Source organism: Gayadomonas joobiniege G7 (genome assembly GCF_000300815.1).
GTDB classification, from domain to species: domain Bacteria; phylum Pseudomonadota; class Gammaproteobacteria; order Enterobacterales; family Alteromonadaceae; genus Catenovulum; species Catenovulum joobiniege.
This window is the reverse complement of the sequence record NZ_AMRX01000006.1, coordinates 749,728-807,398: the sequence shown is the minus strand read 5'-3', so window position 1 is coordinate 807,398 and position 57,671 is coordinate 749,728. Positions and strand designations below refer to the sequence as shown.

Annotated in this window: 44 protein-coding genes (2 of these 44 only partly in view); 19 read left to right on the top strand and 25 right to left on the bottom strand. The window is 41.4% G+C overall.

Annotated features, from left to right (window positions below):
- The 3 genes in view from C727_RS0110805 to xthA are tightly spaced (at most 18 nt apart) and all read right to left on the bottom strand, a layout consistent with a single transcriptional unit that may run on beyond the window.
- Window positions 1–1,196: the 5' portion of a proline--tRNA ligase gene (locus tag C727_RS0110805; RefSeq protein WP_017445659.1), read on the bottom strand. 532 nt of this gene lie to the left of the window's left edge; only the first 1,196 of its 1,728 coding nucleotides appear in the window; it begins with the start codon at window positions 1,194–1,196; its stop codon lies beyond the left edge, outside the window.
- A gap of 18 nt (window positions 1,197–1,214) precedes the next feature.
- On the bottom strand, window positions 1,215–1,850 hold the full coding sequence (locus tag C727_RS0110800; protein ID WP_017445658.1) for an energy-coupling factor ABC transporter permease: 636 nt from the start codon (window positions 1,848–1,850) through the stop codon (window positions 1,215–1,217).
- Between the two features lie 8 nt (window positions 1,851–1,858).
- Window positions 1,859–2,665: an exodeoxyribonuclease III gene (xthA, locus tag C727_RS0110795; RefSeq protein WP_017445657.1), complete on the bottom strand. Its 807-nt coding sequence runs from the start codon at window positions 2,663–2,665 to the stop codon at window positions 1,859–1,861.
- Between the two features lie 281 nt (window positions 2,666–2,946).
- On the opposite strand from xthA, the gene dnaK reads away from it, so the two are divergent.
- The 4 genes from dnaK to C727_RS0110775 all read left to right on the top strand — a co-directional run bounded on the left by dnaK (window position 2,947) and on the right by C727_RS0110775 (window position 7,389).
- Entirely contained in the window at window positions 2,947–4,872 is a 1,926-nt protein-coding gene (dnaK, locus tag C727_RS0110790; RefSeq protein WP_017445656.1) for a molecular chaperone DnaK, read from the top strand.
- 115 nt (window positions 4,873–4,987) lie between these two features.
- A complete protein-coding gene (gene dnaJ, locus C727_RS0110785; protein WP_017445655.1) occupies window positions 4,988–6,124 on the top strand; it encodes a molecular chaperone DnaJ in 1,137 nt (378 codons plus the stop codon).
- A gap of 57 nt (window positions 6,125–6,181) precedes the next feature.
- Window positions 6,182–6,970 (top strand): M48 family metallopeptidase, encoded by a 789-nt coding sequence (locus tag C727_RS0110780; RefSeq protein WP_017445654.1) that lies wholly within the window; start codon window positions 6,182–6,184, stop codon window positions 6,968–6,970.
- The gene (locus tag C727_RS0110775) at window positions 6,970–7,389 is read left to right on the top strand and encodes a hypothetical protein (RefSeq protein WP_017445653.1); all 420 of its coding nucleotides are present in this window, start codon (window positions 6,970–6,972) and stop codon (window positions 7,387–7,389) included. Before C727_RS0110780 ends, C727_RS0110775 begins: the two co-directional genes overlap by 1 nt.
- Here C727_RS0110775 and C727_RS0110770 read toward each other — a convergent pair.
- Entirely contained in the window at window positions 7,382–10,129 is a 2,748-nt protein-coding gene (locus C727_RS0110770) for an insulinase family protein (protein ID WP_017445652.1), read from the bottom strand. The genes C727_RS0110775 and C727_RS0110770 overlap by 8 nt on opposite strands.
- Window positions 10,130–10,303: 174 nt before the next feature.
- Between C727_RS0110770 and sixA the strand changes: the two genes are divergently transcribed.
- Entirely contained in the window at window positions 10,304–10,822 is a 519-nt protein-coding gene (sixA, locus tag C727_RS18405; RefSeq protein WP_017445651.1) for a phosphohistidine phosphatase SixA, read from the top strand.
- Here sixA and smrB read toward each other — a convergent pair.
- Window positions 10,815–11,351, bottom strand: a complete 537-nt coding sequence (gene smrB / locus C727_RS0110760; RefSeq protein ID WP_017445650.1) for an endonuclease SmrB — start codon at window positions 11,349–11,351, stop codon at window positions 10,815–10,817. The two genes, sixA and smrB, sit on opposite strands and share 8 nt — an antisense overlap.
- Window positions 11,352–11,412: 61 nt before the next feature.
- On the opposite strand from smrB, the gene prmB reads away from it, so the two are divergent.
- From prmB to C727_RS0110745, 3 genes are read left to right on the top strand one after another with little or no spacing between them, the layout of a single operon-like run.
- The gene (gene prmB, locus C727_RS0110755) at window positions 11,413–12,342 is read left to right on the top strand and encodes a 50S ribosomal protein L3 N(5)-glutamine methyltransferase (protein ID WP_017445649.1); all 930 of its coding nucleotides are present in this window, start codon (window positions 11,413–11,415) and stop codon (window positions 12,340–12,342) included.
- Between the two features lie 23 nt (window positions 12,343–12,365).
- Entirely contained in the window at window positions 12,366–13,460 is a 1,095-nt protein-coding gene (aroC, locus tag C727_RS0110750; RefSeq protein WP_017445648.1) for a chorismate synthase, read from the top strand.
- Window positions 13,461–13,463: 3 nt separating this feature from the next.
- Window positions 13,464–14,624, top strand: a complete 1,161-nt coding sequence (locus C727_RS0110745) for an MFS transporter (RefSeq protein WP_017445647.1) — start codon at window positions 13,464–13,466, stop codon at window positions 14,622–14,624.
- Here the strand turns inward: C727_RS0110745 and C727_RS18400 are convergent.
- Genes C727_RS18400 through C727_RS0110730 form a run of 3 tightly spaced genes read right to left on the bottom strand, consistent with a single transcriptional unit; the run spans window position 14,574 to window position 16,886 of the window.
- The gene (locus C727_RS18400; RefSeq protein ID WP_017445646.1) at window positions 14,574–15,032 is read right to left on the bottom strand and encodes a BLUF domain-containing protein; all 459 of its coding nucleotides are present in this window, start codon (window positions 15,030–15,032) and stop codon (window positions 14,574–14,576) included. The genes C727_RS0110745 and C727_RS18400 overlap by 51 nt on opposite strands.
- A gap of 40 nt (window positions 15,033–15,072) precedes the next feature.
- A complete protein-coding gene (gene yfbR / locus C727_RS0110735; protein WP_017445645.1) occupies window positions 15,073–15,669 on the bottom strand; it encodes a 5'-deoxynucleotidase in 597 nt (198 codons plus the stop codon).
- On the bottom strand, window positions 15,666–16,886 hold the full coding sequence (locus C727_RS0110730) for a pyridoxal phosphate-dependent aminotransferase (protein WP_017445644.1): 1,221 nt from the start codon (window positions 16,884–16,886) through the stop codon (window positions 15,666–15,668). The genes yfbR and C727_RS0110730 overlap by 4 nt, the downstream gene beginning before the upstream one ends.
- Before the next feature lie 220 nt (window positions 16,887–17,106).
- Between C727_RS0110730 and C727_RS0110725 the strand changes: the two genes are divergently transcribed.
- Window positions 17,107–17,898, top strand: coding sequence for a DUF2189 domain-containing protein (locus C727_RS0110725; protein WP_017445643.1), 792 nt, complete (start codon window positions 17,107–17,109; stop codon window positions 17,896–17,898).
- 108 nt (window positions 17,899–18,006) lie between these two features.
- On the opposite strand, the gene C727_RS0110720 is transcribed toward C727_RS0110725, so the two are convergent.
- From C727_RS0110720 to C727_RS0110685, 8 genes are read right to left on the bottom strand one after another with little or no spacing between them, the layout of a single operon-like run.
- Window positions 18,007–18,306, bottom strand: coding sequence for a YciI family protein (locus tag C727_RS0110720; RefSeq protein ID WP_017445642.1), 300 nt, complete (start codon window positions 18,304–18,306; stop codon window positions 18,007–18,009).
- On the bottom strand, window positions 18,306–18,854 hold the full coding sequence (locus C727_RS0110715) for a septation protein A (RefSeq protein ID WP_017445641.1): 549 nt from the start codon (window positions 18,852–18,854) through the stop codon (window positions 18,306–18,308). The genes C727_RS0110720 and C727_RS0110715 overlap by 1 nt, the downstream gene beginning before the upstream one ends.
- A 12-nt stretch (window positions 18,855–18,866) precedes the next feature.
- Window positions 18,867–19,676, bottom strand: a complete 810-nt coding sequence (gene trpA / locus C727_RS0110710) for a tryptophan synthase subunit alpha (protein WP_017445640.1) — start codon at window positions 19,674–19,676, stop codon at window positions 18,867–18,869.
- Entirely contained in the window at window positions 19,669–20,862 is a 1,194-nt protein-coding gene (trpB, locus tag C727_RS0110705; RefSeq protein ID WP_017445639.1) for a tryptophan synthase subunit beta, read from the bottom strand. Before trpB ends, trpA begins: the two co-directional genes overlap by 8 nt.
- A 16-nt stretch (window positions 20,863–20,878) precedes the next feature.
- On the bottom strand, window positions 20,879–22,246 hold the full coding sequence (gene trpCF / locus C727_RS0110700; RefSeq protein ID WP_017445638.1) for a bifunctional indole-3-glycerol-phosphate synthase TrpC/phosphoribosylanthranilate isomerase TrpF: 1,368 nt from the start codon (window positions 22,244–22,246) through the stop codon (window positions 20,879–20,881).
- Window positions 22,239–23,243 (bottom strand): anthranilate phosphoribosyltransferase, encoded by a 1,005-nt coding sequence (gene trpD, locus C727_RS0110695; protein ID WP_017445637.1) that lies wholly within the window; start codon window positions 23,241–23,243, stop codon window positions 22,239–22,241. Before trpD ends, trpCF begins: the two co-directional genes overlap by 8 nt.
- On the bottom strand, window positions 23,243–23,851 hold the full coding sequence (locus C727_RS0110690) for an aminodeoxychorismate/anthranilate synthase component II (RefSeq protein WP_017445636.1): 609 nt from the start codon (window positions 23,849–23,851) through the stop codon (window positions 23,243–23,245). Before C727_RS0110690 ends, trpD begins: the two co-directional genes overlap by 1 nt.
- Window position 23,852: 1 nt before the next feature.
- Window positions 23,853–25,379: an anthranilate synthase component 1 gene (locus tag C727_RS0110685; RefSeq protein WP_017445635.1), complete on the bottom strand. Its 1,527-nt coding sequence runs from the start codon at window positions 25,377–25,379 to the stop codon at window positions 23,853–23,855.
- A gap of 352 nt (window positions 25,380–25,731) precedes the next feature.
- Here C727_RS0110685 and C727_RS0110680 point away from each other — a divergent pair, with 352 nt between their 5' ends.
- The 3 genes from C727_RS0110680 to C727_RS0110670 are packed head-to-tail and all read left to right on the top strand — an operon-like array spanning window position 25,732 to window position 28,032.
- On the top strand, window positions 25,732–26,601 hold the full coding sequence (locus C727_RS0110680) for a PHP domain-containing protein (protein ID WP_017445634.1): 870 nt from the start codon (window positions 25,732–25,734) through the stop codon (window positions 26,599–26,601).
- Window positions 26,602–26,617: 16 nt separating this feature from the next.
- Window positions 26,618–27,238: an L-threonylcarbamoyladenylate synthase gene (locus C727_RS0110675; protein WP_017445633.1), complete on the top strand. Its 621-nt coding sequence runs from the start codon at window positions 26,618–26,620 to the stop codon at window positions 27,236–27,238.
- A complete protein-coding gene (locus C727_RS0110670) occupies window positions 27,238–28,032 on the top strand; it encodes a segregation and condensation protein A (RefSeq protein ID WP_017445632.1) in 795 nt (264 codons plus the stop codon). Before C727_RS0110675 ends, C727_RS0110670 begins: the two co-directional genes overlap by 1 nt.
- Here the strand turns inward: C727_RS0110670 and C727_RS19075 are convergent.
- Window positions 28,029–29,630 carry a sensor domain-containing diguanylate cyclase gene (locus C727_RS19075; protein WP_017445631.1) on the bottom strand — a complete coding sequence of 534 codons (1,602 nt, stop codon included), beginning with the start codon at window positions 29,628–29,630 and terminating at the stop codon, window positions 28,029–28,031. The genes C727_RS0110670 and C727_RS19075 overlap by 4 nt on opposite strands.
- Before the next feature lie 187 nt (window positions 29,631–29,817).
- Between C727_RS19075 and C727_RS0110660 the strand changes: the two genes are divergently transcribed.
- Window positions 29,818–30,324 carry a lipocalin family protein gene (locus C727_RS0110660; RefSeq protein ID WP_017445630.1) on the top strand — a complete coding sequence of 169 codons (507 nt, stop codon included), beginning with the start codon at window positions 29,818–29,820 and terminating at the stop codon, window positions 30,322–30,324.
- Window positions 30,325–30,410: 86 nt separating this feature from the next.
- Window positions 30,411–33,461, top strand: a complete 3,051-nt coding sequence (gene ydiJ, locus C727_RS0110655) for a D-2-hydroxyglutarate dehydrogenase YdiJ (RefSeq protein ID WP_017445629.1) — start codon at window positions 30,411–30,413, stop codon at window positions 33,459–33,461.
- A gap of 108 nt (window positions 33,462–33,569) precedes the next feature.
- Here ydiJ and recN read toward each other — a convergent pair whose 3' ends face one another.
- From recN to mltF, 3 genes are all read right to left on the bottom strand, one after another.
- Window positions 33,570–35,234 (bottom strand): DNA repair protein RecN, encoded by a 1,665-nt coding sequence (gene recN, locus C727_RS0110650; RefSeq protein ID WP_017445628.1) that lies wholly within the window; start codon window positions 35,232–35,234, stop codon window positions 33,570–33,572.
- 78 nt (window positions 35,235–35,312) lie between these two features.
- The gene (locus tag C727_RS0110645; RefSeq protein WP_017445627.1) at window positions 35,313–35,753 is read right to left on the bottom strand and encodes a GNAT family N-acetyltransferase; all 441 of its coding nucleotides are present in this window, start codon (window positions 35,751–35,753) and stop codon (window positions 35,313–35,315) included.
- An 88-nt stretch (window positions 35,754–35,841) separates the two neighbouring features.
- Window positions 35,842–37,200, bottom strand: coding sequence for a membrane-bound lytic murein transglycosylase MltF (gene mltF / locus C727_RS18390; protein ID WP_017445626.1), 1,359 nt, complete (start codon window positions 37,198–37,200; stop codon window positions 35,842–35,844).
- A 146-nt stretch (window positions 37,201–37,346) separates the two neighbouring features.
- On the opposite strand from mltF, the gene purL reads away from it, so the two are divergent.
- Window positions 37,347–41,237, top strand: coding sequence for a phosphoribosylformylglycinamidine synthase (gene purL, locus C727_RS0110635; RefSeq protein WP_017445625.1), 3,891 nt, complete (start codon window positions 37,347–37,349; stop codon window positions 41,235–41,237).
- Between the two features lie 127 nt (window positions 41,238–41,364).
- Window positions 41,365–41,562 (top strand): zinc ribbon domain-containing protein, encoded by a 198-nt coding sequence (locus C727_RS0110630; RefSeq protein ID WP_017445624.1) that lies wholly within the window; start codon window positions 41,365–41,367, stop codon window positions 41,560–41,562.
- Here the strand turns inward: C727_RS0110630 and C727_RS0110625 are convergent.
- The 5 genes from C727_RS0110625 to C727_RS0110605 all read right to left on the bottom strand — a co-directional run bounded on the left by C727_RS0110625 (window position 41,559) and on the right by C727_RS0110605 (window position 52,250).
- On the bottom strand, window positions 41,559–42,479 hold the full coding sequence (locus C727_RS0110625; RefSeq protein WP_017445623.1) for an AEC family transporter: 921 nt from the start codon (window positions 42,477–42,479) through the stop codon (window positions 41,559–41,561). The two genes, C727_RS0110630 and C727_RS0110625, sit on opposite strands and share 4 nt — an antisense overlap.
- A 31-nt stretch (window positions 42,480–42,510) precedes the next feature.
- Window positions 42,511–43,506 carry a response regulator gene (locus C727_RS0110620; RefSeq protein ID WP_017445622.1) on the bottom strand — a complete coding sequence of 332 codons (996 nt, stop codon included), beginning with the start codon at window positions 43,504–43,506 and terminating at the stop codon, window positions 42,511–42,513.
- Entirely contained in the window at window positions 43,503–46,823 is a 3,321-nt protein-coding gene (locus C727_RS0110615; RefSeq protein ID WP_017445621.1) for an MHYT domain-containing protein, read from the bottom strand. The genes C727_RS0110620 and C727_RS0110615 overlap by 4 nt, the downstream gene beginning before the upstream one ends.
- A gap of 167 nt (window positions 46,824–46,990) precedes the next feature.
- Window positions 46,991–48,034 carry a LacI family DNA-binding transcriptional regulator gene (locus C727_RS0110610; RefSeq protein WP_017445620.1) on the bottom strand — a complete coding sequence of 348 codons (1,044 nt, stop codon included), beginning with the start codon at window positions 48,032–48,034 and terminating at the stop codon, window positions 46,991–46,993.
- 88 nt (window positions 48,035–48,122) lie between these two features.
- Window positions 48,123–52,250, bottom strand: coding sequence for a DEAD/DEAH box helicase (locus tag C727_RS0110605; protein ID WP_017445619.1), 4,128 nt, complete (start codon window positions 52,248–52,250; stop codon window positions 48,123–48,125).
- Window positions 52,251–52,508: 258 nt separating this feature from the next.
- On the opposite strand from C727_RS0110605, the gene C727_RS0110600 reads away from it, so the two are divergent.
- From C727_RS0110600 to C727_RS0110590, 3 genes are all read left to right on the top strand, one after another.
- Window positions 52,509–54,563, top strand: coding sequence for a right-handed parallel beta-helix repeat-containing protein (locus C727_RS0110600; RefSeq protein WP_155949216.1), 2,055 nt, complete (start codon window positions 52,509–52,511; stop codon window positions 54,561–54,563).
- 78 nt (window positions 54,564–54,641) lie between these two features.
- On the top strand, window positions 54,642–55,676 hold the full coding sequence (locus tag C727_RS0110595) for a hypothetical protein (RefSeq protein WP_017445617.1): 1,035 nt from the start codon (window positions 54,642–54,644) through the stop codon (window positions 55,674–55,676).
- A gap of 121 nt (window positions 55,677–55,797) precedes the next feature.
- Window positions 55,798–57,671: the 5' portion of a TonB-dependent receptor domain-containing protein gene (locus C727_RS0110590; RefSeq protein ID WP_017445616.1), read on the top strand. Its footprint extends 226 nt past the window's final position; the window shows 1,874 of its 2,100 coding nt (coding positions 1–1,874); its start codon is at window positions 55,798–55,800; the stop codon falls past the right edge of the window.

Sequence of the window (57,671 nt, the reverse complement as noted above, 5' to 3'; positions counted from 1 at the left end):
GGGCTAGGGTCGCCTTCAACTACATTTCTAATATCAACCACTTGGTAGTTTGTAACATCACGATCCCAGTTGATGCCTGAGTAGTGCTGGCCGTCTTCATTTGCACCAGCCACAAAATCAGCTAATACTGCAGCACTGCGATCAACATACACAGGGATCGATAAACTAACTGGGCCAAGCGAGCCAGGGTGTGCACCTATGGTTTTAAAAATATCTTCGTCGCTGGCCATTTCTAATGGCTCGGCCACTAGATCAATTTTTTCCGCTTTAACTTCGTTTAATTCATGGTCGCCGCGTACAATTAATGCCACTAACCCTTGTTTACCATTTTCGTCTTCAACACCTTTTACAATCAGTGTTTTAACACTGTTGTTGGGAGCAACTTGGTACTGCTCAGCTAAATCGGCGATAGTTTTGGCGTTGGGTGTGGCAAATTTTGTTAGCTCAGCCGTTGGCTCTGGACGAGTTTCGCTTGGGGCTAACGCTTCGGCTTTTTCAATATTTGCCGCATAATCGCTTTGATCGCTAAATACAATTGCATCTTCACCACTGTCTGCTAGCACGTGAAATTCGTGCGAGGTGCTGCCACCAATAGAGCCTGTATCGGCTAATACTGGACGATAGTCTAAACCTAAGCGATCAAAAATATTACAGTAAGCTTGATGCATTTTTTGATAGGTTTTTTCTAAACACTCATCTGATAAGTGAAATGAATAGGCGTCTTTCATTAAAAACTCGCGCGCACGCATCACACCAAATCTTGGGCGAACTTCGTCACGGAACTTTGTTTGCACTTGGTACAAATTAATTGGCAGTTGTTTGTAGCTACTAATTTCTTTGCGGACTAATTCGGTGATCACTTCTTCGTGGGTAGGGCCTAATAAAAAAGGGCGTTCGTGACGGTCTTTAATACGTAGAAGTTCAGGCCCAAATTTATCCCAACGTCCTGACTCTTCCCATAAATCAGCAGGTTGAACAACCGGCATTAACACTTCAATAGCACCTGCTTTATTCATTTCTTCACGTACTATCGTTTCTACTTTACGCAATACTTTAAGCCCGCTCGGAAGCCAGGTGTACAAACCCGAAGCTAATTTCCGGATCATGCCAGCACGTAACATCAACTGGTGGCTGATAATTTCGGCATCTGATGGCGTTTCTTTTAACGTAGAAAGTAAATATTCTGTTGTCCGCATTGGATTGATTTTCCTAAATTATTTATCGTCCAGATATTGGCTGTCGTAAAAGGTGCGAACCCAAGTAGGTTTATAAACAATGCCTAAAGTGGTTGCCATGCCATTTAACAGCGCTTCTGGAAAAGCTAATAATACAAATAATATCAAATAGTTGTCATATACGGTTGACCAATCGTAAGGGCCAAGCGTACTAAAATACAGTGATAACGAGAGCATTTTGCAGCCGATTGAGAGTGCACCAGCTAAAAACCCACATACAAAAACATAAACCAAAAAATGTCTCGGTAAGCGGTAAAAGCTAAGCACGTACACTAAGTAGCTGCTTAAAACAGGGATACACACGCCACAAATAAAATGCACTCCAAGTTCAGACCATGCATATTGCCCTAAAGCCGAGTTAATAAGCAAGGCTAAAAGGCCACTAAAAATCGCTAATCTAGGGCCTAAAAATAAAGTGCAGGCAGTGAGCCCCAAAAAGTGAACATATAAACCATCATGAATGCTGGTTTGAATTGACCATAAAAAGGTAAGAAAAGCACTAAAACCAAACATTAAATGCTGGCGACTTTTGTCATATAAAAGCAAGCTAAGCTCTTTTTTGTCAAAACTTAAATACAAGAGCCCAGCCGCTATTAATATGCTCACTAAAACCATTTGTAAACCTATTTAAATTGCGTCCAAATTGGCGCGTGATCAGAGGGTTTTTCTATCCCTCTAAGTTCATAATCAATATCACTTTCACTGACGCGTTCAGCCAAAGGTGGAGTTGCTAAGATTAAGTCTATTCGTAAACCTCGGTTGTCGTTAAATCCTTTTGAACGATAGTCAAACCAGCTATATTTATCATCTGTATTTGGACTAAGTTGACGATAGGTGTCAGTTAACCCCCAATCGAGCAGTTTGTTCAACCAATCACGTTCTTCCGGTAAAAACGAGCACTTACCAGTTCGTAACCAGCGTTTTGCGTTTTGCTCACCAATGCCAATATCTAAGTCTGTATGCGAGATGTTCATATCACCAATAATGGCAATAGAGTCTTGTGGGCTGTAGTGGCTTTCCAATTCAGTCATTAAATCTTGATAGAACTTTTCTTTAGCGGGAAATTTAACTGGATGATCTCGGTTTTCACCTTGTGGAAAGTAAGCATTAAATACAGTGACAGGCTGTCCATTATGATCTTCGTAGGTGCCTATTATCATGCGGCGCTGCGCATCTTCAGGATCGGTTTTATAGCCTTTTTGAATATAGATAGGGGCTTTTTTAGACATTAATGCGACACCATAGTGTGCTTTTTGGCCATGAAACTCAACATGGTAGCCCATTTCATTAATGGCTTCTAATGGAAACGCATCATCATGTACTTTGATTTCTTGCAAACCAATCACATCGGGTTGATGTTTTTCAATAAGCGCTTGCAATTGGTGAAGACGGGCACGCAGGCCGTTAATATTAAAAGAGACAATTTTCATATAAATAAGTATTGGCAAGTTGCGATAGATGAGCGCAAGTTTAAGGATTTGTCTGCCAATACGCAAACCCAGCAAAGCTAAGTATTTATTAAAAAGTTCAATTTATTTAAAAATTTTTCTTGAAAAGCATAAAAGCAGCCCTACATACAGGACAACGCTGTTGAATACGAAAGGGTCCAGCGACGAGTTTTTTTTAATGTAGCTATTGAAATAGCGAATAAAGACCACATTAAAAAAGCAGGTTTTTTGTTTCAATTTTTTAATTTGCGGAGATTTTCCAAATGGGCAAAATCATCGGTATTGATTTAGGTACTACGAATTCATGTGTTGCTGTATTAGACGGCGACAGTGCAAAAGTTATTGAAAATGCAGAAGGGGATCGCACAACCCCATCAATCATTGCGTACACAGAGGACGGCGAAACTTTAGTTGGTTCACCAGCTAAGCGCCAAGCGGTTACAAACCCTGCTAACACTTTGTTTGCTATTAAACGTTTAATTGGTCGTCGTTTTACCGACAAAGAAGTACAGCGTGATGTTGATATCATGCCTTACAAAATTGTTGGTGCAGACAATGGTGACGCTTGGGTAGAAGTTAAAGGCGAAAAAATGGCGCCTCCTCAAGTATCTGCTGAAATTTTGAAAAAAATGAAAAAAACAGCAGAAGACTATTTAGGTGAAACAGTTACAGAAGCGGTTATTACTGTACCTGCATATTTTAACGATGCACAACGTCAAGCGACTAAAGATGCGGGTCGTATCGCTGGTTTAGAAGTTAAGCGAATTATTAACGAGCCAACGGCCGCTGCATTAGCGTACGGTATGGACAAAAAAGGCGGTGACAATGTTATCGCAGTATACGACTTAGGTGGTGGTACTTTTGATATTTCAATCATCGAAATTGACGAAGTAGATGGCGAGCATACTTTTGAAGTATTAGCGACCAATGGTGATACTCACTTAGGTGGTGAAGACTTTGATAACCGTTTAATTAACTACTTAGTCGACCAGTTTAAATCTGATTCAGGTTTTGACCTGAAAAAAGATCCATTAGCCATGCAACGCTTAAAAGAAGCAGCAGAAAAAGCTAAAATTGAGTTATCTTCTTCTCAACAAACTGAAGTTAACTTACCTTACATCACTGCCGATGCATCAGGTCCTAAGCACTTAAACATCAAAGTCACTCGTTCTAAATTAGAGTCGCTGGTTGAAGAGCTAGTTAAAAATTCATTGGCGCCAGTTAAACAAGCATTGGCTGATGCAGATTTATCCGTTAGCGACGTTAACGACGTTATCTTAGTGGGTGGTCAAACTCGTATGCCTATGGTGCAAAAAGCCGTTGAAGAATTCTTCGGTAAAGCGCCACGTCGTGACGTAAACCCAGATGAAGCGGTTGCTGTGGGTGCGGCTGTTCAAGGTGGTGTGTTATCTGGTGACGTAACCGACGTATTATTACTTGACGTTACCCCATTATCACTGGGTATTGAAACCATGGGTGGTGTTATGACTGCTCTGATTGAGAAAAATACGACAATCCCTACCAAAAAGTCGCAAACATTCTCAACAGCCGATGACAACCAAGCTGCGGTAACTGTTCATGTGCTTCAGGGTGAGCGTAAGCAGGCGTCAGCGAACAAGTCGTTAGGTCAGTTTAATTTAGAAGGTATTCGTCCGGCGCCTCGTGGTGTTCCACAAATCGAAGTTACTTTTGATTTGGATGCGGATGGTATTTTACACGTATCTGCAAAAGATAAAGATACAGGTAAAGAACAGAAGATTACTATTAAAGCCTCTTCTGGTTTGACAGACGAAGAAATCGAAAAAATGGTACGTGAAGCCGAAGCAAACGCAGATTCTGACAAAAAGTTTGAAGAGTTAGTGCAGGCGCGTAACCAAGCTGATGGTTTAGTACATTCAACTAAAAAACAAGTTGAAGAAGCCGGTGGTGATTTACCAGCAGACGACAAAGAAACAATTGAAAAAGCAATTGCTGATTTAGAAACTGCGATTAAAGGCTCAGACAAAGAAGAAATTGATGCTAAATCACAAGCATTGATTCAAGCGTCTGCCAAATTAGTTGAAATTGCCCAAGCAAAAGCACAAGCGGATGCAGGTCAAGCAGGTGCTGAGCAAGCTAGCACTGCAGAACAAGCGGCAGACGACGTAGTTGACGCTGAGTTCGAAGAAGTTAAAGACGACAAAAAATAATCAATTTTTTGGGCAGTCTTAGGGCGCTGGTATTGACCAGCACCTAACATCATTCATTAAACGGGTGCCTGGCACCCGTTTGTACGTTAAGTCGTAACCTGACCGAGCGAGATATATGTCGAAACGCGATTATTATGAAGTACTGGGCCTCGAGCGTGGTGCCAGTGAAAGAGATATCAAAAAAGCCTACAAGCGTCTGGCAATGAAATATCACCCTGACCGAGCTAAAGGTGATAAATCTTTGGAAGAAAAGTTCCGAGAGATCAGTGAAGCTTACGAAGTGCTAAGTGATTCACAAATGAAAGCCAGATACGACCAGTATGGCCACGCTGGGGTTGATCCGCAAATGGGCGGTGGACACGGTGGCGCTGGTGCACAAGATTTTTCTGATATCTTTGGAGATGTATTTGGTGACATTTTTGGCGGTGGCGGAGGCGGAGGTCGTCGTCAACGTGCCCAGCGTGGTTCTGACTTAAGATATAATTTAGAACTCTCGCTGGAAGATGCTGTACGCGGTAAAGATGTCGAAATTCAAGTGCCGACTTGGGTCACATGTCAGCCGTGTGATGGTAGCGGCGCTAAACCAGGCAGTAAACCACAAACTTGTAGCACTTGTGGGGGGCATGGTCAGGTGCAAATGCGCCAAGGTTTTTTTGCTGTTCAGCAAACCTGTCCAACCTGTCATGGTCAAGGCACTATTATTAGCGACCCTTGTAACCATTGTTCTGGTCAAGGCCGGGTACAAAAAAGCAAAACCCTATCTGTTAAAATCCCGGCCGGTGTTGATACAGGTGATCGCATTCGGTTAGCCGGGGAAGGTGAAGCGGGACCGAACGGAGCAGCGTCTGGTGATCTTTATGTGCAAGTTCACGTAAAAGAGCATGCAATTTTTGACCGTGATGGCAATAATTTATATTGCGAAGTGCCAATCGGGTTTACCACAGCCGCGCTAGGTGGTGAAATTGAAGTGCCAACCTTAGATGGTAAAGTTAAATTAAAAATTCCATCAGAAACACAAACAGGACGTATGTTTAGAATGCGCGGCAAAGGGGTGAAGTCGGTTCGTAGTGGCGCTGTTGGTGATTTATTGTGTAAAGTCATCGTAGAAACACCTGTTAACTTAACAGATAAACAAAAAGAATTATTAGAATCGCTAGAAAGCGAAATGAAAGGTGGTGCGGCTCGCCATCGGCCAAAAGAAAGCGGATTTTTTGACGGTGTTAAAAAATTCTTTGACGACTTAACCAGTTAGTCTAAGCTAAAATAAAGCCACCAAACGGTGGCTTTTTTTTGAATGAAGGATCTTAAAATGATTAATAAAACATTATGTAGTGCTATGTTAGTCGTTGGCTTGTTAGCCAGTTGTGCAAAATCCCCAACAGGGCGGAATCAAATACTCTTGTATGGTGATGAACAAATGGCTGAAATGGGTTTGCAGAGTTTTTCGGCAATCAAACAAGAAGAAAAAATATCAAAGGATCCTAAACTTAATGCGTACGTGTCGTGCGTTGCAGATCAGATCATTAAAGTGCTACCTGATGAATGGAAATCGGATTGGGAAGTGGTTGTATTTGACAGCGAGCAGGTCAACGCGTTCGCTTTGCCAGGCCGTAAAATTGGAGTTTACACAGCTATCCTGAACGTTGCCGAAAACCAAGATCAGTTAGCTGCGATTATGGGACACGAGGTTGGTCACGTAATTGCCCACCATGGCGCTGAGCGCGTGTCGCAAAACTCACTTGCACAAGCTGCATTGCAAATTGGACAAGTGGCCACCCAAGGATCAGAATATCAAGCGGCCACTATGGCTGTGATGGGGTTAGGAGCTCAATACGGAGTGCTATTACCTTATAGCCGAACGCACGAATCAGAAGCTGATGTAATTGGTCTTAAATATTTAATGGAAGCCGGTTTTAAACCAGAAGCCTCAATGCAGCTTTGGCGTAATATGAATAAATTGGGTGGCGATCGACCGATGGAAATACTGTCAACTCACCCAGCGCCTGAAACTCGAATTGAAAACCTGGCCAATCACATTGAAAAATATAAACAAGAAGGCGTGAAAGCGCTTTATCAACGACCTAATTGTAGCCGTTAATGTCAAAAAAGTTGTATAAAACCATTCGTATTGCAACTTGGACGATCGGTAGCCTAGCACTGCTTATCTTCTGGTTGTGGTTCGACTATCTAAGGCCGACTAGTGGGCAAATTGATGCGACTAAAAGTTATGGATTTAATCCAATGATTTGGTCGCGCGGCGCGGGCGATTATTCGATGGCAAACCCGCGCCAAACAATGTATCTATCGGTTTTGAAAAACCATTTAGCGGCAGGTATGCCCGCGATCGAAGTGGAGCGTTTGTTAGGCCAGCCAGATGCTCATCAAGCTAAAGCGTATTATTATTTGTTAAGTTATGACTTAAATGACTCAGAATATCAGTATTTGGCGATTCAGTTTGATAATCAGCAAAAAGTGCTGATGTATTACAGGTACACCAGCACTTCAGCTCTTAAATGATGTTTCTATCTTTCTGGTAATCGTTTTTACTTTTTTCAAAACAGGGTAGGCCTTTTTCTGCTTCACAGCTTAATTCCAGGCATTGGTAGTCGTCTGAATTTGGCAAAAATACGGTCTCTGCTGCGCTGATAAAATCAGCCAATGAAAGCTGATTAATTCGCTCTATAATCCTTAAAGTGCGGCGAAATTGAGTATCTTTTAACCCTATTGCCATCCAATGTTGCAAGGCACTGCTTTGCAGCGTGCTATTTGGCTCTTGTAGCTGGTGAATCAGACCTTTTTTCACGCGATACCAGATATCATCAGTCATCTGTGTTAAATATTGAGGAAAATAGGCTAACAAACCATGGATATTTTGCCGGATAGTCTTATTGTCATGCGAGTTTGATTGAACATACACAATAAGTCCTGGGGTTTGGTTTAGTGGAAAATAAGAGCTTCCCACTAAATAACCAAGCTGTTCTTGTTTGCGTAAGGCATTAAAAACTAACGGGCTTAGTACTTGGTTAAATAACATATACAAAGCGGTAAAGTGTTCGCTGTTTTCAGGCGCTTGAAAATAAGCAACCACTGCATTGTCATCGTGTGGGTATTGGTAATTTTCTGCATGGCAGCCAAGATCTATTGCATACACAGCGCGTTTTAGTTCGGCACACGGGCGGGCCCGACTAAAAAATTTGTGTTTAATGCTATTTGCAATTTCTAGTGCTTGAGTCATATCCCAATAACCACAAATCAGTGCTTCTAAGTTGATTCGTTCAAATAAGTGCACACTGTATTCAGCAAATTCACCGATCGATAGTTCGGTTAGCTCATATGCTAATGCCGAATGGTCATACTGGTTATTCTGCAACATATTAGACAGTTGGCGGAAAAGGGCGTTGGCCGGACGGATATGCTTCTGATCTAAAAAGCTATTAATGACCTTTTGTTTGTGATTGTTAAAAACGCTTTCAGATAGGTGTCGAACACAGAGCTGACTTAATATTTCGCTCACTAATAAGTGTTGGTTTTGGGCATATCCAGAGAACTGAAAAGTCAACCCACCCTGGTGAGGTGACAAGGTGAAATTTAAACCGGCTGCACGTGCGTGATAACTTTTAGTTAGCAATTCATCCATTAAAATTTCAATAAACAGGCGTAACATCGCGTGGCGGCGGATGTTGCCTTGACTATTGGGTAAATCAACCGATACATATATTTGGCCTAACGGGCTTCGAAAACCAGTTTCTTGCTTGAACCAAATTAGGCAGCCATCCTCGTCAATAATTTTATCTGGCTGGCGGGTTTCGACTGCGATCAGGTTATCTTTGGTCAGCGCAGTGATATATGGATTTTTTTGTGGCAGACGAAAGTCAAAAACATTTGGGGCTATTTCACTAATTACGTATTTAAAGTCCCTTTTAGCATAAGGCGTTTGATAATAGCGACTAATATGATCAAATTTAAAATTTGGTGATAATAAGGTAAGTCTAAGTTTATGCGGCGATAGATGCTCTAATGCATTGTTTAGCCATTCAGGCGACATCTGATCCATTCGGTAAGGGCCATATAACCAGTCTTGCACTGGATAAAGCTGCATATTGGTCGCCAACATGCTCGCCCACTCAATGGGTTTGCCAGGTTCAAGATGATAAAATTCAGTTTCGTTCAGTTGTTTTTTGTCTTGATACAGTGCGGTGTCAAAACTTTGATTTTTTAACCAATGAATATAACTGAATAAAATATGGTGCACTTGGTTAATATTCTGCAAGCCATTGTCTGTTAATTGCAAGCTTAAGTTAAAATCTAACGTATATCCATCGTCTTGGCCACACGCCGCAGTAAGAGTGCTGCACAAATCTTGTCTGACGAGTGTCTGATATAAGCTGCCTGGGCCTTCATCGCCAAATAGCGTTAATAGATACTCGATGCTTTTATTTTGATAGTTATTCCCTTCACTGGGCACTGCAAAAGTATAGATTGCTCGTTTGATGGCTCTGATCGGTTGAATGTCAAATTGCAAACCTAAATCTTGCATACGATATAGGGGGGCTGATTTAGCCGGTATCGTATTTTTTTGTTTTGGAATGTCGCTAAAATGTCTAATTATAAGGGGCTTAACCTTTTCGGCGGGCCAAGGGCTGACGATCACAAGTTTTATTTTTTGCGCGGTGATATGGTTTTTAAAGTGTTGCTCTAAAGCATTAAACAGGGCATCTTCACCCAGAGCCATTAAGCTGGCAAAGTTACCAGCACTGAATTGACTAAAAGGATGCGCCGGATTGCTATTTTCTTTATGAACATCGTTTAAACGTCTAATTTCGTCCTGAATTTTTGATTTAAATTCAGACTCTAAAACATTGACCTCACGACGTACTATGTCTGTTCTGAATTCTGGGCAGACAAAAAAGCGACTAAATTGTGCCAACACAGGTTTGGCATATTGAATATTGCAGTCAAAATAAAAGTTAGTAAATTCGCTGCTTGTCGTTGCGTTCACGCGGCCCGAAAACTCTTCTAATTGCTCGGTAAAATTAAATGTATCGGCAGGGTAGTCTTGACTGCCTTGCAACAGACAATGTTCTAATAAATGAGATAGACCAGGAAACTCTGGGGGATCTTGAAAGTGGCCTGTGGCAATAGTTAAAGCCACTGCAAATTTTTTACTGGCGCCATTTGCAACAATGAGCGCCTCCAAACCATTCTCAAGTGTTATCGGAGAATAGGTTTGCGCATCATGCTGACTGGTAATAATCACAGAAAATCCTTAGCTTGATTGAGCGATCGTTCACAAATTGCAAAATTTACTATATTTTTGCATCCAACTGTTTTATTTTATCCTACGCTATGAATATGCCAGCGGAATATATTACTTAAGATGTATATTTTCGCAACCAATTTGAGAATAACATAAAGAGACTGATAAGCCAGCATGTCTACACATCTATATATTGTTCGCCATGGTGAAGCTGAACCTAATCCGTTAGCTGATAAAACTCGAAATCTGACAGATAATGGAAAACATGAGTGTAATAAGATAGGACTCTGGATTGCTAATCAATGCAAGCTATTCGATTTAGTGTTAATTAGCCCATATACCCGAGCGATTCAAACTTGGCATATGCTCGCTGCAGCCGGCATCCGGGCACAGCGCTTTGAATACCTCAATGAACTTCAGCCTGACTCTAATGTGGATGATTGTGTAAACGTTATCCAAGCCTATGCGCAGGGGCTCGAAAATGTTTTAGTAATATCACATCTGCCATTGGTGTGTTTTTTAGTGGACGAATTGGTTGCGGAGGCTTGTCCTTTGTTTGCAACCGGTACAACAGCCCACCTAGAGCTTGTTGATTTTCAGCACAAGGGCCATATCCAAGAAATAGTTTCGCCTTCGCAACTGACAGGCACGCCAATAGATACTGCCGTCGACGCGCTGCAACCAATTAAATAAAATCTTGACCTAAGTTGAGTAATGCTAACAACGCACCATCTCCGCCCCATTCGAGAGGGGCCTGATGGATAGCAATGACGTCTGGGTGTTGCATCAGCCAAGCAGGGCATTTTTCTTTTAAAATACCACTGCCTTTGCCGTGCACAATGCAAATGCAAGGACTATGAAACTTTCGTGCTTGACTAATCATTTCGGCCAATTCTAATTTGGCTTCTTTTTTAGTCATACCGTGCATATCTAAGACCATTTCTGGGCTGTGCAGGCGTTTTCTAAGTTGCTTAGCGAGATCTGTGGGGTAACCAGACTGCACCCAAGCGATAGCTTTGCCAGCCGGAAAGTAGGGGCTGAAATCGTCAGAAAAATAATAGGCAGCCTCACGCAGACCCTCTTTTTTAGCGACGGCATAAGGATCTTTTTTGGTCTTTTTTTTAGCTAAAACCACTTTGTCATGCGTTAGCGGTTTAACACCAGCCATTGCTTGCATAAAAATTTCTGATTCGGCGCTGTCTGGTTTAGATTTTTCCGTCATTTAGTTTTAATCTGGTGTACAATGTGGCGCTATTATCTATTAAATAACCGACTAAATTCAAATGTTAGAAGAATCTCAGCAATCTTCGGTGGTTACCGAACTTAAAACTGTTTTTGATATGGTGCGTTGGTTAGCGTCAAGCTTTAATCATGCAGAGGTTTATTTTGGTCATGGCACAGACAATTCTTGGGACGAAGCTTATAGTTTAGTCTATCAAGCATTGGGTTTACATCAGGCACCAAATGCTCAGGTAGATAACGCTCGACTGCTTGAAGAAGAAAAACTACGCATCTTCGACTGGGCCATTCAGCGCATTAACGAGCAAAAGCCGTTAGCTTATATTACCAATACTGCTTGGTTTTGTGATTTCCCCTTTTATGTGGACGAGCGAGTATTGGTGCCCAGATCACCACTCGCTGAGCTTATTCAAAGTCAGTTTTTTGGATATATCGAAAGCCAACCGCAGCGTATTCTAGACTTATGTACTGGCAGCGGCTGTATTGCAATCGCTTGCGCTCATCAGTTTCCAGAAGCGGAAGTGGATGCGTTAGACTTAAGCCAAGATGCATTAAACATCTGTGAAATTAATGTAGAGCAGCATGGTTTGTGGCAGCGGGTTTTTCCGATTCAGTCGGATGTGTTTAGTGCCGTTTCAGGACAAAAATACGACTTAATCGTCAGCAACCCCCCTTATGTTGATCAAGAAGACATGGAAGACTTACCCAATGAGTTCCGTCACGAACCTGAGATGGGACTGGCAGCCGGTGAGGATGGGTTGGATATAGTACGTACTATATTGCGTCAAGGCGCTGATCATTTAACAGATGATGGGGTGTTAATTGTAGAAGTGGGCAATAGCCAAGTTCATATTGAAGCAAATTTTCCCGATGTTGAATTTAACTGGATAGAATTTAAAAATGGCGGTCACGGAGTTTTTTCATTCACTCGTGCCGAACTTATCAGCTATCAAGCCAGCTTTTCAACACCATAAAATAATAAGATTCAGAGGTTAGTATGTCAGGAAACTCAATCGGAAAACTTTTTAGTATTTCAACCTTTGGTGAAAGCCATGGTTTAGCGTTAGGTTGTATTGTTGATGGCTGTCCCCCGGGTATTGATATCACAGCAGAAGAAATTCAATTAGAGTTAGACCGCCGTAAACCCGGCACGTCCAGATACACGACACAACGTCGTGAAGCAGATGAAGTTAAAATTTTATCCGGTTTGTTTGAAGGTAGAACCACGGGTACTTCAATTGGCATGATCATCGAGAATACAGATCAGCGAAGCAAAGATTATTCAAAAATTAAAGATATGTTTCGCCCAGGCCATGCCGATTATACTTATCATCAAAAATATGGCATCCGTGATTACCGAGGTGGTGGCCGATCATCAGCACGTGAAACTGCGATGCGGGTAGCCGCAGGTGCGATCGCTAAAAAGTATCTTAAACAAACCCATGGTATAGAAATAAAAGGTTATTTATCTCAATTAGGCCCTATAACACCCGCTAAACTCGATTGGGAGCAAGTACCACTAAATCCGTTTTTTTTCCCAGATGAAGATAAGTTAGATGAACTGGACGAGTATATGAGAACACTCAAAAAGTCTGGGGACTCAATTGGCGCTAAAGTCACTGTGGTTGCAGAAAAAGTGCCCGTCGGTTTAGGTGAGCCAGTTTTTGATCGTTTGGATGCCGAAATTGCGCATTCATTAATGAGCATTAATGCAGTAAAAGGTGTTGAGATAGGGGCGGGTTTTGAGTCTGTTACTCAAACAGGTTCAGAGCATAGAGATTTAATGACTCCTGAAGGGTTTAAATCAAACAATGCGGGTGGTATTTTGGGTGGGATTTCAACTGGTCAAGATATAGTTGCCAGCATAGCGCTTAAACCTACCTCAAGTATTTCTATTCCAGGTGACACCATAAATACAAAAGGTGAATCTATTGAAGTAGTCACTAAAGGGCGCCACGATCCTTGTGTCGGTATTCGGGCTGTGCCTATAGCTGAGGCAATGCTGGCGATTACACTAATGGATCATTTGTTACGCCACAGAGCACAAAATTTAGGTGTGAGTACAGAAACACCAGATATTGCGCGTTTTTAGTGGGTGTTTAGCGCGTTAACGAGCCGTCTCAGCCAAGTTTATTTTGCTTATTTTGCAATTCTTGGGGTGGTTTCACATTATTTGGGGTTATATCTTGTCCATCAGGGGTTAACCCCGTTTGAAGTGGGTGTTGTACTAGCTGTTATGACCTGTGGTCGAATTATCGGCCCACTGGCAGGTGCTGCACAAACTTTTATCCGTTTACCTAAAAAAGCGATAATCGCAGCCAGCGGAGTTGCGCTTGCTTGTTTTTCTTGGGTTGCTGTCAGCGAAGGGGCCCTCTGGTTAGCGATGAGCCTTGGCTGTTTTGCATTTTTTTGGTCCGCTTTATTACCCCAGTTAGAAACCTTAAGCAATCTTGTTTTGCAAGGCGACTCACATAAATATAGTCGAGTACGCTTGTGGGGCAGTTTATCATTTATTTTATTGGCGATATTGGCCGGCAGCTTGTTTGAAATATTTGGTGTGGTAAAAACACTTGAATCTGCGACTTTGAGTTTGTTGGTGCTGCTTTTTGTTTGTTGTTTTCGATTGCCTGATGAGCCAACGGAAGTTGGTAGCAAAATCTCCGACCGCTCACTCATTAAGAGCGCACAGCCTTTTGTCGTATTTTCCTTTTTTGCTTGCTCATTTTTATTGCAAGCGAGCTTTGCCAGTTATTACGGATTTTTTTCGGTATATATGGAAGCGTCAGGCTATACGGGACAAATGACAGGCATTTTAATTGCTATCGGGGTCTTGGTTGAAATCCTGGTGTTTATTAAAGCCGGTTTCATTATGTCAAAAGCTTCGCTGTTGTCGCTTATGCTGTTTTGTTTGTTAATGACCAGTATGCGTTGGTTTGCAACTGCTTTTATTGCCGAACAATTGGTGTTGTTAATGCTGGTGCAAAGCCTACATGCGCTCAGTTTTGCCCTGTATCATGTATGTGCTCAAAAATTTATTTTTGATTATTTTCCAAAGGATCAGCAAAGTAGAGCGCAGGCGTTATACTTAGCGGTGTCGACGGGATTAGGTGGGGCATTAGGCAACTTGGCAACTGGCGCAATCTGGCAAAAAGTTGCTCACTATAGCTATTTTTTTTCGGCAATACTCTGTTTGCTGGCCGCCGCGTTAATGTATGCAGCTCGCCAGCACACCCTCGGTCGGCGTTGCATAACTTAATAACAAGCGCCTTACCTCGATTGGGGCTGCTAATAGGGTTTGGCTACGCCAACTTTCAATTTGTTTAAATTGCTCGCTCTCAGAAGGATTAGGCAAACGGGTAAAGCCCATTGACCATTGGCTAAAAAAGCGTTCTGAATGACACTCTTGTGAAACTAAAGTAATGTCATAATGACGAGGATCCTGTTTAATTTTATTAAATAAATGGATCACCTTATCTGACGGGCCTTCCAAACACTGAAAAAACATCCCAGCGCCAAACAATAAAACACCGGTAATATCGTGTTTTTGGTTGTTTTGTTCTGCATCTTTGGCGAGCGCCTCTAGTGCTAACCGGCTCATAGGCTGGCTAGCTTTGCTCCAATAGTTTATCTGATATATCACATCGTTCGGTAAAAATGTATTCATACTGCTAATTACGAAAGCAAACTAAAAATGGTTTAATTGTTTATTTAGTGATTGCATCTAAACTTAAACTAAATCCAGCTTCAAATATTTCTAAAAATCGTTCAGCTTCTGGACAATCGAATTCAGAGAGGGTTTCTCTGAGACGTTGTTGGGCAAGCTTAAATTCATCATTGCCGGCATTTACTTCTTCTACGGTTTTAAAATAGGCACTTAGGATGTCGGCCGCTTTTACGAGTTTATAGTCGTCGGCATTATGTTCATCCGAGCAAACCAGAGGCTGATAGTATTTTTGTAAGCGCTCCGGCAACATGGCAACTAGTTTTTGTTCAGCAATTTTTTCGATCTTTTTATACTCTTTAGCAATATCGGGATTAAAATATTTTACCGGATTAGGTAAGTCACCCGTTAATACTTCACTCGCGTCGTGAAATATTGCCAGTGTAGCGATCGAATCGGGCTGGCAATTGCCAGCAAAATATTCGTTGCGGATCACACCTAGAGCGTGGGCTATCATAGCCACTTGTAAACTATGCTCTTGCACATTTTCTGTCATGGTATTGCGCATTAATGGCCAGCGATTAATCAGTTTCATGCGGGCCATATAGGCAAAAAAGTGGCTGTTCATTGAATTTGTCATAATTTTTGCTGGTATTTGTTTAAAAATCGCTCTAATCGGTCGAAGGCCATTTCTAGGTCTTCTAAATGTGGAAGAGTCACAATTCGAAAATGGTCTGGTTTGGGCCAGTTAAATCCACTGCCGTGCACCATGAGAATTTTTTCTTGGCGTAAAAAATCTAAAATAAATTGCTCGTCAGACTGAATATTAAACTTTTCGATGTCTATTTTAGGGAATACATACATAGCCCCTTTAGGTTTAACACAAGATAAACCGTCAATAGCGTTTACCCTTTGCCAAGCATACATAGCTTGTTCATACAAACGACCTGTGGGCGCAATCAGCTCGTTAATGCTTTGGTAACCGCCCAGTGCAGTTTGAATAGCGTGCTGGCATGGCACATTCGCACACAGTCGCATTGAAGCGAGCATATCTAAACCTTCGATATAATTTTCCGCCAAATGTTTTGCGCCAGATAAAACCATCCAACCGGCTCTAAAGCCCGCAATACGATAATTTTTTGAAAGTCCAGAAAAGGTCACAGTCAATACATCATCACTTAAAGTAGCCGTCGGTACATGTGGCTCATCCGTGTATAAAACTTTATCGTAAATTTCGTCACTATAAATGATTAATTGGTGCTCACGCGCCAATGCAATAATTTGCTGCAAAGTTTCTTTTGAATACACGGCACCGGTTGGGTTATTGGGGTTTATCAAAACAATGGCTTTACATTTATCGGTAATTTTGGCCCGCATGTCAGCAATGTCAGGTGCCCAATCATTTGCTTCATCACATCGATAATGGACAGGCTCTCCACCGGATAGCGCAACTGAAGCTGTCCAAAGCGGGTAATCCGGGCTTGGCACTAATACCTCATCACCTATATTTAACAGCCCCTGCATTGCCATTACGATGAGTTCGCTGACCCCGTTACCTATATAGATATCTTCAACATCTAGGGTGCGTAGACCTTTTTGCTGGTAATACTGCATCACAGCGACACGGGCCGAATATATGCCTTTCGAATCACTATAACCTTGGGCTGTAGGTAGATTACGGATCACATCTTTTAAAATATCGTCTGGTGCTTCAAAACCAAAGGGCGCAGGGTTACCTATGTTTAGTTTTAAAACCCGATAGCCATCTTCTTCTAAGCGTTTTGCTTCTTTTAATACAGGGCCACGGATGTCATAACAGACATTTTGTAATTTATCAGACTGCTTGATGAGCTTCATTTTTATTAGGCTTAATAGGGATTTAGATTTTTAGATTCTACAATAAATTGACCTATTAAGTCGTTACCTTAAAAAACAAAATTTTATCGGGATTGATATTGCAAAAAAGCAGTTTTAAAACAAAATGTATAAAATGTAAACAAAAGGTTTATTTATGTGTGCTATTTACTATAGTTATAAAAGCGGTTTACTAACTAGACATGAGCACGAGGATTAGACAATGGCACACACAATGCGCAAAGAAGAAAATGCTCTGCACGATAATGAGCTCGGCAGAGTTATCCCTTGCAATAAACTTGAATTCAGTGATCCGATAAAGTGGCTTAGATTAGGCTTTGTTGATTTAACGCGCGCCCCACTGGTCACTTTATTTTACGGTATTATTTTTACCTTGGTACCTATGTTAATAATGTATTTGGTATCGTTAACAGATAACCACTTAGTGATTGCGCCTGCGATTGTGTGTTTTATGCTCATTGGGCCTTTTTTGGCCGCTGGATTATATGACGTAAGCTGGGAGTTTGAAAAAGGACACAAACCGTCACTTTGGCACAGTATTAGAGCCATGCACAGAAACAATGTCCATGAGTGGGGGTTTGCGCTGCTGCTTACCGTGATTATGATTTTTTGGTTGCGGATCGCATCATTAATTCACGCCCTTTATCCACCGTATGTTGAAGTTGAGTTAGCGGATTTGGCGCCATTTTTAATGGTGGGTGTCGGTGTGGGTGCATTAATGTCGGGGTTTGTATTTTTAATTAGTGCGTTTACTCAACCGATTTTGGTCGAGCGTAAGGTTGATTTAATGACAGCTGTTTTGTCGAGTGTTAATGCCGTGTGGTCAAATAAATTAGTGATGATGTTTTGGGCGTTGATAATTTTGGGATTTGTGGTAATTGGCTTTTTGACCCAGTTCATCGCGTTTTTAATTATTATGCCGCTGCTGGCTTTTGCGACTTGGCATGGATATATTGCAACAATTTCTACTAAACGCAAACGCAACTATTATTAGTCAGCAAAGCAAATTTAAGATAGATACAAGCTCAATAAAAAACCGGTGACTGTTAATGTCACCGGCTTTTATTTTTTGATTTAACGACCCAAATAGCTGGTTATCTTGTTAAGCAATCGCAATTTTAAACGGTTTAACTTCAACTTTTTGGTAAACACCAGCGGCAATATAAGGATCGGCATCAGCCCAAGTTTGTGCTTGCTCTAAAGAATCAAATTTAGCAATCACAGTTGAACCGGTAAACCCCGCATCACCTGGTTCTTCGCTATCAATTGCTGGATTAGGGCCTGCCACTAACAACCGACCCTGATCTTTTAACTCATTTAAGCGGGCAAGATGATCAGCTCGAGCTTTTTTACGTAACGGTAAGCTGTTTTCAACATCCTGGCTATAAATTAGATACCACATTAAGATTTGTCCTCGTTATTATCTTTTGGCAAGTGTGGATAAATACAAGCAATGGTTGCTATGGTAAATACCAAAGTAAGCCCCATAATACCAAACAGCTTAAAATTGACCCAAAAATCTTGCGAAAATTCATACGCAATATATATGTTTAATACTGCAATCGCGGCAAAAAAGCCGGCCCAAGCATACGAAATTTTTGCCCAAAGTGTTTTTGGAAGCTGTATTTCTTTGCCTAACAAACTTTCCATTGGGCATACTTTAAATACTGCTTGGCTAATAAAAATACCGATTGCAAATGCCGCGTTTACCACGGTAACTTTCCATTTAATAAACGCATCATCTCTAAAGTAGAGTGTTAAACCACCCATAATTAAAACAATCAAGAACATGGCTAACTGTTTTTTCGCTAGCCCTCTTTGTTGAATACAGGCATAAATCAAATGCGCACCTGTGGTGGCGATTAATGCTGCGGTCGCGATATAAATGTCGTACATTTTATAAACGACAAAAAATACCCCGATGTGCAGATATTCAAAAATATTTTGCATATAGTCTCTCTATTAATCTTGGGTCGCGGCTTTCATTTGTTTAACAAACGACTCAATTTCTTGTGCGGCTTTTGTCGGATCGGCTAAATTATTTTCAATTAATTTAACCACGGCTGAACCACTAATAGCTCCGCTGGCACCTGCTTGGATCGCGGCTTTGACATGTTCCGGTTTAGAAATACCAAACCCTAATAAGGTGGGTGGTGCATTGTACTCTTTCAGTTTAGCGACAATGCGCTCAACCGGCATAGCGGCTTCAGTTTCAGTCCCGGTGACACCGGCTCGGCTTAAAAGATAAGTATACCCAGTACCATATTCAGCAACCCGTTTTAATGAAGCATCTGTGCCATTCGGTGGTGCAATAAAAATAGCATCCACTTGATGTGCAGCGGCTGCTTGTCTAAATAAAGCGCTTTCTCGCGCTGGCACATCGGCAACTAAGACTGAGTCAACACCTATGTCGGCACATAGTTTATAGAAGTTATCAATGCCGCGGGCAAAAACTAAGTTGCTGTACAATAATAAGCCGATAGGGATTTCACTGTTATAGGCCCTAATTTTGGATAATAGCTCAAAACAGTGTTTGGGTTTTACGCCAGCCTCTAATGCACGAATATTTGCTTTTTGGATCGTAGGTCCGTCAGCAATAGGATCAGAATAAGGGATCCCTAATTCGAGCGCGTCTGCACCTCCATCAATGAGGGCTTTAACTATGTTAAATGAGCTTTCTAAATCTGGGTCGCCTAACGTTACAAAAGGAACAAAAGCGCCTTGTTTTTTTTCTTTTAGTTGGCTAAATAATGTTTGGTAACGGTTACTCATAATGACCTCCTTGCTCAAGTACATTGTGAACGTGGGTTAGGTCTTTGTCGCCACGGCCTGATAAATTGACTACGATAATGGTTTCTTCTGTTACGTTTTCGGCTAGTTTAGTCGCGTACGCAAGCGCATGCGACGACTCCAATGCTGGAATAATTCCTTCGCAGCGGCAAAGTTTTTGAAATGCCGCTAGAGCCTCTTCGTCGGTAGCAGCAACATATTGGGCACGGCCAGTTTTATGTAAATGGGCATGTTGAGGACCAACGGCCGGGTAATCTAAACCCGCTGAAACCGAATACGACTCTTCGATTTGTCCATCTTCATCTTGCATGATATAAGTGATAGCGCCGTGTAATACACCAATCGTGCCTTTACATAAGGTTGCACCATGTTTTAATGTTGATAAACCATGGCCACCTGGTTCAACACCGACTAGTTTAACGCCGTCATCATCAATAAAGTCGGCAAACATGCCAATAGCATTTGAACCCCCACCAACACAAGCCAGTACATAATCAGGTAAACGGCCTTCAGTTTCTAATATTTGTTCGCGGGCTTCTGTGCCGATCATTCGTTGGAATTCACGTACCAAAGTTGGAAAAGGGTGAGGACCAGCGGCCGTGCCTAACAAATAATGGCTTTCTTCGTAGTTAGCCGACCAATCACGCAGCGCTTCGTTAACTGCATCTTTTAAGGTACCTGAACCTGCGTTTACAGGGATCACTTCAGCGCCCATTAGCTTCATTCTAAAAACATTAGGTTGCTGGCGTTCACAGTCTTTTGCACCCATATAAATACGGCATTCTAAACCGAGTAGGGCGCAGGCGAGTGCCGTTGCTACCCCATGTTGGCCGGCACCGGTTTCGGCAATCACGCGTTTTTTACCCATGCGTTTGGTTAATAAAGCCTGTCCGATAACCTGGTTGGTTTTATGAGCACCACCGTGCAATAAATCTTCTCGTTTGAGGTAAATTTTTGCTTTTGGGTTTGGCGAAAAGTTACGCGTTAGAGTCAGCGGTGTTGGGCGTCCAGCATATTCTTTTAATAAGCTTTCAAACTCTTTTTTAAACTCTGGATCTTCTTGTGATTTGATAAACTCTTGTTCTAATTGCTCGAGCGCAGGTACAAGCAATTCTGGCACATACATGCCACCAAATTCGCCAAAGTAGGCGTCTAATTGTTTAGTCATTGTAACCTCAATTCTGTTAGCAGCCTAACTGCGAAAAAATACGTTTTAATTTGTCACTGTCTTTAATGCCCGGTGCACTTTCGGCCCCTGAATTAATATCCAAGCCGATGGCTCCTGTTTGTTTTGCAGCAGCCACGTTTTCCGGATTAATACCGCCCGCCAACATAAAAGGTTGTGGGATCTTGGCATTATCTAATGTATCCCAGTTAAGGGGGTGTCCAGTGCCACCTGGTTGTTGTTTAGATCCTGAGTCAAGCAGCCAACGTGATACTTCGGGCGCTTGGGGAGGTGTCTCTTGCTCGGGATTAAAGGCTTTCCATATTTGACAAGTGTCGGGCAGCACCGATTTTAATTCAGAGATATAAGCAGGGGTTTCTTGCCCATGCAACTGCACAGCCGCTAAATTGAGCTGTTTGGCATTATTGACGACGGTGGCGATGGGTGCATTAACAAATACACCAACATAATTTAAATCAACCGCTTGGCAAATCGCTTGCGCTTGTTGCAAAGTCACAAAGCGTGGAGATTTTTCGGCAAAAATTAAACCACCATAAACCGCACCGGCCGCTTTTGCCGCAGCGGCATCTTGGCTTCGGGTTAACCCACAGACTTTGTTTTCGCCCACCACGAGTTTATGCACAGCCGCGGGTAAATCAGCTTGCGCCATCAGTGAACTGCCGACTAAAAAGGCATTTGCATAACGGCTTAGTTCGCTGACATGATCATGGGTGTAGATGCCTGACTCGCTAATAATAATGCGATCCTTTGGTATTTTTGGTGCTAACTCGCGTGTGGTTTGCAAGTCGGTCGACAGATCACGTAGGTTACGGTTATTAATACCGATAATTTTGGCGCCTAGCGCTATCGCTCGGTCTAATTCAACCTGATTTGAGACTTCGGTTAAAATATCTAATTGATACTGTTCGGCCAAAGCGGCTAATTCTTTGTATTGCTCATCATTTAATACCGACAGCATTAATAAAATGGCATCTGCATCATAATAACGTGCCAAATAAACTTGATAGGGGTCAATAAAAAAATCTTTGCATAAACAAGGTTGCTTGACCTGACTACGAACATATTTTAAATATTCATGATCGCCCTGAAAGTACTTTTTGTCGGTTAAGACAGAGATACCAGATGCATAATTTTTATACGCGGAAACGATTTCGTCTAAATCAAATACTTCTCTAATTAAGCCTTTTGATGGACTGGCTTTTTTACACTCAAGAATAAAACCCGGCTGGCGAGCTTTAAGTGCGTCATACAAACTTCGATCAGAAGGCGTTAACTGATCGATAAAACTTTCTAATTTAAACGTTTCTTTTTGAAGTTTTAATTCTTCTGCTTTGTCTAAGCAGATTTTTTCTAACACATTAGGCATTTGATAATTCCGCAAAATCTTTTAGAGTTTTAAGTGCTTTACCAGATTGCATTGCATCTAGTGCGCGCTCTGCGCCGCTTTTTAATGACGAACTAATGCCGGACATCCACAACAGGGCCGCAACATTAACCGCAACGGCATTTAAGTGCGCTGTTTTACCGTGGCCACTGAGCATATCTAAGCAGGTTTGCTGATTTTCTTGTGGGCTGCCGCCTTTAATGTCAGCGAGCTGGCATTTAGGTAAACCAAAATCGGCCGGACTCAAGCGATATTCAGTTAACTTGCCTTGGTTAATCTCACAAACTTGGGTTTCGCCATGTAAAGCGATTTCATCCAGCCCCGAGCCATGTACGACCATAGCGCGTTTAATGTTTAATTTATTTAAAGTTTCGGCAACTGGACGGATTAAATCAGGGCTATAAACACCTAATAACTGGATATCAGGGCAGGCAGGATTTGCTAATGGCCCTAAGATGTTAAAAAGTGTTCGCGTTTTTAGCTTTTGTCTAACCGGCATCGCATGTTTTACGCCAGCATGGTATTGCGGCGCAAAGAAAAAACAAATGCCACATTGGTCAAGGCAGTTACGTGCTTGCTCAGGGGTTGGGGTTAAGTTAACCCCTAGTGCTTCTAATAAATCAGAAGAACCAGATTTGCTAGAGACACTGCGGTTACCATGTTTGGTCATTTTTAACCCGCAAGCAGCGGCCACAATCGCACTAGTGGTTGAAATGTTGATGGTATCTGCGCCATCCCCGCCCGTGCCGCAACTATCGGCAATTAAATCGTCGGGACGGTCAAAATGCAATGCGGCTTTACGCATTGCCGCCGCTGCACCTGCAATTTCTTCAGGTGTTTCACCTTTAACTTTAAGTGCAGCTAACACAGCAGCAAGCACGACAGGGTCTACGTCACCTTGCATTACGTCGTTAAAAAACGCTTGTGATTCATCAATACTAGAATTTGAGCCGTCCAGTGCGTTATTTATTAGTGACATTAGGCTATCGTCTCCTCAGTTTGGCTCTGGGTTAAATAATGTAAACTCTGTTTTAATAATTTTGAACCAAAGGTGGTTAGTATGCTTTCGGGATGAAATTGGTACCCTAATACTTTATCTTCTTCGTGGATCACTGCCATTGGAATATCGTTAACTTCGGCAATTAAGCTCAATGATTGTGGCATTTCACTCGCCATTAACGAATGATACCGGGCAACAAAAAGTGGATTAGCCATATCTTTAAAAACAGGGTGATGGTTATGTTTTATCGGCGAAGCTTTACCATGCATTATTTCGCCTGAACGTCCAACTTTTCCACCATATGATTCTACTATCGCTTGATGGCCTAAACAGATACCAATAATGGGGTAGTGGCCTTTAACCATTTTTATCAGCGCTGGCATACAACCGGCATCCGATGGGGTACCAGGACCGGGCGAAAGCATTAATACAACTTTACCTTGAGTGGCGTTCATTTTATCGAAAATGGCTTCGGCGGTGACATTGTTGCGATAAACAATCAACTCGAAACCCATATTTTTTAACTCGTCTACAAGGTTATAAGTAAAAGAGTCAAAGTTATCTAATAAAAATACACTGGTTTTCATTTTAGGCCTCCTGCGCGGTCACAATCGCATTGATCACAGCTTGTGCTTTGCTGCGCGTTTCATCTGCTTCTGATTGAGGGTCTGAATCATAAACAACCCCAGCACCTGCTTGTACGTGCGCTGTGCCGTTTTTTACAAAGGCTGAACGGATAACAATACATGTATCCATATCGCCGTCACCGTTTAAATAACCAACGGCACCGCCGTAGCTTCCGCGCCTTTTTTGTTCAGTTTTGCGAATTAGTTCGGCTGCCCTATATTTAGGTGCCCCTATTAAAGTGCCCATATTTAAACAAGCTTGATATGCATGCAAAGCATCTAAATCTGATCTCAGTTTACCTTTAACTCGGGAGACCAGGTGCATAACATACGAGTAGCGATCAACTTTTTGCAAGTCACAAACATGGCGAGTACCAGGTTCACTAACTCTAGCAACATCATTGCGTGCTAAATCCACTAACATCATATGCTCAGCTAGTTCTTTTTTATCACTTCTAAGCTCTTGTTCAATTCGGCTATCTAGATCAGCGTTGATACTGCCATCTTCATTAAATCCACGTCGGCGTGTGCCTGCAATTGGATAAATTTCGACTTCGTTGCTAGCTTTGGTATATTTGACCGCAGATTCTGGAGATGCGCCAAAAAGTTCAAAGTCCTTATCACGCATATAAAACATATAGGGACTCGGGTTTTGTTTTTTTAATACGCGATACGCCGCGACTGAATCTTGGCAAGGCAAACTAAAAGTGCGAGATGGCACAACCTGGAAGATATCACCTGCTTTTATATGCTCCTTCAAGTTTTCTACTGCCTGACAGAAATCAGCATCTGAGATATCTACTTTTACTTCAAGATCAGCGGCTGGAATTGTTTGATTACCTTCACCATTCGACAGGTTTAATAATTGCTCATGGTATTCAGCTAAGCTATCGGCTCCACCGTTGTCATTTGGGCTGAAATTAAAATGTATAAGCTCCGCTGATTGCGCTTGGTGATCACAAATAAGCAAATTTTCAGCTAGATAAAACACATAATCAGGGCAGCTATTTTCACCCGTTGGGACCTCTGGCAGTTCTTCTACAACAGCTAACAGGTCATAACCAAATACACCACCTAAAAACGGTGCATCCTGCTCGTATTCGGCCGCTAATATTTGTCGTAAAACGGCAAATGGATTAGTGGTTTTTAAACGTTCATCTTCGTCTAAACCGGGGGCTGGTAGCGCAAAACTAAACTTAAGCGTATTTTCGCTATGTGATTTTACGTACTGAGCTAGCGAATCAGCCAAAGCCGAAATCACGCTTTGACCATTTGCATTAAACGCTTCAAGTTCAACATTTCTGTGGTTACATTCAATGCGTAAACATGTGTCTAAAAGCAAAATACTTTTTAAATTATCTTTACTGTCAATTTCGGCCGACTCTAACAACAGAGAGTAACAGTGGTCTTTTGCTAACTGATGATAAACCCTAAGTGGATCGGCAATATATTGGGTTTCTTTTTTAATGCTCGTAATCTTTGTATTCATAATCTTTTTTCGCTGTTAATCACAAAATTAAGGGACTTTGAGGATTTAACAGCTTCGCCAAGAACCTAAGTTGACTGTAAATTTTTGCATATTTTGCCTTTTTTCCTTTGTTTTTGCTATTGTTACACAGCAGATAATAAAAAAGCCCGCATTTGCGGGCTTTTTTGCTTAAAATTGCAACAATACACAGCTAGCCCGCACCTAAGTGAAGCTCCACCACCAAATTAAAGTTAATTGAGTTGTTTGTTTTGCTGTGTACACGGTTGAAATTCCATAAATAATTAATATGTCTAATGAAACCTATATTCATGTTAAAGTCAACCTTTTTTTAAATTAACACTAAGGAATTACTTTGAGCGCTCGATTTAAAATAGACCTTCACAGCCATACTTTTTGTTCCGATGGTGAATTGAGCCCTGAAGAATTAGTGTTGCGAGCAGCGAATAAAGATGTGCAGGTATTGGCAATCACAGATCATGATTGCATTGATGCTTTAATACCAGCTGCTGATGCGATCAAAAAACACAAATTAGCATTGCAACTGATTAATGGTGTTGAAATATCAACCCGTTGGCATGGATTTGAGATCCATATCCTTGGTTTAAATATTGCGCCGGACAATGCAGCGTTAACCGAGGCACTGCAACAGCAAATTGCATCTCGTGAAACACGTGCTCGTAAAATTGCAGAAAAGTTAGCGCGAGTGCTCCCCGAATTAGATGGCGATGCTTTGTTTGAAAAAATAAGCGATATGGCCAAAGGGGATAGTATTTCTAGGGTGCATTTTGCACGATATTTATTGCAGGAGGGTTACGTAAACCATATCCAAAAAGCATTTGATAAATATCTTGGCCGCAAAGGTAAAACTTATGTCCCGCCGCAGTGGATGAGTCCCGAACATGCGATTGAATTAATTCACGCCGCTGGCGGGCAAGCTGTACTTGCACATCCAACACGCTATGATTTAAATAATAAATGGGTACGCCGTTTAGTCACCGAATTTGCTCAAATGCGAGGGGATGCAATTGAGGTCGGTTTACCTAGACAAAATAATAATGAACTCATTCAATTAGCTAATTATGCTAAGCAGGCTAATTTAAGCGCATCACAAGGTTCTGATTTTCATCGAGTTGGCGGGCATAACGAACTTGGCCAACTATTACCATTACCAGAGTTATGTCAGCCGATTTGGCATAACTGGTCTTTTTTGACAAGGGGTTAAACCCGGGAGTGTTTTTATGAGTCAATTTTTTTATATCCATCCAGACAATCCGCAAGCCCGGTTACTTAAACAAGCGGTTGAAATCATCCGCCAAGGTGGAGTGGTTGTTTATCCAACCGACTCAGGTTATGCCATTGGCTGCCAAGTTGGAAATAAACAGGCGCTAGAAAAAATATGCCGCATTCGTGCACTCGACATGGACCATGATTTTACCCTGGTTTGCCAAGATGTTTCTGAATTATCTGTTTACGCTAAAGTAGGTAATACCAGTTTTCGTTTATTAAAAAATAATACGCCTGGACCCTATACTTTTATTTTTAAAGCAACCCGAGAAGTGCCTCGACGTTTACAAAACCCTAAACGTAAAAGCATTGGGATTCGGATCCCGAACAATACTATCACCCTTGAGCTGTTAAAGATGTTGGATGAGCCACTGATGTCATCCAGTTTAATTTTACCAGGCAATGATTTTGCCGAAGCTGATCCGGAAGAGATCCGAGATAAGTTAGAGCATAGTGTCGATCTAATTATTCACGGTGGCATTTTGCAAGAAACGCCCACCACAGTGATAGATTTATACGATGAGCAACCTGTGGTTGTGCGCGCTGGCAATGGTAATACTGAGCCATTTGAATAATGAATCAGGCCGCGATACAAAGAGAGCTGCCTTTGGCTTATGTCAAGGGCGAAGCATTAATAAACAAACCGGAAGATTTGTTTATCCCACCACATGCGCTTGAAGTGATTTTGGAATCATTTGAAGGGCCTCTCGATTTATTATTATATTTAATTCGCAAACAAAAATTTGAAATTGCTGATATTCCAATCCGACAAGTGACAGAGCAGTACATGGAATATGTTGAGCTAATGAAAGAAGTCGATTTAGAGATGGCGGCCGAATATTTGCTAATGGCCGCGATGTTAGCAGAAATAAAATCCCGTATTTTATTACCTAAACTAGCTAAAGATGATGAAGAAGAAGCCGATCCTAGAGCTGAACTTGTGCGTCGCTTAAAAGAATACGAAGTGATTAAAAAAGCCGCTGTTGCACTTGATGAGCAACCAAGGCTGGAGCGGGATTTTTTTAGTCAAAGTGTATTTGTTCCCGATTGTGAATCCGTGTTGATTGAGCCGGATGTGGATATACGTGAGTTGGTCATTGCATTTGCGGGCGTGCTAAAAAGAGCCAGCCATTTCAAACACCACCAAATTAAAGCCGAAACTTTATCTACTCGGGCACGGATGAGTTTAATTTTAGAGCGTTTAAGCGAGACAGCACAAATCGAATTTATTGCACTCTTTACTGTAGAAGAAGGAAAAAGCGGAGTTGTGGTTACTTTTCTGGCGGTTTTAGAACTGCTAAAAGGCCAACAAATTAAAATGGTAACCGCGGCAGATTCGGATCGGTTTTATGTTAGCCTGATAAACTAATTTTGTTGGTAACAGATAACCTGATTTCGGCCATTTTGTTTTGCTTTATATAACGCTTGATCAGCTTGTTCAATAAGGTTTTCTGAGGTGTCGTTTGTTTCGCTTAGTGCGGTTAAACCAAAGCTTGCGGTAATACGTATGTTTTGTGCTTGATAAAAAGTAGTGAGCTCAGCGATACCGAGGCGAAGACGATTTAACAAATGAAATGAACTTTTAAGATCTGACGATGGCATTAATATACAAAATTCTTCACCGCCAAAGCGCATGACAGAATCAGTTTTACGAACATTTTTTATTAAATGTTTTGCAACTGCTGAAAGTACCTGGTCACCGGCGCAATGGCCATAGGTGTCATTAACCTGTTTAAAATGGTCTAAATCTACCATGGCCAAAGATAAAGGGTGTTGGTAGCGCAGCGCACGATTAATTTCTTTGGGAAGCTCAGTATCAATGACACGTCGGTTATACAAACCTGTAAGCGGGTCTAAGTTAGCGGCTAGTTTTAGTTGTTTGGTTTGTGCTTGATGTCTATCGTGAGTGTTTTTTTGTTTCTTTTTTAGATTTTTTGCCATTTTAATCAAGCTGTCTTGCAATTGATTTATCTCGGAAATGTAATTGGGTTGATAAAGTGGAATATGGTTATTTTTAACAATGCGTTTGGCATTTTCGCTTACGCGGACCAAAGGGCGGGTGATATTAGCAGCTATTAACCAATAGAATAAAATAGCGGTAAAAGCAGCATATAAATATACCTTAAAAATTTGCTGCGAATTTTTATTTATTAAAGCATCAAGTTCAGATACTTCCATTTGGCCAATCACAGCAAGCTGAAGTTCATCCAAATAGTGGGTGCTTGCGAGTAGCTTGCGGCCACTTTCATCTTTCACACCATCCCAAACGCCGGTTTGACCTGATTGCGCTTTGCCAATAGGACTGTCTTTAGCAACGGTCAGGCTAGCGGATCTAATTTTGGTGTCTTCGCCGGTGTTAAAAGTTACAAAGGTTTCCTCTGAACTTAACATACGGGCTGCTAAAACGGTTTCAACTGGCAGACCACTTGGGTTGCTTCGGGCAATAATTTTGTGGATGAAATTGCTATTAAAAGCAATCTCAATTGAACCTATCGTTTTTTGATTAGAGATTAATGGCTTTTCAATGCGCAATACTATCTTCTGATTTTCAGCAACCGCAACCATATTGTTCGCATAATCATAATTTAAAGGCTGGATTGTATTTGAACGTGGAGCATAAGTGATTATTTGTCCGTTATCGTCGTATACCTGAATCCATTTTACCAAATTAAAACTATTGTAAGTATCTAATATCAAATCATTAATGTTGTTTTTTGCTTCGACATCCTGATGTTGCTGCCAAGCGACAACAGCTTGAATCAAGCTAGTGCGACTGGCAATCATATTTACTGTATCATCAAATAGATCAGCAGAGGCATTAATCAGGTTCAACTCAATTTGTGAAATCGAGGCTACATTACCGGTAATTAATTGTTTTTGGTAATTTTTAAACAGATATAAATTGAGAATAGTCTGAACCGACGTAAAAAAGATAAAAATAATAATTAGATAGTATCTGAGTTTCACATTGGTGTTTCCGGTATCAAGTGTCTAGCACTAACTTTTATCTAAGCCGGTGCCCAGAGCGCCATACACGAACAACTCAAAACTAAATTTTAGTGTCACTACGAATGTAACTGCGGCAATTATTTTTTTTAAAATAGTCTAAAAGCATTCAACTTGCGTAATAAAATTTTATTTGCAGGAGAAAAAAATGAAGCAGCTTGTATTGTGTGCAATTGTATTGTTAGCCGCTTGTACCTCAACGCCATCGGGTATCCAACCGGTTGACAATTTTAACTTATCTAAGTATCTGGGAAAATGGTACGAAATTGCCCGTTACGATCATAGTTTTGAAGAAGGATTGCGCCAAGTTACTGCCGAATATTCGCTCAAACCAAATGGTGATGTGAAAGTGATCAACCGAGGTTTTGATCCAGAAGAGTCGCGTTGGCAGCAGGCTGAAGGAAAAGCTCATTTTGTTGATGATAAAACGAAAGGACATCTGGCGGTCTCTTTTTTTGGTCCTTTTTATTCCTCTTATGTTATTTTTTCGCTTGATAACGATTATCAAACGGCTTTGGTAACGGGTCCAGATAGAGATTATTTTTGGATCTTGTCGCGCAGCCCTAAAATTGAAAAAACAAAACTTGATAATCTTATACAATTTGCTGAATCTAAGGGTTTTGAGCGCCATAAAATGGTTTTTGTAGAGCACTAAAAACAACTTTTAAGTTAAAAAGCGCGATACGAGAATCTAAAGTTTTGATATAATTTGCGTCAATTTCAGTAATTGAGCAAGGCCGTATGATCCCACGTCTGACCCAAGTTGACGCAATTAAAAAAGAATATTTAGCATTTTTGAGCGCATTAGAAGCTTCTGATTTTAGTGGTGAGATAGAAACCACATACGCGAGTCGTTTTTCAGTGGCTACCGACAACAGTGTCTATCAAAACTTACCGCAAGCTGTGGTCTTGCCAAAGCATGCTGACGACTTAGTCGTTCTAAACAAACTCGCGGCCAAAGACGAATTTAAACAAGTTAAGTTTTCTCCGCGAGGTGGTGGAACTGGCACGAATGGTCAATCGTTAACTTCTGGTATAGTGGTGGATATGAGCCGCCACATGAATCATATTTTAGATTTTAACGCCGAAGAAGGGTGGGTTAAAGTTGAAAGTGGGGTCGTTAAAGACCAGTTAAATGCTTTTTTAAAACCACATGGTTTCTTTTTTGCACCCGACTTAAGCACCAGTAACCGCGCAACTATCGGCGGTATGATCAGTACCGATGCCTCTGGCCAGGGATCTTTAGTCTACGGTAAAACCAGTCAGCATGTATTGGCGATGAAAACTGTTTTATTAGGCGGCGATATTTTAGAAACGGCCAAAATGCCAACCGCCGAAGCCGAAAAGATTGCCGAGCAAGACTCGTTAACAGGTCGTATTTACCGTCAAGTATTAAATACGTGTCGCGATAAACGCGAGCAAATTTTAGCTAAATTCCCACGCATGAACCGCTTTTTAACCGGTTATGATTTAGAGCATGTATTTAACGAGGATTTAACTGAATTTGATTTAGGCCGAGTGATCACAGGTGCCGAAGGCTCACTTGGTTTTGTTGCCGAAGCTAAACTAAATATCACACCAATTGCACCGTTTAAAACCTTGGTAAACGTGAAATACGACAGTTTTGAATCTGCGTTACGCAATGCGCCATTTTTAGTCGAAGCACAAGCGACATCGGTAGAAACCGTTGATAGCAAAGTTTTAAATTTAGCGCGTGAAGATATTATTTGGGAATCCGTAAAATCGTTAATTCAAGATGTACCAGGCAAAATAATGGAAGGGCTAAACATTGTTGAGTTTAACGCGGTAGAGGCCAGTGATATTGAAGGTAAACTCGCTATTTTGTGTAAGCGCTTAGATGCCCTGATTGAAACAGGTTCAGGTGGTGTGATTGGTTATCAGGTCACTTCCGACTTAGCCAGTATTCAAACGATTTATGATATGCGCAAAAAAGCGGTCGGCTTGCTTGGAAATGCTAAAGGGCCTAAAAAACCCATTGCTTTTGCCGAAGACACTGGTGTGCCGCCTGAAAATTTAGCCGATTTTATAATGGAATTTCGCACCTTATTAGACGAATACGGTTTAAATTACGGCATGTTTGGCCACGTAGACGCTGGTGTATTGCATGTGCGTCCTGCTTTGGATATGACAGATCCAGAGCAAGAAACTGTATTGCGCACTATCTCAGATAAGGTGGTTGAATTAACCGCCAGATATGGTGGTTTAATGTGGGGTGAGCATGGAAAAGGTTACCGCAGCGAATACGGTCCTGACTTTTTTGGGGAAGAATTATTTAACGAGTTGCGTAAAATAAAAACGGTTTTTGATCCAGACAACCGAGTGAATCCTGGCAAAATCTGTACGCCAATAGACAGTTCAGAGTCGATTGTTAGTGTAGATGCGACCAAACGTGGTTATTACGACCGACAAATTCCGGTGCAAGTGCGTGATAGTGTCGATACAGCGATGAATTGTAACGGTAACGGCTTGTGTTTTAACTGGGATACCAGTAGTCCTATGTGCCCGTCGTATAAAGCAACCCGTGATCGTCGCCATAGCCCAAAAGGCCGTGCTGGTTTAATGCGAGAGTGGTTAAGACAGCTGGGTAATCAAGGCATAGATTTTATTCAGGAAGAAAAAGCCATTTTAAAAGGTGAGTCGGATTCATCTTGGTTTGCCCGCTGGCGCAATACTCAAGCTAAACAGTCTGGTGAATATGATTATTCGCATGAAGTGATGCAATCAATGGAAGAATGTTTAGCTTGTAAAGCCTGTTCTAGCCAATGCCCAATTAAAGTGGACGTCCCTGGTTTTAGAGCACGTTTTTTAAATTTGTATTACAGCCGTTATAGTCGCCCGTTCAAAGATTATTTAGTCGGTTCGGTTGAAAAAACTGCACCGTTAATGGCAAAAGCACCACGTTTGTTTAATGCATTGGTGCAAAATCCAGTCACGGCACAACTTATCGAAAAAAGTGTCGGTTATGTGGACACACCAAAATTAAGCGTGCCTACTTTGGCGCAACGAGTGACTCAATTAGATGTATTGGATTGGGACTTAAATCGCTTGCAGCAAATGTCTGAAAGTGAGCGATTAAAATTGGTTGCGGTTGTGCAGGACCCTTTCACCAGCTTTTACGAAGCAGATGTGGTTGCCGATTGGATTAAACTCATTAATCGACTTGGTTATCGAGCTATTTTATTGCCGTTTTTACCAAATGGTAAACCGCAGCATGTAAAAGGTTTTTTACGACAGTTTGCTAAAACGGCTAAAAATGCTGCCGACTTTTTAAACCAGCTCCAGCAGTTGCATATTCCTATGGTGGGAACAGATCCGAGTTTGGTATTAACCTATCGTGATGAGTACAATAAAGTATTAGCTGACGAACGCGGTGATTTTGAAGTCATGTTACCGCACGAATGGTTAAAACAAGTGGCATTGCCAAAAACAACAAAAGATTACCAACAGAACTTTAAGTTGTTTGCCCACTGCTCAGAAAAAACCTCGGCAGCGAGTTCCCAAAAAGATTGGCAAGCGATATTCGCGAGAGCAGGCGCAAAATTAACCCCTGTGGCAGTAGGTTGTTGTGGTATGGCAGGGACTTATGGCCATGAAGCCAGTCATTTAAAAAACTCACAGATCATCTATCGCCAAAGCTGGCAACCTAAACTGGCTAATCAAGCGCAGGAAAATATACTGGCGACTGGTTATTCTTGTCGCTCTCAAGTAAAGCGGGAAGATGGTTTTAAACCTAAACACCCAGTGCAAGCTTTGTTAGAGTTATTGTCGTAAATGATAGCGAGTGAAAAAACACCTGTTTAAATAAAAACCCCGCTTTTAGGCGGGGTTTTTGTATCTAAACTTCAACAAAATTGAGCTGTGTATTTGAGTTTTGCTATTTTAACTCACCAAGAGTTCCCGTGCGTTTTGCAAGGTATTTTCTGTGATTTGATCACCACCTAACAAACGAGCAAGCTCGCTAATGCGCTGCTCTGCGGTTAATTTATACATTTTTGTGGTGGTTTTACGTTTATCCGTTGTTTTGCTTACTTGCATTTGCTGGTGGCCACAGGCAGCAACTTGTGGCAGGTGAGTAACACACATCACCTGGTTGTGCTCACCGATTTGGCGTAGCATTTTTCCTACCACTGCAGCCGTTGGGCCACTGATACCAACATCAACTTCATCAAAAATTAACGTTGGGGTTTCCATCTGTGATGAGGTCAGTACTTGAATTGCTAAACTGATGCGTGATAGTTCACCGCCTGATGCCACTTTGCTAATGGCTTGCATCGGCTGTCCTGGGTTGGCGCATACCTCAAACTCTACGGCATCTGAGCCCGCTTTAGAGGCTTTGTCCAATCTGTTAAGGGCAATATTAAAAACCCCTTGCTGCATGTTTAGCTGTTGCATACTTGCAGTCACCGCTTTAGCTAATTTTTTAGCAGCTTTTTGTCGGCTTTCAGTGAGTTTTTCGGCGGCTGACCAATATTGTTCGCCGGCTTGCTTTTCTTCGGCCTCTAAGCTGATAGATTGTGCGTTATTTTGTTTGATTTCATCAAACTCTTGAGCAAGGGCTTGATGAACTTCTGGTAACGTTTCTGGTTCTACTTTGTGTTTGCGTGCCAAATCCATTGCCGTAGACATACGACTTTCTAATTCCGCCAATCGCTGCGGGTCAGGCTCTTGATCTTCGATATAATCACGTAGTTCATAGCTGGCTTCAGTGAGCTGAATTTCGGCGTCGTTAAGCATATCTATAATGTTTTGCAGGGCAGGGTCGAAGCGGCTGGCTTCGGTTAATTTTTGATTAACCATTTTCAACATAGATACCATATTTTGCTCATCATTATCGTACAACATCGAAAAACATTGCTGACTGTTTTGCAGAATATTGACCGCATTATTAAGCTTTTTGTATTCGCTTTCTAACTGATTAAATTCGCCTTCTTGCAAGTTAAATTCATCTAGCTCGGCAACCTGATACTCAAGCAATTGAGCTCTGGCGTCACGTTGTGTTTGTGCTTCTTGTAATGCTTTTAACTGGTTTTTAATTTTGTTCCAACCTTGATACGCCAGTTGGGTTTGTGCCAATAAATGTTTATGCGCTGCAAACTGATCTAATACAGAAAGCTGGTAATCACTTTTAAGCAGCATTTGATGGGCGTGTTGGCCGTGAATATGAATTAATAATGGCGCTAATGCTTTTAATTGCTGAGCAGGCACAGGCGCGCCATTTATGTAAGCGCGAGAACGTCCTTCTTTAGTGATCACCCGGCGGATAATACAGTCTTCTTGATCTGCTTCTAATAAATCATTTTCTAACAGCCATTGGCTAGCCGAAGGGATTTGAGTAATGTTAAAAGTGGCGGTAATTTCACTTTTATCGGCGCCAGCTTTCACCATACCTGCATCGGCACGTGCCCCTAAACATAAACCGATAGCGTCAATAGAAATGGATTTTCCTGCGCCGGTTTCGCCAGTAATAGTGGTCATGCCAGCATCGATTTCAATCTCAAGCTGGTCAACAATAGCAAAGTCTTTGACAAATAATCGGGTTAACATTTGGTGGCCTCCGCAATCGGAACTCAAAAATTAATACTGATATAATATACAGTATTAAAGCGGCCTTTTACTGTATAGTCAACCAGTATTTTTAAAACAATGCCTAATTTTTGAGTAGGTCACTTGGCCGTTATTGAGCAAATCACCCCGTTGCCAGCCTTGTTGCTGGTAAAAATGTTCGGCTGCAGAGTTAATGGCTGTTGCTAGATAAATTTTATCAGCGCCATTAATATACAACCAGTCAGCCGCTGTTGTTAGCAGCAAGCTACCCTGGCCTTGACGTTGAAATTTTTTATCGATAAAAAGCGCCCAAATGCTGCTTTCTTTGCGTGAGCTGATTACATAGCCAGTGATTTTATGATCAACGCAGGCAACCCAGCCTTTACCATAACGGGTGAGGTAATTTTGATAACAAATGTCCGGGATCGCTTTCGATGTCGGCAGGGGATTATCAGAGTGTTGCTGACGAATTAGTTTTAATGCCGGAATATCCTTACGGCAGGCTTCACGTATCCACATACTGTTTTCAGAACAGGTGATTCAGTATGTTAATAATAGCCTGCCAACGCCGTTCTGTGAAATGAAAGTTTTATGATTTTGGTTTTTTTTAATGGCCGCCAAAAAACCACACTAATGAGTCATGGTAGCGGCGAATGTTTTCAACATAGTTGACGGCTTCTGTGCCGCGCGCGTATCCGTACCGAGTATGTTTGTAATAACGCTTTTTTTGTAACAACGGCAAATATTTTTTAACTTGATGCCATTTATCTGGATCTGCGCCAGCGCCTTGAGCAATTCGCCGCGCGTCTTCTAAATGACCCAAGCCAATATTGTACGCAGCAAGCGCAAACCAGGTTCTATCCGGCTCAGTGATGCGCGCAGGAATGCGCTGATGTAACGAAGATAAATAGCGTGCTCCACCACGAATATTTTGTTCCGGTTCTAGTCTGTTAGTGACTTGCATTTGTTTTGCTGTCGGCCGCGTTAACATCATAATACCACGGACACCCGTTGGTGATCTGGCTTTTGGGTTCCAATGGCTTTCTTGATAGCTTTGTGCCGCTAATAATTTCCAGTCTAGATTATATTCTTCGGCATATTGCTCAAACCAGGGGCGATATTTTGGTAATACATCGGCGATCGCTCGAATAAATACCCGAGTATCCACATAATCAAAGTCACGGACGTGGCCAAAATACTTGTCTTCCAGATGCGCGTACTTCCCTGAACTTCTGTATTCGCCAAAAAATCGTATCAGTTCAGCATATAAACTATCATCTGGTGCTTTATTAAATGCCCAGGCTTGTTGCTGCTCGTCTCTGATGGTAAAGCCTATCGCCAGCTCAGGGTAAATGCGGCGGTTAACAGCGAGTAAATTTGAATCGACTATGGTGTAATCCAGTTCACCGTTCAAAACCATTTGGATAAGCTCTTCGCTGTCTTTATTACTGGTTTCTGACCAATTTAGGGTATCAGGAGCCATTTTTTTTAATAAATTAAGGTGACTGCTTTTTTCGGTCACAATCAGATTGCCAGATAAATCAGACCAGTCTCTTGGCCGTTCAGCACCTTGTTTATAAACTAGCTTCTCACTAATGTTTTGATAGGCCGGTGCGAATCGATAACGGTTTTTACGCTGTTCACTGGCGGTAATACCGGCTGCGAGTACGTCTACTTTGTGGTTATCTAATAGGTCAAATAATTCGTGTAAGTCGTAAACAGGGGTAACTTCTAATTTAACCTCAAGCCTGTCAGCAAAGGCTTTGGCAAGCTCATATTCAAAACCAGCTGCCCCATCTGCCGCTAGATAATAGGTTGATGAGCCGTAGATTGTGCCTACTTTCAGCACGCCAGCTTGTTTAATTTTTTCGATCTGTGTTTTGTCTGAATAATTATTAAAACAAGCTGCCAATAAGCAGCTTAAAACAAGCACTAAACACCAGTGTTGTGAGTTTTTTTTCGGCATCTGAGGTATTGTTATGCAAAACGATAACTTAGGTTAGCTGAATGCAGTAGCATGGGTCAATTCTTTGTTGCTCGCATATTTTGCGATTTTGAGTATACTATGCGGCTTTAAACCCATCCTATTTAGTTTTTCAGGTGAAACGGCTTATGGAAATCTTGCGAGGCGCTCCCGCACTTTCTGAATTTCGAGTCAGTAAATTACTGGCTGGTTGTCATCAACTTAATTTAAATATCAGCGCTATTTATGCTGAATATATGCATTTTGTTGATTTGTCAGATGCTTTATCAGAGCATGAACAAAACACGCTTAGTCGGCTGTTACAGTATGGCCCAACCATTCCAGAACATGAGCCTAAAGGCATATTGCAACTAGTGATTCCGCGACCTGGCACTATTTCACCTTGGGCGTCTAAAGCAACTGATATCGCTCATAATTGTGGTTTAACTCAAGTCAATCGTATTGAGCGAGGCATCGCTTATTATATTGAAGCTGAGCAATCATTAAGCGAAGATGACATTAATCAATTAAAAAGCCTTATCCATGATCGCATGGTTGAAGTGGTTTATAGCGAAATGGCTCAAGCAGAAGCACTCTTTGAAAAAGCTCAGCCAGCGCCTCTGCGTTCTGTTGACATCTTAGGTGGGGGACGCGAAGCGCTGGTAAACGCAAATACAACCATGGGCTTAGCGTTAGCTGATGATGAAATTGACTATTTAGTTGAAAATTTCCAACGCTTAAACCGTAATCCAAACGACATTGAACTTTATATGTTTGCGCAGGCAAACTCAGAACATTGTCGCCACAAAATTTTTAATGCAGATTGGACCATTGATGGTGAGGCTCAGCCCAAGTCACTGTTCAAAATGATTAAAAATACTTACGAAACCACGCCTGATTATGTGCAATCAGCATACAAAGATAATGCCGCAGTCATGGATGGTTCTTTCGCTGGGCGTTATTTTGCCGATCCAGCAACTGGTATTTATGATTATCATCAAGAAGATATTGCAATCTTGATGAAAGTAGAAACTCATAACCACCCAACAGCAATTTCGCCTTACCCGGGGGCAGCAACTGGCTCTGGTGGTGAAATTCGTGACGAGGGTGCAACTGGCCGCGGTTCTAAACCAAAAGCCGGCATGGTTGGTTTTACTGTATCTAACTTAAACATTCCTGATTTTACTCAGCCGTGGGAAATTAACTATGGCCGTCCAGAGCGCATCGTTAGTGCTTTAGACATAATGCTTGAAGCGCCTCTGGGTGGTGCTGCTTTTAACAACGAATTTGGTCGACCTGCACTGTTAGGTTATTTTAGAACTTATGAAGCCGAAGTGAATAGCTTTAATGGCCGCGAAGTTCGAGGTTACCACAAACCTATTATGTTAGCGGGTGGTTTAGGAAATATTCGTCAGTCTCACGTTGAAAAAGGCGAAATTCCAGTCGGTGCTAAGTTAATTGTTTTAGGCGGCCCAGCCATGAACATTGGTTTAGGCGGTGGTGCGGCTTCTTCAATGGCGTCTGGTCAATCTAGTGAAGATCTGGATTTTGCCTCAGTGCAGCGCGAAAACCCAGAAATGGAGCGTCGCTGTCAAGAAGTTATTGATAAATGTTGGCAAATGGGTGATGAAAACCCCATTGCGTTTATCCATGATGTTGGCGCTGGTGGTTTATCTAATGCCATGCCTGAACTGGTTAACGACGGCGGCCGTGGTGGTCGCTTTAACTTGCGCGACGTGCCCAACGATGAACCTGGCATGTCACCATTAGAGATTTGGTGTAATGAATCACAAGAACGTTATGTTTTAGCAGTTGCGGCCGACAAACTTGATATCTTTGCCGCCATTTGTGAACGCGAACGGGCCTTGTATGCTGTGATAGGTGAAGCTACTTCTGAACAGCACTTATCCTTGTATGACAGCCATTTTGATAATCAGCCGATTGATTTACCACTTGAAGTTTTATTAGGCAAAGCGCCCAAAATGCATAAAGATGTGCAATCAGCCACACGCAGCGCCGACGGTATGCAATTAAGCGCTGATATCACGGAAGCAGGCTATCGTGTTTTGCGATTACCAACAGTTGCTGAAAAAACCTTTTTAATTACCATAGGCGATCGCTCGGTTACCGGTATGGTTGCACGAGACCAAATGGTTGGGCCTTGGCAGGTACCTGTTTCAGACGTAGCTGTCACCACGGCCGCGTTAGATACCTATCATGGTGAGGCTATGGCTGTCGGTGAGCGCACGCCATTAGCTTTATTAGACTTTGCTGCATCAGCTCGCGTTGCCGTAGCTGAAAGCATTACCAATATTGCGGCCGCCAACATAGGCGATTTAAAGCGCATTAAATTATCTGCTAACTGGATGTCAGCAGCTGGTCACCCGGGGGAAGATGCAGGTCTTTACGAAGCGGTAAAAGCGGTTGGTGAAGAGTTGTGCCCAGCACTTGGATTAACCATCCCAGTGGGTAAAGATTCTATGTCGATGAAAACGGCTTGGAACCAAGATGGCGAAGAAAAAAGCGTTACAGCACCTTTATCTTTAATTATCACTTCGTTTGCACGCGTTGAAGACGTTCGAAAAACAGTCACTCCGCAAATTCGTACCGACAAAGGTGATAGCAGCTTAATACTGATTGACCTTGGGAATAAACAAAACCGTATTGGTGCTTCGTGTTTAACTCAGGTGTACCAACAGTTAGGTGATCAAGGGCCAGATTTAGATAGCCCTGAATTACTTAAAAACTATTTTAATGCCGTGCAAGCTTTATTAAACGACGGTAAGTTATTGGCCTATCACGACCGCTCGGATGGTGGGTTATTTACCACCTTAGCTGAAATGGCATTTGCGGGCAAAACTGGCTTGTATGCAGATGTGAGCGAGTTGGGTGACAACGCGTTGAATGTTTTGTTTGCAGAAGAGCTAGGCGGTGTTATTCAAGTTAAAAACGATGATTTAGAAGCCGTGAAAGCTTTGTTAGCCGAACATAACTTAGCCGACTTAAGTTTTGTTATTGGCCAACCGACGAGTGATGATCAAGTTTGTTTCCGTTTTGGTGATAAGCTGGTTTTCAATGAAAGCCGAGTTTCGTTGCGACAAGCATGGGCAGAAACTACCCTTAAAATGCAATCATTGCGCGATAATCCAGAATGTGCCGAGCAAGAGTATGCGGCTAAAGCCGATGCAGGCGATCCTGGGATGCAGCCTAAGTTAACCTTTGATATTAACGAAGACGTTGCAGCACCTTATATTGCGAAAGGTTTACAACCTAAAATGGCAATTTTACGAGAGCAGGGTGTTAACTCGCACGTAGAGATGGCCGCTGCGTTTGATCGCGCTGGTTTTGAGCCAAGAGACGTTCATATGAGTGATATTTTATCCGGCCGTATTCAGTTAGATGAGTTTGCTGGTTTAGTTGCTTGTGGTGGTTTTTCTTATGGTGACGTACTAGGCGCAGGTGAAGGCTGGGCAAAATCAATTTTGTTTAATGCTCGAGCACGAGATGAATTTGAAAAATTCTTCAACCGTGAAAATACCTTTGCATTAGGTGTTTGTAATGGTTGTCAAATGTTAAGCACGTTAAAAGAGCTGATCCCTGGTGCTGATCATTGGCCACGTTTTGTTCGCAACCACTCAGAGCGTTTTGAAGCACGTTTTAGCATGGTTGAAGTACAAAAATCTAACTCAGTGTTATTTGCTGGTATGGAAGGCTCACGTATGGGGATTGCGGTATCTCATGGTGAAGGTCGTGCTGAATTTTCGTCAGCTGAAACGCTAGCTAAAGCTGAAGCTTCTGGCACAGTCGCACTGCGTTATGTAAATAACTATGGTCAAGTGACAACAGATTATCCGGCTAACCCAAATGGCTCGCCAGCCGGTATTACCTCGTTAGCCAGCACAGACGGCCGCGTGACCGTAATGATGCCACACCCAGAGCGTGTATTCAGAAGTGTAAGTAACTCATACCATCCCGACGATTGGTTAGAAGATAGTCCTTGGGTAAGAATGTTCCGTAATGCAAGAGTGTTTACTGGTTAAGTTAACGCTTTTATCAACTTAAAAAGGCTGCTTGTGCAGCCTTTTTTGTTAAGCTTCTAATCCACCAGTGCCCGTGCTTCGTAAGTACTTTAAACAGTTGTAAAACATAAGGTACAGGAGCGCACAGATGCAAGACTTACAAGAAACACTGATCTATTGTCCATACTGTGGAGAGCCCATCTCCTTGTTAGTCGATGAGCAAGAGGTTGGTGACGAATATACCGAAGACTGCCAAGTGTGTTGTCAGCCTATGGTCGTTGCAGTGGTTGCAAACGAGCAAGATCAGCTGGAAATTAGGGTGCGCTCCGAAAACCAAACCTTTTAAATTAACTGCAAATAACTCAACAACATCAATCCTAAGGTAATGCTAAGCGGGCATAACAGCGTTGATAGGGTAACAATTTCTGCGGCGAGCTGGCCGTGAGAAGTCATTTGTTTGCTCATAATATAAGCCGCTGCTGCTGTTGGTGATGCCATCATCAAAAATAATATGCCCAAGTCATGGCCGCTGAACCCCAGCCAAAAACCTCCCGCAGTGATCAAACCAGGTAGTACGATCAGTTTTAATAAAGTATTTAAGCTCGTAGCGGCCTGGTTAGATTTGAAGCTGCGCCAGTCTAAGGTTGCACCAATGCACAAAAGGGCTAGTGGGAGCGTTAGTTTTGCCAAATAACCAACTGAAGTCGATACCAGAGTTGGCAACTCAACACCGCTTAACGACCAAGCAATGCCAGCCACAATAGCGATGATAAGTGGATTTTTTAAAATATTTGACAATACCCCATTGCCTTTGCCAGTTAATAAAACCACTGCAATTAAATTATATAAAATGGTCAATGCAGCAACATAAACAGCGGCATGCGGTAGAATATTTTGACCAAAAGCATTCACACACAATGCTAAACCAACAATACCCATGTTGCCGCGAAAAGCACATTGAGTTAACACGGCTCGTTTGCCGGAGTCTTGCGTTCTAAAATAAAGCAGCCATACCGCGAGCACAGACAGCAATGTGGTTACAACCGCGTATGCAATTAGTGGTAAATTTAGGTTTTCTTTTATCGAGCCTTGCGCGGTGCTTAAAAACAGCAGTGAGGGCAGGGCAACTTTAAAAACTAATTTATTACCACTGGCAATAAAAGGCCCGTCCAATAAATTCAACCGCCTGAAAAAGATACCTAATAAAAGTATGATTAATACGGGGCCACTAACGTTAATGGCGGCAATAAAATGAGCAGTCACTGGATGTCCATGTATTTATTTTGGGGTTTATTTAGCTTTCTTGCCATTGGGCTTTAATTGCTAAAATTTTATCAAGGTTTTCTGTCAACAAGTCGACCAATTCGGGATCAAAATGTAGACCTTTTTGCTCGTGAATGAGCGCCATGGTTTTTTCAACAGACCAAGCGTCTTTATAAGGTCGTTTACTGGTTAACGCATCAAATACATCTGCTAACGCCACAATACGGCCTTCAATAGGAATGGCTTCGCCTGCAAGCCGATTGGGGTAACCGCTGCCATCCCATTTTTCATGGTGGGTAAGGGCAATGGTCCGTGCTAGGCGAAGTAGATCAGAATCGCAGTCACCTAAGATCTCAGCGCCAATTTCTGGATGTTGCTGCATAATTTTAAATTCTTCATCGGTTAAACGCCCCGGTTTTTGCATAATGCTGTCAGGAATGCCAATTTTGCCAATATCATGCATAGGTGCTGCATGCATAAGCTGCTCGGCTGCTTGCTCTGTAAATCCATAAGCTATTGCCAATATTTTTGAGTAGTGGCTCATCCGAATAACATGCATGCCGGTTTCATTATCTTTGTACTCGGCGGCCCGGCCCAGCACTTGAATAACCTGCATACGAGTGCGTTTAAGTTCAGCGGCATTCACTAAAGACAAGTGGTTTTTAACTCTGGCTCGTACTAACGTTGGAGAGACAGGTTTACTGATGTAATCAACGGCCCCAACGGCAAAACCTGTTGCCTCGTCTTCTTCTTCACCCAACGCCGAAACGAATATCACAGGGATCATGCGTGTTGTTTCATCTGCTTTCAAGCGTTTGCATACTTCGATACCTGACATATTTGGCATCATAATATCCAGCAATATCAAATCGGGTAAATCTTTTTTAATTAACTTTAAGGCATCAGCACCGTTTTTTGCAAAGCTCAACTGGTACGGCCCTTGTAAGATGTTTTTTAACACTCTTAAGTTTGCGGGTTCATCGTCAACGATTAATATTTTTTCTTTGCCCGAAGTTGCATTTGTCACTGTTGGTTCCCGGCTAAATAGCTTTTTAATTGTTCAACTGTTGATTGTGCGGCTTCAAATTCAAAATCGTTTATTTGTTCAATTATGAGTTCGCAGAACTGATTAACATCTGGATCACTAGATGCATTTGCAAGTTTATCAACTAGCCCGTCGTCAAAACCGTTTTGTTCTATTAACGCCTCTATTTCAGCTATTAAGGGTAGCAAAGATTTGAAATCAATTGTTGACTTTACTGAGCCTTGCTGCTCATTTTTCGCATTAAAATAGTTATCTATTTCCTGTTTAATCGAAGTAATCTGTTCACAGCATAGTTTTGACAGGCGTTTTATTTCGTTTTCATTTTTTTTGTCGATATTTTTCTCAAGTAATGCAAAATTTTGCATTAATGGAATTAAAGCTAAATTACCGGATAGGCCTTTTAACGTATGCACTAATCGTTTTAATTGCACCCAATCATGATCATCTAATAATTGATAGAATTTTTCTGAGTTCGTTGGATGTTGAGTTAAAAACCTTTGAATTTCGGTAAAATAGGCATTTTTATCTCCCCAGAGTGATACCCCTTTCGTTTCATTGATAAGTTGCTCAAACTCAAGATCTTCGTGTTCGCGCAGCGTCGATGTGGTAATGCCTAGCACACGCGCAATTTCATTTGATAATTGATTGGCGTCCACTGGTTTATTTGCAAAACCATTCATACCCGCTTGCTCAGCTTGTTTTTGATCTTCGGCTAAAACGCTAGCGGTTAACGCTATGATGGGTATTTGGGGTAAATTATTTTGCAATTCATATTCTCGCCGTTCAGCGGTTGCCGTTAAACCATCTTTAATCGGCATCTGCAGATCCATTAAAACCACATCAATACCACTGTCGTTTTTCATACGTACGATAGCCTGCTCGCCATCACGGGCTAAGATGCAGGTATGTCCCTGCCGTTTTAAAATTACTTTTAACAGATCTAGGTTTTGTTGAATATCGTCAACAATCAGAATCTTTAATGGTGGTAATTCAATTTTGCTTTCATTGACCCGACTGATTGCACAGCTATCGCTCTCTGTTAGGGGTATATAAATGCTAAAACAGCTGCCTTTACCAAGTTCACTTTCTACACTGATTTCGCCGCCCATTAATTGGATTAATTTTTGGCTAATGGTCGTACCTAAACCTGTGCCGCCATATTTACGGCTAATTGATGCATCGGCTTGCGAATAAGCGTTGAAAATACTATTAATTTGTTGGTTATCCATGCCGATCCCTGTGTCTCTAACCTGAATTAGCACACCTTCACCTTTTTTGTTGACCGAGATATTTACACTGCCTTTGTGGGTAAATTTTATCGCGTTTCCAACAATATTGGTTAATACTTGGCGCAAACGATCCGGATCGCCGCGATAGCATGATGGGAGGTCATTCGCAATTTGTGCTGCTAACCGTATATTTTTGCGTTTAGCTTCGATATACAAGGTTGAGATAACCGCATCAACTTCTTCTATAAGGTAAAAATCTCTAATATCCAGCTCAAATTTTCCTTTGTCCAGTTTAGCGCTATCTAAAATATCGTTTAATAAGTGCAACAGAGATTTAGCTGATTGATTGATGGTTTTTAGCTGCCGGTTTTGCTCCTTAGATAAATCGGTTTCTAATAAGATGTCGCTAAAACCGATAATTGCATTCATAGGGGTGCGAATTTCGTGGCTCATATTCGCGGTAAAAGCGGCACGTGCTTCTGCGGCTGATTCTGCGGTTTCTTTTGCTTCGATCAGCTCTGCTTCCATATATTTGCGTTCTGTAATATCCATAATAAAACCGTCTAAACAGAGTTCTAGGGTATCTGGATCGCGGCTTCGGCTACCTTGTTCGTGTAACCATCTAACTTTGCCGTCACGGTTGATAATTCGGTATTCACATAAATATCGCCCAGCATTATCCTCTGATAGTTTTATTTTTTCACGATCAAATGGATGTATTAAATCCTTAAACGAGATTTTTGGGTTTGGTAGTTGAAAATCTCGTGCGGGATAACCAGTAATTTGCTCAACCGCATCACTAATGTAAATCATCGGCCATTGGTCATTGTCAATACAGCGAAATGCGATGCCTGGAATGTTGCTAATCAAAGACCGGAACTTGCTTTCGCTTTCCCTAATCGCTTGCTCCATTTTTACCCGCTCGGATAAGTCAGATACAAAAGCAACAAATAAATGTCTGTCTCTGACTTTAACTTTGCCTACAGCCACACGGACATACACGGTTTGACCTGTTTTATTTTTAACGGGAATTTCACGACTGCGGCCAATAAAGTGGTTTTGGCCTGCATTTAACTGTAATAAAAATTCACTTTTTATTTCTTTCGTAAGGACCTTGCTAATAGAGTTACCCACTAAATCTTCAGCTTGCCAGCCAAACAAAGTGGCCGTTGCTCTATTTGCTGAAACAATCACCCCATTTGCATCCATGGTTAAAATGCCGTCGATAGCTGTATCCATTATGGCTTCAATTCGGGTTGCATTTTCGGTCGCTAACCGTGAGCTTTCTCTATATCTCAGCATATAATTGATAGACATGACTAAGCTGATAATGATTAACGTAAGGCCTCCTGTCGTGAGTCCGAGATAAAGAGAAATTTCTTGGTTTTGCTGACTTAATTCAAGACCAGGTGGCAGTACAAACCGAGCTGCGGCCATACCAGTATAATGCATACCTGAAATAGCTAAACCCATTATAATGGCCGACAAACAAGTGAGTTGAAAATTCGACAATTGAATATAAGTAGATTTTTTTAAACCAAATTTGATCCATAAAGAAAGAACTGCCAGCACGACAGCAACTAAAATAGACAATAAAAAGATACCAAGGTCATAACGAAGCAAAGGGGCCATTTCCATTGCCGCCATGCCCAAATAATGCATGGTACCTATACCCGAACCCACTAAAACGCCCCCGACGAGTAGAGACAGGGTATCAATATTTTTTTGATTAATTAAAAATAATGCGCACCACGAGGCTAAAAGAGAGGGGATCATCGACGCGATAGTGAGTCCCCAATGATAACTAACCGGGGTACATAAGGTAAACGCCGTCATACCGATAAAGTGCATTGACCAAACCCCACCGCCTAAGGCTAAAGCACCTGCCATTAAACCTCCGTGACGGAGAGAGGCTTGCTCATCTTGCGCAGCTAATTCAGAAACTTTTAATGAAATATATGAGGCAATAATGGCAACAAACAACGACAGGATAACCAACCATGGGTTGTAGCTGCCATCTGTTAATAAGCTATTAACTGGAATATTGAATAGATCGAAAATGAACTGCATATCGTCACTGAAGGTAAATTAAACTGCATTTAAAATTATGCACGAAGATCAGAATATTACAATCTAACTTCGCACACTTCGGAGGCTAAACACGTAATCTGTTTAAATTTAATGGATAAAATAAAATTTTACGAGTGGTTTTTTAAAAACAAATTCACTCGTGCGTTTTAACAACTTTTTCGGATCACAAGTTCTGTTGGCACCATGAGTTTAGTTGTATTTTGATGTTTGTCTAATAGTGCTTCTGCGGCTAATTGGCCTTTTAGCTTGCTGCCTTGGCAAACGGTAGTAAGCGGCGGCGTTGCTCGTTTTGCTTCTGGAATATCGTCAAAACCTATGACTTTGAGATCCTGTGGTACTGAGATATTAAGTTCTTGCGCAACCGACAATACAGCCAGTGCAATGGTATCACTCATGCAAATGATGCCATTTACCCGTGGTAAACTTGTTAAAGCCTCTTTTGCAGCTTGTTTAGCTTGTTCGTACAAATTAAGCGGGATATGCCAAATGCGCTCTGCATCTATGTCGAGATTATTATTTTTAATTGCTTCAATATAGGCATCTAGCCGCCGACGGGAAACAGATTCGCTCTGATCGTAAAGTTCGTCTTGAGTGATCCGACAAACACGGTCAGAGTGAATTAAACGCAACCCTAAAATAGCTAAGGTATCCACTGATTGAGCCAACAGGTGATTGGCGATTTCAAATGCAGCTGCATGGTTATCAATGTTTACCGACGGGTAATCGGGTGAATCAAAATCGACAGTGACTATTGGCTTGTTTTGGCGAATTATGCGTTCGAACAGAGGGTTGTGATCTTGTGTTCCATAAATGATAAAGCCGTCCGGCAGGGCTTCAATTCCTGTCGCGATTTGACCCGAGCTACAGCCAGATAACATGAGCAGTTGTTTATTATTTTTTTCTAATACCTCACTGATACCTTGCAAAAACTGGTTGGCAACCGCATCAGTAAAATGATAAGCCAGTGAATCAGTTAACAGAACACCTATGACCCCTGATTCACCTTTACGCAATGAGCGGGCCGCTAAGTTTGGACCGTGATAACCAAGACGTTCGCACTCACTTAGAATCCGTTCTCTAAGCCGAGCAGACAATTGATCTGGACGATTAAATGCGTTGGATATAGTTGCGGTAGAAACATTTAAAATTGAGGCAACTTTTTTTAACGTTAGTGGTTTATTTGATTGCATTATTGCTCTATACGCCGTTGTTAGAGATAAACTTTAGTCTAAAACCTTTAAGTAAAAAGTAAAGTGTTTAAGTAATTAAGATGTAAATTTATAGGCTTGTCTGAAGCAGATTAAGAATTTCTTTTACGCTGGTATTTACAATCTGGTCTTGGTTAACGAGTAAATCATAAGCTAATTTAGATTTTTTTTGATGCAACGCTAATATTTGAGATTCGATCGTGTTTTTGCAATAAAAATGGTAAATGGTCACCGGTTTGTTTTGGCCTAATCGGTGTGCTCGATCCGAGGCTTGTTGGCTGACAGCTGGATTCCACCAAGGATCTAAATGGATTACATAACTGGCCGCGGTTAAATTTAAACCCGTACCACCGGCTTTTAAACTGATTAAAAAAACAGGTTTTTCACCGTTTTGAAAAATTTTGATTTGCTTTTGCCTTTTATCACTCGGCGTGGCGCCATCCAAGTAAGCAGAGTCTATACCAATTTGTGCTAATGCTTCCTGAACTAATTTTAAAAAACCGACAAATTGACTAAAAATTAGCACCTGATGGCCGTTGTTTACTATCTCTGGCACGAGCGTTTTTAGCGCCGTTAATTTTGGACTTTTTAAGTCGCTGTTTGGTATTAATAGCCTAGGGTCACAGCACGCTTGGCGCAGCCTGACGAGTTGCGCTAATACGGCAATATTTTTTTGCGTAGAGGGTCCTTCTGTTTGCTGATTGTGAATGATTTTGAGCGCGTTTAGGCGCGCTGCTTCGTAAAATGACTGATAGTCTGTCGCTAGCTCTAAACCCTGGTAAATCTCTGTTTTTTCGGGCAATTCAGTTGCTACTGATTTTTTAGTGCGGCGTAAAATAAAAGGATCTATTAACAATTTAAGACCCGCTTTGGCTTGGCTGGCAGCGATAGGGTCGTCAGCTTGGTTAGCGATTGGCTGAATAAACTTTTGGTTAAAACGTTTTAAGTTCCCCAATAAACCTGGGTTTATGATCCTAAATAAACTCCAAAGTTCGGTCAGATCGTTTTCGATAGGGGTGCCAGTCATGACCATTTTAAAATGAGCATTGAGTTCGTAAACAATTTTTGTTCGTTGGCTTAATGGGTTTTTAAGCATTTGTGCTTCGTCTGCGACCAAGTTGGTCCATTCAATCGCCGCTAATTCGTCTTTTAAACTGACTAAAAGACCATAACTTAATAAGATAACGTCGCCCGGTTTAGTGTTATCAAGTTTGGCAACTCGCTGTTTATGATCGCAATAATTAGACAAAGAATAGGTGTGTAAGTTGGGTGCAAACTTTTTCAGTTCGTTTGCCCAATTATACACAACAGAGGCCGGGGCTAAGACCAACGACGGGCCTTTTTTGGCCCGAGCCAACATAATCGCAACTGCTTGCAGCGTTTTACCTAAGCCCATCTCGTCGGCTAAACAGGCTCCAGCTCGCCAACTTGCAAGCCTGAGTGCCCATTCGATGCCTATTTTTTGGTAGTCACGCAGATTTGCTCGTAACTCTGCAGGTGGGTTTATTTTTGCTCGCCAAGCCGCTTGCATGACTCGTTTTTGTTCAGCCCAGCCATGCAGGGTTTTTAACCGCATTCCTTGAATAGCCTTATCCATTTGCTCGGTAGCCAGTGGATGAAATTGTCCTTGTTCGCTAATTTGCAGCAACATATCCATTTTATGTTTCAAATCGTCGCTTAACTGTAGGTAATGCTCAGGATTAAGCTCAATATATTGGCGTTGCTGGTGCTGGTATAAGGATAATAACTGCTGAAAACTCAATGTTTGCTGATCATTTATCTGTACTTCGCCGGTAAAGTCAAACCATTGTTGATTTTTATAAATTGATAATTGAATTTGGCTTGCGGTTAGAGGTTTAGATAAACTTATTTTAACGCCTTTTGGCCAGCGCACCGTTAATTTAAAACTCGGTTGAGGGTGATTGGAAAAGGCTTGTATTTGACTTAACAAATCTAAGGCTTTTTGACTATCCTCTAATACTAATTGATGTCCGTGCATGGCCCTAAACCCCGGACAACAAATATCTAGTTGCGCTAAGTCTTCTTGCTCTTGAATTAAATTTCTATGCGTTTCAAGGCGTTGCCCCCCGACAAGCGCTGTGACTAGACTCTGACCAAATGCCGGTGGGTAGCTCGGACCCTTGGGGCCGAACGGCATTACAAAACAATTAAATTTTAAACCCGCAGCATAAGGTTCAATATCAAGCCATAAACCGGTTTCGCAAGGAACTTTAGCCAAACCAGAGCTTAATTCGGTATCAGACGTTATCAAATCTAATTGAGGCGCAATCTGTGTTATGGTTGCTAAAATCTCTTGTTTGGCTGCTGTAGGCACCCATAAACCTTCTTCGCCAATCACTTGCGCGATTCTTAAATGACTGAAACCAAAAACAATAAATTGATAGTGATGGTTAGCTAGTTTGACTATTTTAAATGCCGGTCTATTCATTTGAAAGCGTGAAGGAAGATTTGGCATGGTTAAACAATAATTATCTTCGATTTGATTAATTTGAAGATAAGGCTCGGAATAACTTAACTGTAGCGGCTGATCAGGGGCGGCCATTTGATATAAATTGGCATGATGATTTAGCGCTTGCAGCATAAAAATGCACGCATCTGCTTCGGTACTGATGAAAGTTTTACCTTGATACTCAAATTGGTTTAATAATTGGCGGATCTGTTTATCTTGTAAACTAAAATAGTGGTTATATTCTTCACTAAATAACTGTTTGTTGTTTAATACTTTATCGGTTTTGTACTCTAATTCTGACTTATTTGTTTTTAGAAGGCATTGTAGTTCAACAGTGTCTGCGGTTAAGTTAAGCAGCCAATGGATTTTATTGCTGCTGTTTGGTGTTTGACCAGTCAGTTGATTGAGGGCTAACTGCCATTGATTTTTAGGAGTAAAAGCACTGGCTAAATCAAGCAATGGATGCTTGTCGGTTTTATTAAAATTGTTCATCAATAAAACAAATAAATTAGCGCCTGATTGATTAAATTTTTGCAGGGTATCAGAGATAACAGATTTATCTTCGTCGTTATGTGCTTGATTGCACCAGAAGCGTGTGACCGCTAGAGCAAAATTGATGAGCTGACCACAAAAAAAGTGCATTTTGATTTGTTGCTGATACAAACGGTAGCTGTGATCGCACGACTGCTTATTTTGCAGCGCGATTAAGGGGGTTCGCATTGCACGACTCAGTGGCAAATAAATAGCATTGTTTGGACTTTTATCGCGTTCAAAATCAATTTGTGCCAGGGCTTCGCTAAGTATTTGCGGGTAACCTTGAGCCCCTTTGACCAACAAACACAATTTATGCATCAAACCTAAAGGCCCATTTAAAAACTGATTTTTGCGGCGTTTTTTTTGCTTGTTTTTAGCCTGTAGGGCTTTTTTAAAACCAGCGAGTGCAGTATCTATGCTGCCATGGACAAAATTTTTAGCTGCCACTAAAGCGATCGCTTGATAATGAAGATTTTGTTCTAGCTTTAATTGAGTAAATAAAGGCCAGTCAGCTCGGTAGAATGCAACGTGAGCAGCCAAGAGATTAAAATCTTCTGATGATGATTGATTTAAAGATTGAATGCAGTTAGCAACAAAAGCTAAATCTGAGCCTGTGCGTAGCGTATGTTGCAATAAACTTTGGCATGCCTGAATTTTAATTGTTTCGGGCAGGTCAGTGAGTTGTGATGGTACAAAGGGTAAAAAACAGCAGTTTAATAATATTTCGCTCCCACCGTATTTTAACTGCTCTTCTAAATTGTCGTATTCAGATAAATAAAAATAGTCTAATACTCTAAGGGCATCTTTGTTTTTTTGCGCGCTTAGAGTATGGCTACTGAGTGCAGTAATTGAGCTTGTTTGCAGATGGCGAACCAGTTTATATTCATTGTTTAATTTGGCCTCTCGTATAAGAGTTGCTTTTAGCAACGGATTAACTTCACAAAATTTGGGGCCAGGCTGCAATATGTTCAGATTGGCTAAACGGCTATGTTGTTCGTCAGTAAATTCAGTGATAGTTAAATTAAAACTATCGGTTTTTTGAAGTTTGTTCAGGAGAACATTAAGTTGCAGGCGACTTGTTGGGATCCACAGTACAGCTAAAATTCTAACAATTATTTGCTCGGTTAACGAGAGTTTTAAAAAATCTTGTTTAAGATCACAAATTTGTTGGGCACTTGCTTGGTTGATTAGCATAATTTAGTTAATTTGCAGTCGTTGGCCCAAATAAAAGTCGTAAAACTAGCAGGATTTAGCACGACTGACAAGCTTGTTTAGGGATACATTAGGGATGTCAGAATTCTAAAAAACAAGATGTTTGTTAATAACTTATTTTATGATGCCTGAAATACGAAGATTATTCCCATATAAATGTTAAAGTTTAAATATAATTTACATTTGATTTGTTTACATGTTATCTTACAAAATAATAGATTGTTAACATGTGATTGTGAAATGAAGCATTTTAAAATTTCAACTTTAGCCTTATGTTTGTTGCTGACAGCTTGTGGTGGCTCGTCCAATTCTGAAACGGTGGAATCGACACCTACGCCGACACCGACGCCGACACCGACGCCGACACCTACACCTACACCTACACCGACACCGACGCCGACACCATCTGTTGTTTTAGATTCAGACTATGATGGTGTCAGCGATGACCTGGATTTATGTCCGCATGAAAAAGGATTTAAAGAATTTCAAGGCTGCCAGCAAAATATCCCAGACGATGCAATTTTTGTCTCATCCGATGGTGATGATAACAACCCGGGCACTCAGACAGAGCCTTTTAAAACGTTTGCTAAAGCCAACACCGAGTTAACGGCAGGTAAAACACTAATTATTAAAGGGGGGAGTTATTCGGAACCTTTGCTTATCTCAAAAAGTGGGACTGAAAATAATCCAATTATTGTTCGTGCTGCGAATGGTGAAACCGTTAATTTGGTCTCGACTCAAGTTGTGAATAATTGGCAATTACACCAAGGCAATATATATAAAAGCAATATTAAACTCACACTAGGTGATACCTTTAATCAAGTTTATCACAATGGAAATATTATGGATTTGGCGCGTTGGCCAAATAACATAGATGATAATCGTTTTACCATTGATGCCCATGCTATCGAAGGCGGAGATGGTGAAACCATATTGGCAAATAATCTGCCAGACAATTTAGTGGGAGGTTATGTTTGGTATTTGGGCGCACACTCGGGAACCAGTTGGACCCGAAAGATCACAGCACAGAGTGACGGGCAAATAAAATATACTAAAATAGATGTAAATAAATGGCCTTTTAATCCACATAACCCAAGCGTATATAGAAACTATAATCGAGGCCGATTAGTGGTATTTAACCGATTAAATTTACTCGATCACCCAGGTGAGTGGTTTTATGACGCAACGGCCGAAACTTTATATTTTTACCCGCCGGATGGTCAAAAACCGGCCATAGACAGTGTGAAGGTGCCAGTTAAAGTCACCGCCGCAGAGCTTAAAGGTAACCATATTCAATTGCAAAATATGCATGTATTTGGTGCTAATGTAATCACCTCAGGCCATTATAATAAAATTATAAATAATACCATTATCCATGGTCGCGAACGGTTAGATGACTTAGACAATAATAATGCGCAGCTGACCGATGGCTCTATACTGGTGGCTGGTCATCATGCCCTAATTGAAGGCAACTTGTTAGAGCATGGTTCGGCGGTTGGGGTCGCTGTTCAAGCATGGGCTGGTCGTGGTGTTGGGACGGTTATAAAAAATAATGTTATTCGGTATTTTAATACCTTAGGTATTCACGCTTCGCCAATCAGATGCAGCGCCGATAATGTTAAAATTGTTCAGAATACTATCTCTCATTTTGGTCGTGACGGTATTTATTACCCAGGAAAAAACGGTGAAGTCGCCTACAATGACGTTTCAAATGGCATGTTAATTAATAACGATGGTGGGATTTTTTATACGGTTGGTAATGACGAGCAAAAAAATACCCGTATTCACCATAACTGGTTTCATGATACAGCAGGCCCAGCTTATGCCGATGGCCGCGCGGCTGGTATTTATCTAGACAATAATAGTAAAGGCTATCAAGTTGACCACAATGTGGTTTGGAATATTACTTGGACAGGTCTTCAGCTTAACTGGGCTAACTGGAACAATGATATGTTTCACAATACCTTATGGCAAGTAAGTGAAGCTATGGGAAGCTGGGTTAATAACTACGAGCAAAAAGATAACCGAGTTTATAATAATATTGCCAGCCATGCCGATTGGTTACCTGGGCCTGCTTTTGATAGCCAAAATAACCTCATAAAAAATGATCCGGCTATTTTTGAAGATCTAGATAATCAGAACTTTATGCCCGCCAGCGACAGTCCTTTATTAGATAGCGCCATGGATGTTGATGGTTTTTATAAAAATCGGGTTGGTATTAAAGCTGATCTTGGCGCATACGAGCGTGGCGGAACAAGATGGACCGCAGGTATCTATGCAAGGTTAGACGAGTAAAAAGGTAGTAGTGGGCGATACATTTCTAATCGTTAACAGGATTTGTTAATATAGTACTTCACCTGTATTGGAGGATTAATGAAGTTATTATATTGGCTAGATCAATGGTTAAGTGGGTCGCCCGAGGCGCGTGAACAGCAATTGCCTCACCTTGGTGACGACTTGCTCGACGATGTTTATGTACGATATAGCTTTATCGATCCGAACAAGCCTGTTTTGTTTACCTTTTCGCCTGCTGGCACAAATGTTCAGGTCGCTGACACCCAAGCGGGTTATTTTCCTTGGGGATACAAGCTTGCGATTAAACAGGGTGTTAATGTAATAGCCTTTCAACATTTGGGACGGGTCAATTGGTTTCGCAGTCAAAACCTTATCTTTTTTTTAGAGCAGCTTGCGCCCCTCGTTGAAATATTTCCGTCTCGATTAGGGTATGGATTAAGTCGTGGCGGGTTTGCCGTTGGCGCGTTTGCCAACTTGTTGCAGCTGAATCAAGTTTTATTGTTTCATCCAGTGAGTACTAAAAATTCAGATAAAGTGCCTTGGGATACCCGTTCGAGCACTGAGCTTGCGCAGAAATTTGACTGGCAAGGTGATTATCATGATCTAGAACTAGGTTCGGCGAAAGGATACATTATCTACGATCCAACCAACAATATTGATAAAAAACATGCAAAACGATACGCCCAACTCACTCATCTAAGGGTGTTTGGCATGGGACATGGCACGCATGCCAAGTATCTAAACAAATTTGGCTTTTATAAACAAATTGCCGCAGATTTTATCGTTCACCAAAATATAGACATTCAGCAATTTAGGCAACAAACGAGAACACTTAGATTTAAAGAAGACTATTACACTAAATTAAACAAAGCAAATGTCAACTCAAGCCATAGACTGGAATTGTTGAGTAAAGCTCATCAAATTTTAATTGACGAAAAAGAACAGCACGTAAAGGAACAAATTGCTGAAATAGATGTGCAGCCACTGATCGACATTGCCCTTAAACACCAAGATGAACATCCAAAAGATGCGATTCAACTGCTAGAAACCGCCCAACAATTGTCGCCCGAAGATCCTTTGATTGAACATAAAATCAAACAGTTAAAAGAATAACCTATTCGTTAATGCGTGTAAGCGAGCAAATTAAAATTAGGGTACTATCTTGTGTTTTTATAGGATAGGTAATAAAATTGATAACAATTATCATTTATTATAAATCCAATCAGACAAGAACATGTTTAAATACACGCCTTTAACCCTACTATTGTTAGCGAGTTTTTCTTACGCAACAACTGCAAAAAAACAGACAGAAATTATAGAAGTTACTGCAGACAGAATCGGGAACCCAGTCAACGAACGAGTTTCGTTTTTGGAAGGAGCACAATTAATTGATGCAGAGTATATTCGTGCCCAACAAGCTTCAACTTTAGAAGAAGCGTTAAGAAAAACAACCAGTGTCCAAGTCGACCAAGAAGGCGGTAGTCAAGGGTCTAATGTTATTATTCGAGGTCTCTCGGGTGATCAGGTTACAACGCGCATCGACGGCATTCCAAAAAACTTCAACCAAACTAGACATGGCGGGGCAAATACAGTTTGGATCGATCCAGAAATTATTCAAAAAATTACAGTGATCCCTGGTGTAGCGGCAAATTTGTACGGCAGTGGATCGCTTGGTGGTTACCTCAATATGCAAACACGAGACCCAAAAGACATTATAAATGGTGACAAAGGTTGGGGCTTAAATTTACGTCAAGGTTACGAAACAAACGGTGACTCTTGGTTAACTGGAGTTGAAGTAGGTACTCAATTAGGTGACTTTACCCAGGCACTTGTAAGTTTTTCTTATCGTGACGCAGGAGCCTATGAAGATGGCAATGGTAAACAAGCCATTGGAGGGAGCTCAGGTTCGTTAGATAAAAACTTGCTGACAAAGTTAGTACATAACAGTGATAATGCAGGGGATTTTGAATTGACTTATCTTGATTTTTCAAAATCTTATACGAGTCGCGGTGCGATTAGTCAAGGACGGGTATTGTCTTCAGGCACCCAACAAACAAAAATTGAAGACAACAGCATTAATTTTGAACATAACTTTACCTCAGTTGATTATGACTGGCTTAATTTAAATAGCCGAATAGGGCAAGCCAAAACTAAACGTACCCGTAGAACATTGGGTGAAGACGATGAACAAACCTGGCAAGTTAAAACAGATTTTATCGAAATTCAAAATCAAAGTCCGGTGAGCCTTTGGAAGCAAAGGCACCAAATAAATGTTGGTATTGATTACACTAAAGATGATATCACAACCGGTTATTTTTCTGCAGCAGGGGAGCAAGCACAACGAGAGCGTGAAATTTTAGGGTTGTATGCCAGTGACCGGTTTTCACCGATGCACAATTTAGATCTGGTCCTTGGGTTAAGATATGACAATTTTGAATCGCGTGATTTAGCATCGAATGCAAGTTCCTCTAATCAGGGGGTCTTTCCAAAATTACATTTAGATTGGCGTCCGTTCGGAAGTGACTTTTTTAATCGTGTGAGTATTTTTGGTGTTATTGGAAAGAGCTTTAGAGCGCCTTCAGTTCACGAAGCGTTTGGTCGAGGCAGTACCGAAGTGGAGTGTCAAGAAGGTCGCAGAGGATTTTCTTGTACGGAATATGTACCCAACGAAGAGCTTGAAGCCGAATATGCGGTGAGTTATGAAATTGGTGCAAGAATTAACCCAACGACGTTATTTTATAATAATGACGAACTTTATATGCACTTAGTTTATATTAACAACGAGCTGGATAATTACATATCTGAAGTTGATTTAGCGCCTGGCAGCATAGAATTAAACGGTGAAACCTATTCGGTTGATAGGATCAGTTATCAGAATATTGAGCAAGCAGAAATTCATGGTTTGGAATTTAAAATAAACTATACCAATGATCATATTTTTACTGCTTTATCTGCGCAGAAATTAGAAGGTGAAAATAAAATAAGTGGCGAAAATTTAGTCGACATCAGCCCTGCAAGCGCTAACTTTTCGATAGGTGCTTATTTGTTTGCACAAAAATCACGCGTAGGTTTTGATCTAAATTGGCGTGATAAAAGAGAAGTTGATGC

Coding starts and splice junctions, on each gene's coding strand:
- trpB (WP_017445639.1), bottom strand. CDS start 20,862: ATGACTAAACAATTAGACGCCTACTTTGGCGAATTTGGTGGCATGTAT.
- mltF (WP_017445626.1), bottom strand. CDS start 37,200: ATGCCGAAAAAAAACTCACAACACTGGTGTTTAGTGCTTGTTTTAAGC.
- aroC (WP_017445648.1), top strand. CDS start 12,366: ATGTCAGGAAACTCAATCGGAAAACTTTTTAGTATTTCAACCTTTGGT.
- C727_RS0110645 (WP_017445627.1), bottom strand. CDS start 35,753: ATGTGGATACGTGAAGCCTGCCGTAAGGATATTCCGGCATTAAAACTA.
- dnaJ (WP_017445655.1), top strand. CDS start 4,988: ATGTCGAAACGCGATTATTATGAAGTACTGGGCCTCGAGCGTGGTGCC.
- C727_RS0110675 (WP_017445633.1), top strand. CDS start 26,618: ATGAGTCAATTTTTTTATATCCATCCAGACAATCCGCAAGCCCGGTTA.
- ydiJ (WP_017445629.1), top strand. CDS start 30,411: ATGATCCCACGTCTGACCCAAGTTGACGCAATTAAAAAAGAATATTTA.
- C727_RS0110780 (WP_017445654.1), top strand. CDS start 6,182: ATGATTAATAAAACATTATGTAGTGCTATGTTAGTCGTTGGCTTGTTA.
- C727_RS0110690 (WP_017445636.1), bottom strand. CDS start 23,851: ATGAAAACCAGTGTATTTTTATTAGATAACTTTGACTCTTTTACTTAT.
- C727_RS0110725 (WP_017445643.1), top strand. CDS start 17,107: ATGGCACACACAATGCGCAAAGAAGAAAATGCTCTGCACGATAATGAG.
- C727_RS0110730 (WP_017445644.1), bottom strand. CDS start 16,886: ATGAAGCTCATCAAGCAGTCTGATAAATTACAAAATGTCTGTTATGAC.
- C727_RS0110660 (WP_017445630.1), top strand. CDS start 29,818: ATGAAGCAGCTTGTATTGTGTGCAATTGTATTGTTAGCCGCTTGTACC.
- C727_RS18400 (WP_017445646.1), bottom strand. CDS start 15,032: ATGAATACATTTTTACCGAACGATGTGATATATCAGATAAACTATTGG.
- dnaK (WP_017445656.1), top strand. CDS start 2,947: ATGGGCAAAATCATCGGTATTGATTTAGGTACTACGAATTCATGTGTT.
- C727_RS0110775 (WP_017445653.1), top strand. CDS start 6,970: ATGTCAAAAAAGTTGTATAAAACCATTCGTATTGCAACTTGGACGATC.
- xthA (WP_017445657.1), bottom strand. CDS start 2,665: ATGAAAATTGTCTCTTTTAATATTAACGGCCTGCGTGCCCGTCTTCAC.
- purL (WP_017445625.1), top strand. CDS start 37,347: ATGGAAATCTTGCGAGGCGCTCCCGCACTTTCTGAATTTCGAGTCAGT.
- C727_RS0110800 (WP_017445658.1), bottom strand. CDS start 1,850: ATGGTTTTAGTGAGCATATTAATAGCGGCTGGGCTCTTGTATTTAAGT.
- C727_RS0110615 (WP_017445621.1), bottom strand. CDS start 46,823: ATGCAGTTCATTTTCGATCTATTCAATATTCCAGTTAATAGCTTATTA.
- trpD (WP_017445637.1), bottom strand. CDS start 23,243: ATGTCACTAATAAATAACGCACTGGACGGCTCAAATTCTAGTATTGAT.
- prmB (WP_017445649.1), top strand. CDS start 11,413: ATGTTAGAAGAATCTCAGCAATCTTCGGTGGTTACCGAACTTAAAACT.
- trpA (WP_017445640.1), bottom strand. CDS start 19,676: ATGAGTAACCGTTACCAAACATTATTTAGCCAACTAAAAGAAAAAAAA.
- C727_RS0110600 (WP_155949216.1), top strand. CDS start 52,509: ATGAAGCATTTTAAAATTTCAACTTTAGCCTTATGTTTGTTGCTGACA.
- sixA (WP_017445651.1), top strand. CDS start 10,304: ATGTCTACACATCTATATATTGTTCGCCATGGTGAAGCTGAACCTAAT.
- trpCF (WP_017445638.1), bottom strand. CDS start 22,246: ATGCCTAATGTGTTAGAAAAAATCTGCTTAGACAAAGCAGAAGAATTA.
- C727_RS0110670 (WP_017445632.1), top strand. CDS start 27,238: ATGAATCAGGCCGCGATACAAAGAGAGCTGCCTTTGGCTTATGTCAAG.
- yfbR (WP_017445645.1), bottom strand. CDS start 15,669: ATGACAAATTCAATGAACAGCCACTTTTTTGCCTATATGGCCCGCATG.
- C727_RS0110715 (WP_017445641.1), bottom strand. CDS start 18,854: ATGCAAAATATTTTTGAATATCTGCACATCGGGGTATTTTTTGTCGTT.
- C727_RS0110720 (WP_017445642.1), bottom strand. CDS start 18,306: ATGTGGTATCTAATTTATAGCCAGGATGTTGAAAACAGCTTACCGTTA.
- C727_RS0110685 (WP_017445635.1), bottom strand. CDS start 25,379: ATGAATACAAAGATTACGAGCATTAAAAAAGAAACCCAATATATTGCC.
- C727_RS0110610 (WP_017445620.1), bottom strand. CDS start 48,034: ATGCAATCAAATAAACCACTAACGTTAAAAAAAGTTGCCTCAATTTTA.
- recN (WP_017445628.1), bottom strand. CDS start 35,234: ATGTTAACCCGATTATTTGTCAAAGACTTTGCTATTGTTGACCAGCTT.
- C727_RS0110605 (WP_017445619.1), bottom strand. CDS start 52,250: ATGCTAATCAACCAAGCAAGTGCCCAACAAATTTGTGATCTTAAACAA.
- C727_RS0110595 (WP_017445617.1), top strand. CDS start 54,642: ATGAAGTTATTATATTGGCTAGATCAATGGTTAAGTGGGTCGCCCGAG.
- C727_RS0110630 (WP_017445624.1), top strand. CDS start 41,365: ATGCAAGACTTACAAGAAACACTGATCTATTGTCCATACTGTGGAGAG.
- smrB (WP_017445650.1), bottom strand. CDS start 11,351: ATGACGGAAAAATCTAAACCAGACAGCGCCGAATCAGAAATTTTTATG.